Source organism: Azoarcus sp. KH32C, from assembly GCF_000349945.1.
In the GTDB taxonomy this organism is placed as follows: Bacteria; Pseudomonadota; Gammaproteobacteria; order Burkholderiales; family Rhodocyclaceae; genus Aromatoleum.
Genome location: NC_020548.1, coordinates 690,417 through 737,589 on the forward strand (window position 1 = coordinate 690,417; position 47,173 = coordinate 737,589).

At 64.7% G+C, this 47,173-nt stretch carries 38 protein-coding genes and 1 pseudogene (1 of these 39 running past the window's edge); 7 read left to right on the top strand and 32 right to left on the bottom strand.

From position 1 onward, the window contains the following. The 3 genes from AZKH_RS25880 to AZKH_RS25890 form a co-directional block, all read right to left on the bottom strand. On the bottom strand, nt 1–773 hold the 5' portion of the coding sequence (locus AZKH_RS25880; protein WP_015452273.1) for a cytosine permease. 586 nt of this gene lie to the left of the window's left edge; the window shows 773 of its 1,359 coding nt (coding positions 1–773); its start codon is at nt 771–773; its stop codon lies beyond the left edge, outside the window. 144 nt (nt 774–917) lie between these two features. Then, nucleotides 918–3,056: a hydantoinase/oxoprolinase family protein gene (locus AZKH_RS25885; RefSeq protein WP_015452274.1), complete on the bottom strand. Its 2,139-nt coding sequence runs from the start codon at nt 3,054–3,056 to the stop codon at nt 918–920. Nucleotides 3,057–3,079: 23 nt separating this feature from the next. Continuing rightward, nucleotides 3,080–4,831: a hydantoinase B/oxoprolinase family protein gene (locus AZKH_RS25890; RefSeq protein ID WP_015452275.1), complete on the bottom strand. Its 1,752-nt coding sequence runs from the start codon at nt 4,829–4,831 to the stop codon at nt 3,080–3,082. A 447-nt stretch (nt 4,832–5,278) separates the two neighbouring features. On the opposite strand from AZKH_RS25890, the gene AZKH_RS25895 reads away from it, so the two are divergent. The 3 genes from AZKH_RS25895 (at nt 5,279) to AZKH_RS25905 (ending at nt 8,524) form a co-directional block, all read left to right on the top strand. Continuing rightward, on the top strand, nt 5,279–5,707 hold the full coding sequence (locus tag AZKH_RS25895; RefSeq protein ID WP_015452276.1) for a group 1 truncated hemoglobin: 429 nt from the start codon (nt 5,279–5,281) through the stop codon (nt 5,705–5,707). A 54-nt stretch (nt 5,708–5,761) separates the two neighbouring features. After that, complete coding sequence (locus tag AZKH_RS25900) at nt 5,762–6,142, top strand: DUF779 domain-containing protein (RefSeq protein WP_015452277.1); 381 nt, start codon at nt 5,762–5,764, stop codon at nt 6,140–6,142. Nucleotides 6,143–6,319: 177 nt separating this feature from the next. Next, nucleotides 6,320–8,524, top strand: coding sequence for an OsmC domain/YcaO domain-containing protein (locus tag AZKH_RS25905; protein ID WP_015452278.1), 2,205 nt, complete (start codon nt 6,320–6,322; stop codon nt 8,522–8,524). Nucleotides 8,525–8,570: 46 nt separating this feature from the next. Here AZKH_RS25905 and hflX read toward each other — a convergent pair whose 3' ends face one another. Both hflX and AZKH_RS25915 read right to left on the bottom strand, forming a co-directional pair. Then, complete coding sequence (gene hflX, locus AZKH_RS25910; protein WP_015452279.1) at nt 8,571–9,884, bottom strand: GTPase HflX; 1,314 nt, start codon at nt 9,882–9,884, stop codon at nt 8,571–8,573. Between the two features lie 81 nt (nt 9,885–9,965). Continuing rightward, the gene (locus AZKH_RS25915; RefSeq protein ID WP_015452280.1) at nt 9,966–10,304 is read right to left on the bottom strand and encodes a response regulator; all 339 of its coding nucleotides are present in this window, start codon (nt 10,302–10,304) and stop codon (nt 9,966–9,968) included. Between the two features lie 125 nt (nt 10,305–10,429). Between AZKH_RS25915 and AZKH_RS25920 the strand changes: the two genes are divergently transcribed. Further along, on the top strand, nt 10,430–11,554 hold the full coding sequence (locus AZKH_RS25920) for a sensor histidine kinase (RefSeq protein ID WP_015452281.1): 1,125 nt from the start codon (nt 10,430–10,432) through the stop codon (nt 11,552–11,554). A gap of 40 nt (nt 11,555–11,594) precedes the next feature. Here AZKH_RS25920 and AZKH_RS25925 read toward each other — a convergent pair whose 3' ends face one another. From AZKH_RS25925 to gabT, 6 genes are all read right to left on the bottom strand, one after another. Further along, the gene (locus tag AZKH_RS25925) at nt 11,595–12,179 is read right to left on the bottom strand and encodes an SCO family protein (RefSeq protein ID WP_015452282.1); all 585 of its coding nucleotides are present in this window, start codon (nt 12,177–12,179) and stop codon (nt 11,595–11,597) included. Then, nucleotides 12,176–12,907: a formylglycine-generating enzyme family protein gene (locus AZKH_RS25930; protein ID WP_231874605.1), complete on the bottom strand. Its 732-nt coding sequence runs from the start codon at nt 12,905–12,907 to the stop codon at nt 12,176–12,178. The genes AZKH_RS25925 and AZKH_RS25930 overlap by 4 nt, the downstream gene beginning before the upstream one ends. Before the next feature lie 60 nt (nt 12,908–12,967). After that, nucleotides 12,968–14,407 (bottom strand): copper-containing nitrite reductase, encoded by a 1,440-nt coding sequence (gene nirK, locus AZKH_RS25935; protein ID WP_015452284.1) that lies wholly within the window; start codon nt 14,405–14,407, stop codon nt 12,968–12,970. 537 nt (nt 14,408–14,944) lie between these two features. Further along, on the bottom strand, nt 14,945–16,375 hold the full coding sequence (locus tag AZKH_RS25940; RefSeq protein WP_015452285.1) for an aldehyde dehydrogenase family protein: 1,431 nt from the start codon (nt 16,373–16,375) through the stop codon (nt 14,945–14,947). A 9-nt stretch (nt 16,376–16,384) separates the two neighbouring features. After that, a complete protein-coding gene (locus AZKH_RS25945; protein WP_015452286.1) occupies nt 16,385–16,591 on the bottom strand; it encodes a hypothetical protein in 207 nt (68 codons plus the stop codon). A gap of 10 nt (nt 16,592–16,601) precedes the next feature. Beyond that, on the bottom strand, nt 16,602–17,897 hold the full coding sequence (gene gabT / locus AZKH_RS25950) for a 4-aminobutyrate--2-oxoglutarate transaminase (protein ID WP_015452287.1): 1,296 nt from the start codon (nt 17,895–17,897) through the stop codon (nt 16,602–16,604). A gap of 240 nt (nt 17,898–18,137) precedes the next feature. Between gabT and AZKH_RS25960 the strand changes: the two genes are divergently transcribed. Both AZKH_RS25960 and AZKH_RS25965 read left to right on the top strand, forming a co-directional pair. Continuing rightward, complete coding sequence (locus AZKH_RS25960; RefSeq protein WP_172642523.1) at nt 18,138–19,859, top strand: zeta toxin family protein; 1,722 nt, start codon at nt 18,138–18,140, stop codon at nt 19,857–19,859. Next, nucleotides 19,853–21,247, top strand: coding sequence for a PLP-dependent aminotransferase family protein (locus tag AZKH_RS25965; protein ID WP_015452290.1), 1,395 nt, complete (start codon nt 19,853–19,855; stop codon nt 21,245–21,247). The genes AZKH_RS25960 and AZKH_RS25965 overlap by 7 nt, the downstream gene beginning before the upstream one ends. 16 nt (nt 21,248–21,263) lie before the next feature. On the opposite strand, the gene tmpT is transcribed toward AZKH_RS25965, so the two are convergent. From tmpT to AZKH_RS26020, 11 genes are all read right to left on the bottom strand, one after another. Further along, on the bottom strand, nt 21,264–21,902 hold the full coding sequence (gene tmpT, locus AZKH_RS25970; RefSeq protein ID WP_015452291.1) for a thiopurine S-methyltransferase: 639 nt from the start codon (nt 21,900–21,902) through the stop codon (nt 21,264–21,266). A 21-nt stretch (nt 21,903–21,923) separates the two neighbouring features. Then, nucleotides 21,924–22,475, bottom strand: a complete 552-nt coding sequence (locus tag AZKH_RS25975; RefSeq protein WP_015452292.1) for a glycine zipper 2TM domain-containing protein — start codon at nt 22,473–22,475, stop codon at nt 21,924–21,926. Nucleotides 22,476–22,584: 109 nt separating this feature from the next. Beyond that, complete coding sequence (locus tag AZKH_RS25980) at nt 22,585–23,925, bottom strand: diguanylate cyclase domain-containing protein (RefSeq protein ID WP_015452293.1); 1,341 nt, start codon at nt 23,923–23,925, stop codon at nt 22,585–22,587. A 77-nt stretch (nt 23,926–24,002) separates the two neighbouring features. Continuing rightward, nucleotides 24,003–24,425 (bottom strand): nuclear transport factor 2 family protein, encoded by a 423-nt coding sequence (locus AZKH_RS25985; protein ID WP_015452294.1) that lies wholly within the window; start codon nt 24,423–24,425, stop codon nt 24,003–24,005. 1 nt (nt 24,426) lies between these two features. Further along, on the bottom strand, nt 24,427–25,182 hold the full coding sequence (locus AZKH_RS25990) for an SDR family oxidoreductase (protein WP_015452295.1): 756 nt from the start codon (nt 25,180–25,182) through the stop codon (nt 24,427–24,429). Continuing rightward, nucleotides 25,179–25,712 carry a DUF3833 domain-containing protein gene (locus tag AZKH_RS25995; RefSeq protein WP_015452296.1) on the bottom strand — a complete coding sequence of 178 codons (534 nt, stop codon included), beginning with the start codon at nt 25,710–25,712 and terminating at the stop codon, nt 25,179–25,181. Before AZKH_RS25995 ends, AZKH_RS25990 begins: the two co-directional genes overlap by 4 nt. Next, nucleotides 25,709–26,929: an MFS transporter gene (locus tag AZKH_RS26000; RefSeq protein ID WP_015452297.1), complete on the bottom strand. Its 1,221-nt coding sequence runs from the start codon at nt 26,927–26,929 to the stop codon at nt 25,709–25,711. The genes AZKH_RS25995 and AZKH_RS26000 overlap by 4 nt, the downstream gene beginning before the upstream one ends. After that, nucleotides 26,926–27,456, bottom strand: a complete 531-nt coding sequence (locus AZKH_RS26005) for a chalcone isomerase family protein (RefSeq protein WP_015452298.1) — start codon at nt 27,454–27,456, stop codon at nt 26,926–26,928. The genes AZKH_RS26000 and AZKH_RS26005 overlap by 4 nt, the downstream gene beginning before the upstream one ends. Continuing rightward, nucleotides 27,425–28,609: a cyclopropane-fatty-acyl-phospholipid synthase family protein gene (locus AZKH_RS26010; protein ID WP_015452299.1), complete on the bottom strand. Its 1,185-nt coding sequence runs from the start codon at nt 28,607–28,609 to the stop codon at nt 27,425–27,427. The genes AZKH_RS26005 and AZKH_RS26010 overlap by 32 nt, the downstream gene beginning before the upstream one ends. Further along, complete coding sequence (locus AZKH_RS26015; protein ID WP_015452300.1) at nt 28,606–29,391, bottom strand: DUF1365 domain-containing protein; 786 nt, start codon at nt 29,389–29,391, stop codon at nt 28,606–28,608. The genes AZKH_RS26010 and AZKH_RS26015 overlap by 4 nt, the downstream gene beginning before the upstream one ends. Further along, entirely contained in the window at nt 29,388–30,698 is a 1,311-nt protein-coding gene (locus AZKH_RS26020) for an NAD(P)/FAD-dependent oxidoreductase (protein ID WP_015452301.1), read from the bottom strand. Before AZKH_RS26020 ends, AZKH_RS26015 begins: the two co-directional genes overlap by 4 nt. 113 nt (nt 30,699–30,811) lie before the next feature. On the opposite strand from AZKH_RS26020, the gene AZKH_RS26025 reads away from it, so the two are divergent. Continuing rightward, the gene (locus AZKH_RS26025) at nt 30,812–31,714 is read left to right on the top strand and encodes a MerR family transcriptional regulator (RefSeq protein WP_015452302.1); all 903 of its coding nucleotides are present in this window, start codon (nt 30,812–30,814) and stop codon (nt 31,712–31,714) included. 33 nt (nt 31,715–31,747) lie between these two features. Here the strand turns inward: AZKH_RS26025 and AZKH_RS26030 are convergent, their stop codons facing one another. From AZKH_RS26030 to gcvH, 10 genes and pseudogenes are all read right to left on the bottom strand, one after another. Then, nucleotides 31,748–33,844: a hydantoinase/oxoprolinase family protein gene (locus AZKH_RS26030; protein WP_015452303.1), complete on the bottom strand. Its 2,097-nt coding sequence runs from the start codon at nt 33,842–33,844 to the stop codon at nt 31,748–31,750. Then, nucleotides 33,841–35,241 carry a PLP-dependent aminotransferase family protein gene (locus tag AZKH_RS26035; RefSeq protein ID WP_015452304.1) on the bottom strand — a complete coding sequence of 467 codons (1,401 nt, stop codon included), beginning with the start codon at nt 35,239–35,241 and terminating at the stop codon, nt 33,841–33,843. Before AZKH_RS26035 ends, AZKH_RS26030 begins: the two co-directional genes overlap by 4 nt. A 176-nt stretch (nt 35,242–35,417) precedes the next feature. Further along, nucleotides 35,418–38,867 carry a pyruvate carboxylase gene (locus AZKH_RS26040; RefSeq protein WP_015452305.1) on the bottom strand — a complete coding sequence of 1,150 codons (3,450 nt, stop codon included), beginning with the start codon at nt 38,865–38,867 and terminating at the stop codon, nt 35,418–35,420. A gap of 169 nt (nt 38,868–39,036) precedes the next feature. After that, nucleotides 39,037–39,195: a hypothetical protein gene (locus AZKH_RS27425; protein WP_156822325.1), complete on the bottom strand. Its 159-nt coding sequence runs from the start codon at nt 39,193–39,195 to the stop codon at nt 39,037–39,039. A 141-nt stretch (nt 39,196–39,336) separates the two neighbouring features. Then, nucleotides 39,337–39,837 (bottom strand): annotated as a pseudogene (locus tag AZKH_RS26045) (lipoyl synthase); the annotation flags it as partial. A 215-nt stretch (nt 39,838–40,052) separates the two neighbouring features. Continuing rightward, a complete protein-coding gene (gcvT, locus tag AZKH_RS26050) occupies nt 40,053–41,183 on the bottom strand; it encodes a glycine cleavage system aminomethyltransferase GcvT (RefSeq protein ID WP_015452307.1) in 1,131 nt (376 codons plus the stop codon). 31 nt (nt 41,184–41,214) lie between these two features. Beyond that, nucleotides 41,215–42,594 (bottom strand): L-serine ammonia-lyase, encoded by a 1,380-nt coding sequence (locus tag AZKH_RS26055; protein ID WP_015452308.1) that lies wholly within the window; start codon nt 42,592–42,594, stop codon nt 41,215–41,217. 16 nt (nt 42,595–42,610) lie between these two features. Next, nucleotides 42,611–43,864, bottom strand: coding sequence for a serine hydroxymethyltransferase (glyA, locus tag AZKH_RS26060; RefSeq protein WP_015452309.1), 1,254 nt, complete (start codon nt 43,862–43,864; stop codon nt 42,611–42,613). A 26-nt stretch (nt 43,865–43,890) separates the two neighbouring features. Beyond that, nucleotides 43,891–46,782, bottom strand: a complete 2,892-nt coding sequence (gcvP, locus tag AZKH_RS26065; RefSeq protein ID WP_015452310.1) for an aminomethyl-transferring glycine dehydrogenase — start codon at nt 46,780–46,782, stop codon at nt 43,891–43,893. Between the two features lie 22 nt (nt 46,783–46,804). Beyond that, a partial coding sequence (gcvH, locus tag AZKH_RS26070; RefSeq protein WP_015452311.1) for a glycine cleavage system protein GcvH occupies nt 46,805–47,173 on the bottom strand: 369 nt, incomplete at its 5' end.

The following is a 47,173-nucleotide window of genomic DNA, read 5'->3' on the forward strand; positions in this document are numbered from 1 at the left end:
ACTGCGTTGATCAGGAACGTAAAGCCATAGAACACGATGCCGAAATTGACCTTGGCGTGGTACTCCGTGTCCTCGCGGCGTCCCAGGCGTGCGAAGTCCCAGGTGTACATCATCAGGATCCAGACGCCCATGAAGTAGGTGAAGCACTGCCACCAGCCGTTCTCCGGCGCACCGGTGGCAGGCCCTAGTCGCAGCCAGGCATCGCTGTATCCGTATTCCGAAAGCGTCATCCCGACGGCCAGCGCAATCCCGATCAAGTAGAGCGGCAGCAGCACTCCGTTGAACTTGTCGAGAAAGTGCTGCACGCTGCCGAACACCAGCGGCACGCTGTAGCAAACGACGATTAAGTAGGCCCACTTCAGCTCCAGGCCGGGCCAGTAGGCATTGATGGCGACCGCGATCACCGATCCCTCGAATACCGCGTAGTAGATGGCCGTCGCACAGAAGATCAGCGTTGCGAGCCGCGCCCCGACCTTGCCGAACACGAGTTGGGAGAACTGCGCGACGGACAAGCCGGTGCGGATGGAAAATCTCGTGATCGCGGCGTTGATGATCGAAAATGCCACGGTGGACAGCGCGAGCCCGATGAGGACGTTCTTCGTGCCCAGCGTGAGGGCCAGCGTCGCCGGCACCATCAGCCAGAACATCGCGCTGCACAGGGCCCACCACGCCATCGTCAGCCCGAACTTACCCATTCGCTCGTCGTAGGGAACAGGGATCGCCGCAAAGTCCTCGTGGTCCTCGTCGGGACTCAATTCAATTTTGTTCGTCACAGCTGTCTCCTTTTTAGTTTGGATAGCCTCGCGAAATCGCAGGCAAAAGCGTCCCCGTGGCGGCCCGAGCCGCATGTTCCTGCTGCTTCATGTGTGTCGCTTTGGGGGGCTTTTGTCCGCGATGCGCTATGTCGCGCGGCTGCTTCAGGCGGCTACTGCTTCCTCTTCCGCCGCGAGGCCTGAACTCGCTTCGGCGACCTGCTTGTCCTCGAGCACATATACGCCGCTCGCGTCCAGCGAGGCGATCCATCCGGGCTCGATGACGATCGACGTCGTGACCTCCTCGATCACGCCCGGCCCCTGGATCAGCATCCCGGGCTCGATCCCTTCACCGTCATAGACGGGTGCAAGCACGCTGCGGATCGCGGCGCCGTGGCCGAACACCATGTTCCGCTGCTCCTTCACCGGTGCGGCGGCAGAAGGATTCCGCGCGCCAGCCGTCGCAGTCCTCAACGGCGGGACGACACCCGAAACGGTCGTCTCGATATTGACGATCTCGACGACGCCGTCCGGCTCGCAGTACGTGAAAAGCTCCTGGTGCCGCTGGTCGAAACGCCGGCGGATCTCCTTGAAGCTCTCGACATTGACGGACATCAGCCCGATATCGACGGTGCATTCATGGACCTGACCGAGGTAGCGCATGTCCACCGAGCGTTCGATGCGGATGTCGCGCGTCTTGAAGCCTTCCGCCTGCAGCGCGCAGATCGCCTCGCGTTCGAGGTCGTGGAAGCGCTGGTCGATGCGTTCCCAATCCGCATGCGGTCCGACGCGCATCGGGCAGGCCGACATCTTCGTGTACTTCACGTTCGACAGGATCTGGCCGAAGGCGCACAGCCCCGACGCCAGCTTCGGCACCAGCACTTTTTTGACGCCGATCTCGCGCGCGAGCGACGCGATATGCAGCGCCGTCGCCCCGCCCGCGCCGACCAGCACGAAGTCGCGCGGATCGTAGCCCCGCTCCACCGACACGCGGCGGATGCCGTTCACCATGTTGTTATTGACGATGTTGAAGATGCCGTGCGCCGCGTGCTCGATCGAGATGCCGAGCGGCTTCGCGATCTTCTCCTCGATCGCCCGCCGCGCCGCCGCGCCGTCGATCTTCACGCGCCCGCCCAGCAGGTAGGACGGGTTGAGGTAGCCCAGCACGACGTTCGCGTCCGTCACCGTCGGCAGCTCGCCGCCCCGCATGTAGCACACCGGTCCCGGATTCGCGCCGGCGCTCTGCGGCCCGACGTTGAGCAGGCCCATCGAATCGATCCACGCGATCGAGCCGCCGCCCGCGCCCAGCGTCTCGACCTGGATCATCGGCGTACCGATGCGGTAGCGCAGGAAGTCGATGTTCTTGCTCAGGTTGGTCTTGCCGTCCTTCGTCAGCGTGATGTCGAACGAGGTGCCGCCCATGTCGACGGTGATGATGTTCTTGATGCCCAAGGGCCCTGCGACATGCATCCCCGCCGTCGGCGCCGAGGCCGGCCCGGAGTTGATCGCATTGACCGCCCGCGAAGCCATCACGTCGCGCGACGCCATGCCGCCGTTCGACTGGTAATAGCGGATCGGCGCCGTGACACCGAGACCGACGAAAAAGTCGTCGATGCGGCGCACGTAGCGCTCCAGCACCGGCCCGAGGTAGGCATTGACCACCGCCGTCGAGGTCCGCGTGTACTCGCGCATCTGCGGGAAGACTTCGATGCCGACCGACACATACACGTCTGGCAGCATCTCGCGCACGATCTCCGCCGCACGGCGCTCATGCACGTCATTCGCGACCGACCACACGAAGGACAGCGCCACCGCCGCGACGCCCTCGGCGCGGAAGCGCTCGCAGGCCGCGCGCACGTCGTCCTCGTTCAGCGGCGTCTGCACCGTGCCGTCGGAGAGCACGCGCTCGCGCACCCCGTGACGCAGATGGCGCGGCACGAGCATCGTCGCGGGCGGATACTTCGCGTCGTAGCGGTAGCCCTCCTCCTTGTGGCCGAGTCGGATCTCGATCGAGTCCTCGTGGCCCGCGGTGCAGATCAGGCCGGTCTTCACGCCCTTCAACTGGATCAGCGCATTCAGCGCGACCGTCGTGCCGTTCACCAACAGGTCGGCGTTGTTGAGAATGTCGGCGACCGGCAGTCCGAGCGCTTCGGAAATCTGCTGCAATCCGTCGGCGATCGCCTTCGTGCCGTCCTCCGGCGTCGAAGTGGCCTTGAAGAGTCGGACCTGGCCCTGCTCGTCGGCCAGCACGAAATCGGTGAAAGTGCCCCCGGCATCGATGCCCAGGCGGAAACGCTTGCTCATTGCTGTTCTCCTCTGTGTTCTTGTCAGATCGCCGCAGCACGCAGGCGCTTGGTCTCATCACTCATCACGCTGAAATCCTCGGGCGACACGGCGACGCCGTAGTCCTTGCGCGCCGCCTCGAAGGACACGAAGCCGTTGCGCACATCGGACGCGACCTGCTCGGGATCGCGGTCGAAGGCATTGCCCCAGCCGCCACCGCCCGGGTTGATCGCGGAGACGCGCTGGCCGTCCTGGATCTTCAGCACGACGTTCTTGCGCAGCGTCTCGGTGACCTTCTCGCCGACCTTCAGGTCGATGCGCGCGAGCTTGCTTTCGAGCACGTGGTTGTGCGCGCCGTTCGCGCCGAGCGATGCGTACTTGCGCCCTTCGCCGAAGCTCACGACGGTCATCTCGTGCCCGATCGGTTCGACTTCCCACTCGGTCGCGCACCCGCCGCGATACTTGCCCGCGCCGCCGCTGTCCTGCACGAGGCCGTAGCGGTGGATCACGATCGGATAGGAGTATTCGAGGATCTCGATGTCGCCCGAGGTCAGCGCGCCGAAGCAGCACTGCGGGCCGCAGGCGTGCCAGCCGTCCATGTGCGCCGTCGCCCCCGCGCCGGAGATCAGCGAGGCGAGCACCATCGTCACGTACTCCTCATTGTTGCGCGCATCGAAGCCGGCGATGTTGATGCCACTCGCGTGGCCCCACGACCCGACCGCCCGTTCCGGCGCCGCCTTCTCCAGCGCGAGGCGCACTGCGTCGGCGAGCGTTTCCATCGGCGTCGTCGTGCAGTTCACATGCGGCGCCGGTTCCACCGCGTTGCACAGCGTCCCCTTTGGGCCGAGATCAACGGTGATGCAGCGGTACAGGCCCTCGTTGTAGGGTGGATCGACCTGCGTGAACATCATCAGGCCCAGGAACACGCCCGAGATCGAGTTGCCCTCGTAGGAGTTGATGAAGTACGGGATCTGCGGCGGGCTGGAGATCGCGATCGCGCACTCGTCGCCCTTGATCGTCACCGACGCCGAGATCGTGATGTCGCCGAAGCCATGGCCCGCGTCCTCGAGCACGGCGCTCGCGGCGTAGGTGCCGTCCGGCACCGCGCGGATGATCTCGCGCATGTGGCGGTCCGCCATGTTCATCAGCTCGTCGATGCAGTCGCGCACCGTCTGCACGCCGTACTTGTCGAGCAACGCGATCAGGTTCCGCTCGCCGACCGTCACCGCGCCCAACTGCGCGCGCAGGTCCCCTTCCTGATCGCGGCGCGAGCGCACGTTGGCGAGGTAGAAATTGACCACGTCCTTGCGCTGGCGGCCCTTCTCCCAGAACTTCACCGGCGGGATGCGCAGGCCTTCCGCGTAGATCTCCTTCGCGTCCGGGTTGTACCCCGCCGGCACCGGCCCGCCGATGTCGGTCACGTGGCCCTTGCACACCGTCCAGAACACCAGCTCGCCCTGGTAGAACACCGGCTTGTACATGCAGCAGTCGAGGATGTGGCTACCCATGCTGCCCGGGTCGTTGTGATAGATCACGTCGCCTTCGTGGATGTCGTCCCCGAAGTATGCGGCGACGAATTTCATTGCCGGGATCAGGCTCCCGAGGTGAATCGGGATGTCCTGTCCCTGCAGGATCATCTCCGGCCGGTGATTGAAGATCGCGTTGCTGTAATCGTGCGCAACGTTGAACACGCTCGAACGCGCCGTCTTTTCGAGCGTCAGCGTCATCTCGCGCTGCGTGGTCTCCAGCACGCCGCGAACGACGGCCAGGGTGATCGGATCGACCTTTCTTGTCATTGCCTCTTCTCCATACCCTCTGACGGGATTGAATTGCCGTGAGTGAAGAGTAAGTCGGAGGCAAATGCGCTTACAGATACACGGGGGAGATGAACGGCGCGGGGTGTACTGCCGGTGGAGGCAGTACACCGGCCGGGCGGCAAACCGGACACTGGGGATCGGGCTTACAGCACAGGCTGAGGCTTGTACGACGGCGATTCGGCCGGGGCGCCGGTCATGTGAGGGACATATCGGTCGGCAGAGAGCTGTAGACCTGCCCGTCAGAGGCAAGACCGGTGAACGGCGGCTTCCCCATTGTTACTCCCACGGCGTTCTTCATGCCCGGCAGAAAACGATACCTCGTCTGAGTGACCTGGGTTACAGACGGCCTTAGGTCGCCCTCCCTAATATCCGCGCTGTCGTTCTCAGCTACTCATTCCATATCAATCTACCGTCAGGACTACCACCATGACTTTGATTTCGCGCTGCACTGCCGCCGGCCTGTTGGCTCTTTGCATTTCCTGCGGTGCTGCCGCCGCCGACAAGACCCTGTATGAGCGTCTGGGCGGCAAGCCGGCTTTGACCGCCGTGGTCAATGAATTGTGGGCAGTCGTATCCGCCGACAAGCGGATCAATGCCCTCTTCGCCAACACCAAGCCGGAAGTCTTCGGCGGCCAACTCGTCGACTTCCTGTGCCAGGCGAGCAGTGGCCCCTGCAAGTATCAGGGCAAGGACATGAAGAGCGCCCACGCCGGCATGAAGCTGACCGAGGCCGATTTCAACGCCCTCGCCGAAGATACCGTCAAAGCGCTCGACAAGTTCAAAGTGCCCGCCGGTGAAAAGGATGAAGTCATGGGCCTTTTGGGCAGCCTCAAGGGCGACGTCGTCGATCGCTGAGCTGCATCGCATGCGCAGTCTCGAGGGCGGCTTGGCCGCCTTCCTTCGGAGATTATGAGCGTGGTTGAACGTATCGTCGCCACGGATAGTGCCTTGGCATTTATCGAGCGACTCATGCTGAAGCACGGTCCCCTTGTGCTCTGTCAAGCCGGCGCATGCCGGGAGGACGGAGCCGCCAACTGCCTTCCTCAAGGAGAGTTCATTGCGGGCACCGCAGATCTGATACTGGGGGAAATTGGCGGTTGCCGTTTCTATATCACCGAGTCGCAGTATGAATACTGGCAATACCATCAGCTTATCGTCGATGTGATGACCCAGATTGGCGAAGGCGGATCCCTCTCGCTCGGAGACCTGGATGGTGGGCGTCTACAGACTCGCTCCCGTGTTTATTCCACCGAAGAGTGGGCGGCGTTGAGCCTCAAGCCATCGCATTGATTCATAGACGGGTCGGCAGTTCGCGCACAGGCCGGGGTGAAGCCCATGCCGACCGGCCATACTGTTGCCGGCACGCCCCCCTCGGATCCTCGAACTCCTGAGAAGCACGGTTTTTCCACTGGGAAAACGGCGATAATGGCGGCCAATTCGTTTTGAGCGCCATTTCAGGATTCCCCCATGGAAATCAAGGTCAATTTTCTCGACAAGCTTCGTCTTGAGGCCAAGTTCGATGACTTCACGGTAATCGCCGATCAGCCTATCCGCTATAAGGGCGACGGCTCGGCGCCTGGGCCGTTCGATTACTTTCTGGCTTCATCGGCCTTGTGTGCGGCCTACTTCGTGAAGCTGTACTGCGACACTCGCAATATTCCTACCGAGAACATCCGCCTGTCGCAGAACAATATTGTCGATCCCGAAAACCGCTATCAGCAGATTTTCAAGATCCAGGTCGAGTTGCCGGCGGATATTTCGGCCAAGGACCGGGAAGGCATTTTGCGCTCCATCGACCGTTGCACGGTGAAAAAGGTGGTGCAAACCGGGCCTGAGTTTGTGATTGAGGAGGTGGAAAATCTGGATGCCGATGCTCAGGCCTTACTGACGCTGAATCCGGATTCAGAAACCAGCACCTATATTGCGGGAAAGGATCTGCCGCTGGAGCAAACCATCGCCAATATGTCGGGGGTTTTGGCGGACTTGGGCATCAAGATTGAAATCGCCTCGTGGCGCAATCTTGTTCCCAATGTGTGGTCACTACATATCCGCGATGCGCACTCGCCGATGTGTTTTACCAACGGCAAGGGCGCGACCAAGGAAAGCGCCTTGGCATCAGCGTTGGGCGAATTTATCGAGCGGATGAATTGCAATCATTTCTACAACGACCAATTCTGGGGGGAAGACGTCGCCAACGCGGCGTTTGTGCATTACCCGAACGAGCGCTGGTTCAAGCCGGGTCGCAAAGATGCGCTGCCGGCTGAAATACTCGATGAATACTGTCTGCAAATTTACAACGCCGATGGCGAATTGCGCGGCTCGCACCTCTATGACACCAACTCCGGCAACGTGCAGCGCGGCATTTGTGCCCTGCCCTACGTGCGTCAGTCGGACGGCGAGGTGGTGTATTTCCCGTCCAACCTGATCGACAACCTGTTCCTCTCCAATGGCATGAGTGCCGGTAACACGCTGGCCGAAGCGCAGGTGCAATGCCTGTCGGAAATCTTCGAGCGCGCGGTCAAACGCGAAATTCTGGAAGGCGAAATCGCGCTGCCCGATGTACCGCACGAAGTGCTGGCGAAATATCCTGGCATTCTGGCCGGCATCGAAGAGTTGGAAAAGCAGGGCTTTCCGGTGCTGGTGAAGGATGCGTCGCTGGGCGGGGAGTTTCCGGTGATGTGCGTCACCTTGATGAATCCTCGTACTGGCGGGGTGTTTGCCTCGTTTGGGGCGCACCCGAGCTTAGAGGTGGCGCTGGAACGCAGTCTTACCGAGTTGCTGCAGGGGCGCAGTTTTGAAGGCCTGAACGATTTGCCTCAGCCCACCTTTGAAAGTAACGCCGTCACCGAGCCGAATAACTTCGTTGAGCACTTTATCGATTCCAGCGGCGTGGTGTCGTGGCGCTTTTTCAGCGCCAAAGCGGATTACGATTTTGTCGAGTGGGATTTTTCCGGTCACGGTGAAAACTCAAATGCCGACGAAGCCGCAACCTTGTTCGGCATTCTGGAAGACATGGGCAAGGAAGTGTACATGGCGGTGTATGATCAACTTGGCGCAACGGCCTGCCGCATCCTGGTGCCGGGGTATTCGGAAATCTATCCGCTGGAAGACTTGATCTGGGATAACACCAACAAGGCGCTGGCATTCCGTGAAGATATCCTGAACCTGCACCGCCTGGATGACGCGAGCCTGGAAGCATTGCTGGAGCGTCTGGAAGATAGCGAGCTCGATGATTACACCGACATCATCACGTTGATCGGTATCGAGTTTGACGAAAATACGGTCTGGGGTCAGCTCACGATTCTCGAGTTGAAGCTGCTGATCAATCTCGCCTTGCAGCAATTTGAAGCAGCGCACGAACTGGTGAAAACCTTCCTGCAATATAACGAGAACACGGTCGAGCGCGGATTGTTTTATCAGGCCTTGAACGTGGTGCTGGAGGTGCTGTTGGACGACGAGCTGGAACTGGAGGATTACCTGGTCAATTTCCGCCGGATGTTTGGCGACGCGCGGATGGATGCGGTGATGGGGTCAGTGGACGGCAGCGTGCGCTTCTTCGGCTTGACCCCAACGAGCATGAAACTGGAAGGGCTCGACAGGCACCAGCGCCTGATCGATAGCTACAAGAAACTGCACATGGCGCGGGCCGACGTCCGCTGCCGCTTGGCCTGACCGTCGCCCCAGACATGAGTCGATGGGGCGATACCCATACGCTCGGTCATCGCACCTGCTCGAACTGCTCGCGCAGGCTCTCCACGGTGTCGCGTTCCCCTCGCACGTGGAAGAACGCGCCCTCGTCCTCCGCCCGCTCCTCCAGCACCTCGCAGTTCGCGTAGATTTCCTTGCGCCATTGCTGTGCCGACCACGGCAGGAAAAGTTCGGCCGCGATGAGGTCCTGCTGGAAAAACGCGACGATCCTCTGGCGCAGCTTCGCGACATCCTCCGGGCGACGGGCGCTCATCACGACGCAGTCCGGGTACTGCGCCCGCAGCGCCGCTTCGCGTTCGGCTTGCGCCTCGGCATCGCCGACGTGGTCGATCTTGTTGAAGACGCGCAGGCGCGGCAGCACATCGGCGCCGATCTCTTCAAGCACGTGGTCCGTGACATGCAGTTGGCGCTCGAATCCGGGATCGCTGGCATCGATGACGTGGAGCAGCAGCGATGCATCCAGCGCTTCGTCGAGCGTCGACTTGAATGACGCGACGAGTCCGTGCGGCAGGTTCTTGATGAAGCCGACCGTGTCGCTGACGAGCACCCGCGGCACGCTCTCCGGGTAGAGGACGCGCACGGTGGTGTCGAGCGTCGCGAACAGTTTGTTGGCGACCAGCACCTCGCTGCCGGTGAGCGCCCGCATCAAGGTCGACTTGCCGGCGTTCGTGTAACCGACGAGCGCGACGCCCGCGAGGCTCTGGCGCCCTTGCCGGCGCGCGCGCTGCGTCTTGCGCTCGACCTCCATCGCATCGATGTCCTCCTGCAGTTCGGCGATGCGGTCCCGCACTTTGCGCCGATCCAGCTCGGTGTGCGACTCGCCGGCACCCCGGCCGCCGGTGCCGCTGCGCTGCCGTCCTTGCGGTCCCGCGAGTTTGGCCGCCTCGCGCAGGCGCGGTGCCATGTAGCCGAGGCGCGCGATCTCCACCTGCGCGCGTGCTGCGCGGGAGCGCGCGTTGCGATGGAAGATTTCGAGGATGACCATCGTCCGGTCCATCACCTCGCAGCCCACCGCCAGCTCGAGGTTGCGCGCCTGCGAGGGCGAGATCTCGTGGTCGACTAGGATCATGTCGATCTCGTGAGCCGTGCCGTTGGCGCCATTGACGAACTCGTGGATCTCCTGTCGCTTGCCGGTCCCGAGGTAGGCGCTCGTGTCGAAGCCGGAACGCTTCTGGATGAAGGTGTGGACGACCGTCAGCCCCAATGTCTTCGCAAGTTCGCGTAGCTCGGTCAGCGACGCCTCGAACTCGACATCGCTCACATTCGGCAGTTGTACGGCCGCGACGACCGCGTACGTGGGCTTTCCCTGGACTTCGCTTTGCATTAGGAGATTCGGTCTCGTGAGTGGGCAAAGCCAGATAGTACACGTCGAAGCGCCATGAACTCCGACATTAAGGCGCCAGTCTCAACGTTGCAAAGCCTTGTAAATGTCGGCAAGGCTTGCCGGCTTTCGCAGATAGCCGTCGAAATCAACCTTGACGCGGCGCTTGGTTACATCGTCATCGTGACCCGAGAAAGCGATCAAGCGTAGACTGGCTCCATAGGCTTGCCGCAACCGTCGCGCGACCTCGAAGCCGTCCATGGCCGGCATCGTGAGGTCCACGATGGCCGCCTCTGCCGCGAAGGACAGCCCGAGCGCCTGAGAGCCCTCGTAGGCGACCTCGACGTCATGGCCAGATTGCGTCAGCAGGGCTGCCAGGGCGTCGGCGCCGTCTACGTCGTCATCGATCACGAGAATACGCACTGTAACTCCTAAGCAGCTGATTTGGCCGGGTCCCCTGGACATGCAAAACACGTTCCCGCCAAGCTTGACGGCGGTCCACTGATTTCGCGCCCAGAAAGCGCGTGCGTTCTGACGAGGTTTGCAGCATGAGACTTGCGACCTTCATCTTGGATAACATCGAGCCCATCTTGAAGCAATGGGAGGATTTTGCGCGCTCGTTGCAACCGGGGCGACTCATGACGGTGGCTGCCCTTCGCGATGACGCAGAGGAAATGCTCCGGTTCATTGCGGCAGACATCGAGACGGTGCAATCGCAGGCCCAGCAGGAGCAAAAATCGGTCGGTCGGGGACCGCAACTTGCCGACGGGGACGACAGTGCGGCACACGACCACGGCAAAGCGCGTGCCGTTGACCACTTTACGTTTTCGGAAATGGTTTCCGAGTACCGCGCGCTGCGCGCTGCGGTCACACACATGTGGCTCGACTCGGCCGGCGTCGACTCCGAGAGCGTCAACCAGCTCGTGCGCTTCAACGAAGCGGTAGATCAGGTTCTCGCCGAATCAGTGGTCCGCTTCGCTGCGACACTGGAAAATGAGTCGGACCTGTTCACCGCGTCGATCGGTCACGATTTGCGCAACCCGCTGAACTCGATCGTATCGTCGTCGGAAATGCTGGCGCAGTCCTCTTTGTTGCCCGATGCCGAGCGCGCTGCAGCAAAACGGATTGCCAGCTCGGCACTCCGCATGGCTGGCATGCTCGCCGAGCTACAGGATTTTTCGCGCAGTCGCCTCGGCGGCTTGCTCCATCTGTCGCTTGAGCATGTCAGCGTGGCGCAGATATGCAGAGATGTCATCGCCGAAATCGCCGCCATGCATCTGCCGTGTACGTTGAGGTTCGCCGAATCGGGCGATACCGGTGCTGTCGTGGATCGTAAGCGTATCGGTCAGTTGATTTCCAACCTTGTAGGAAATGCCGTGCAGCACGGAAGTCCATTTGGCGTGATCTCCGTGAGCGTGCAGGGCGACAAGGAGCATGTGCGCGTGGAGGTCCATAACGAGGGCCCCAAGATTGATCGGGCCCGTCTCGAAGACATCTTCGAACCCTTGCACCGCGCTGCATCCGAGCCGCCACGGGCATCCGGAAGTCTGGGCCTCGGGCTTTACATTGTCCGCCGAGTAACGGTGGCACACGGCGGGACCGTGAGCGTCACGTCGACCGAAGCGGACGGGACAACTTTCGTCGTCGTGATTCCGCGGACACCGAAGAAGTGATCGTTGCCCCGGCGTACAACAATCCGGAGAATCTTCCCCGCTATTGGATAGCCGGGATTGGTCGAGATGCTTTTTCGAAGAGCGGAATCAAGTCCTTTTCCTCCATTGCCGCCCCGATGGTGCTGCCGATCATTCGGCCCTCGGCATCCAGCGCGGCGATTCCGAACGAATGCTCAAAGTCGCCGTTGGAGATCTTTCGGTACTTGAACTCGATCAACGACGACAACTCACGCAAGTCGGATTCGTTTCTTGCCGTGACAAAGCGCCACTTCGGAAATTCGAGCGAGTGTTTTGCCGCATATTCTTTCATCACTGCGGGCGTATCATGCTTCGGGTCGAAGCTGACCAGAACGAATTGAATGTCGTTCTTCATGTGCTCGGGCAGCATTCGCTCCAGCGTCTTCATGCGGGCGACGGTGGTCGGGCAGGAGAACTTGCAGGAGAGGTAGATCATCGAAATCGCCACCGGCTTGCCGGCCAGCGACGACAGTTCAACCGTCTTTCCGGTTTGATCGACCCACTTCGATTTCACCTGGTAGATCGAATCGTTCGGCAGGTCGCCGGCGAGCGCGCCAGCCAATCCGACCGACAGGTTCAACAACAGAAGAATCAGCGCCTTGATCATTCTTTCCTCGATTCCTGGACGCAGCGAAAGCCCAGGTTGCTGACCGTGTATTTGGCCTTCAGGCTGCTCCGGAAGCCGAAGCGCAAAAAGGCGGCGTAATCCGATTTGTCGGCCGCGTTGGCGGCGCCAGAGCCGCAGAACAAGGTCTTGTCGAGCGATCCGTCGGCCCGCGATTCGCCCGTCACCATCGCCGAGTTGAAGTCCTGCGTCCATTCCCAAATCAGCCCGTGCATGCTGATCACACCGGAGCTGTTCTTGAAGCCGGAGGTGACCGCGGGCAATACCTCAGGCGTGGGCTCCGAATACCAGTCCAGGATCACCTGACGAATATCGGCCCCCGGAATCGGCCGGGAGGCGACGTACTCCCATTCGTTCACCGTCGGCAATCGCTTGCCCTGGGAGGCGCAATAAGCCTTGGCGGCAAACCACGAGACATTGACCACCGGGCTATCGGGCGGAGCCTGGGTGCCCAGTTCGCTCCCCGATTGCCAGTGGTGCAGGTAATTGGCCTCCGCAAAAAGCGGACTCACGGCCGATCTTTGCCACTCGGGGTGGCGTGCCACGAAGCCGAGGAATTCGGCATTCGTGACCGGCGTGACGTCCATTGCAAAGGAATCGACGCCGACCGGTTGCTTTGCCGAACCGTACAGCGGCGTGAATACGCCGCCGTCGATCCGGACTTGATCCGCGATGGCGAAGCCGCCATGCAGGAGCAGAAGGAAGACCAATGCTTTTTTCATGTACTGACTTCCTTCGCTCGCAGATCGGCTTTCGCGGTGCCGGTTGGCTTAGTGCTCGGCGCTCGACTGTTTGACCGGCTCCGGCTTGACTGCACGGATGGCTTTGACTTCGGCTGGCGTGATGACTTTCTTGGAATTGCCCCAGGAGTCATACACGTAGGTCAAGACGTTGGCGATGTCCTCGTCGCTCAGCACTTGAGCCGGCATCACGGCGTTGAACTTGTCGCCGTTCACCACGATTTCACCCGCACGTCCGTGAACCACCGTCTGGATTGCGCGGTTCTTGTCGGCATTCAGGAAGTCCGAATTCGCAAGCGGGGGGAAGGCGCCCTTGATGCCGCCACCGTTCGCCTGGTGGCAGGCGAGGCAGTTATTGCCGAAGATCCGTTCGCCGAACTTGATGCGGTCCTTGGTGTTCTTGGCCAATACCGGCGCCGGCGCGTTGCCGTCCATCTCCTGGATGCCGGAGCCCTCGGGCTGATAAACCGCGTCGTTCTGCTTGCCGGAATAGATCACCTTGTTCTCGGGGCCGTCGACTTTCAGCATGCCGAGTGCGCCCTTGTTGAAGGCACGGGTCAGCGCATGGTCGACCAGGACGTAGGTGGCTGGCACATCGACCTTGAACTCCACCACGGTCGCACCACCCGGCGGGACGATGGTCGTTTGCACGTTTTCATTGACGAACTTGGTGCCGCCTTCCGGATAAACCTTGTCAAAGATTTCGCCGATGATGTGGAAGTTGGAGGACAGGTTCGGGCCGCCGACGCCGAAATACATGCGCACGGTTTCGCCGACCTTGGCCTTCAGCGCGTTGTCGCCGGCAATGGAGCCCACCGAGCCATTGAAGACGACATAGGACGGACGCTCGTCGACCGCCTTTTCCATGTCGAACGGCTGAAGCCCGGGTTCGCCGGCGCGGCCCTTCGTATAGAAGTCGCCCTGCATGACATAGAGTTCCTTGTCGACCTTGGACATGCCTTCCTTCGGCTCGACCAGAATCAACCCGTACATGCCGTTGGCGATATGCATGGCGACCGGGGCCGTCGCGCAGTGATAGACGTAGAGGCCCGGATTCAGGGCCTTGAACGAGAATACCGAGGAGTGGCCAGGCGCGGTAAATGATGCGCCGGCACCACCGCCTTGGCCGGTGACGGCGTGCAGGTCGATGTTGTGGGGAACCTTCGATGACGGATGGTTGTTCAGGTGAAACTCGACTTCATCGCCCTCGCGCACCCGGATGAATTTCCCGGGGACTTTCCCGCCGTAAGTCCAGAAGACGTATTCGACGCCGTCCGCCAGGCGCATCTTGGTTTCTTTGACCTCGAGATTCACGATCACCTTGGTCGCATGCTTGCGGGTGATCTGTGGCGGCACCTGTGGGGCATCGGTGAGGATGGCCTCTTCCTGTCCCGTTACTTCTTCAGCAGCGTAGACCTGAGGTCCTGCCGCCAATAGCAGCGACATACCGAGCAAACTGAGCAGCTTCATCGTCGTCCTTTTCAGTGTGTTGTGAACTGACGCGAATTTGGACGTACTCGGAAATTTGGAAAATGATTTCAATCAAATTCGAAAAAAAGTATCGCTCGCAGAAGGGTGTTTCACTTGGCATAGCGCGGCAAGGTCATGGCGGATGATGCAAGTCGGCGGAGCAAAAGAACTTTTCTACAAATCTTTATTTGCAACATAGTGCAGCTCGGTGGCAACTCCCATGTCGCCGGAAATCCGAATCGACTTAAGAAAATCTTCGACGCAGGAATGCTTTTGTGGAAATGTTTCTCGCCATCTGAACCGAACGAGCGAGCGGCTGAAGACGAGGAACAGCGGCGTGGAGGAATGCGGCTCTCAATGCGTGGCGTTCCAGCGGCAGTGTCGATAGGACACCTTCATTCCCTTACGCGCCCGCAACGTGCTTTGAAGGGATAAAAAAAGCCGCCCGAGGCCATTGGTGGCCCCGGGCCGGCGAAGCTCCGGCAACGATTGGGAGGAAGGGGGTTACGACTGTTGGCCGGAGCGGGAGAGCTGGATTCAGGCGCCGGTATAGGCCGTCTTCACGATCGTGAAGAAGTCCTCGGCGTAGCGGCCCTGCTCTCGCGGGCCGAAGCTCGACGCCTTGCGGCCGCCGAAGGGCACGTGATAATCGACGCCCGCGGTCGGCACATTCACCATCACCATGCCGGCCTCGACATTGCGCTTGAAGTGCGACGCATGCTTCAGCGAGCTCGTGCAGATGCCCGCGGACAGGCCGTATTCGGTGTCGTTCGCGAGGGCGAGCGCGTGCTCGTAGTTGTCCGCAGGGATGGCGCAGGCGACCGGCCCGAAAATTTCCTCGCGGGCGATGCGCATCGCGGGATCGGTATCGACGAAGAAGGCGGGCGACAGGTAATGCCCGGTCTTCTCGCGCGACAGGCGCTCGCCGCCGAAGACGAGACGCGCCCCCTCGGCGCGGCCAATGCCGATGTAGTCGAGGTCCTGAGCGAGCTGGGACCCGTCGACGACCGGCCCGATGTCCGTACCCGGCTTCAGCGCGTCATCGACCTTGAGCGCGGCGAGCCCCTCGCTCACCGCCTTCACAAAGGCGGGATAGATGCCCTTTTCGACGATGAAGCGGCTGCTCGCGGTGCAGCGCTGACCCGTCGAGTCGTATCCGCCCTGGATCGCGCAGAACACGGCCTGCGCGAGATCGGCATCGTCGAGCACGACAAGCGGGTTCTTGCCGCCCATCTCCAGTTGCATCCGCGCGAAGCGCCGCGAGGTCGCCTCCATCACGCGACGGCCGGTCACGGTCGAGCCGGTGAAGGTGATGCCGTCGACGTCCGGGCTGTCGAGCAGCGCCTGCCCGACCTGGCTGCCCGGCCCCGTGACGAGGTTGAACACACCGACAGGGAGTCCCGCGCGGCTGATGATCTCGGCGAGCGCCCAGGCCGAGCCGGGCACCAGGTCAGCCGGCTTGAACACGACGCAGTTGCCGTGAGCGAGCGCCGGCGCGATCTTCCATGCCGGGATCGCGATCGGGAAGTTCCACGGCGTGATGATGCCGACAACGCCGAGCGCCTCACGCGTGATCTCGACGTCCAGCCCCGGTCGCACGGACGGCAGCCGCTCGCCGCCGCAGCGCAGCGCCTCGCCGGCGAAGAACTTGAAGATCTGCCCCGCGCGCGCCGCTTCGCCGATCCCTTCGGGCAGCGTCTTGCCCTCTTCGCGCGACAGCAGCGCGCCCAGCTCGTCCTTGCGGGCGAGGATCTCGCTGCCGATGCGGTCGAGCGCATCGGCACGCACCTGTGGTGTCGAACGCGACCACGCCGGGAAGGCCGCGCGTGCGGCGGCGATCGCCTCCTCGGCGAGATTGCGGTCGGCTTGCGCGTAATGGCCGACGATGTCGCTCGTGTCCGACGGATTGATGTTGGCGCGCACGCTCACGCCGTCGCGCCACGCCCCTGCGATGAAAAGCTGCGTCATGATCCGTCCTCAGGTCCGGCAGCGCTGCACAAGCAGGCCACCGTCGCGCGCGTCGGCTTCCTGTGTCGTAGCGGGGATCGACGGCACGATTGCTCGGGCGTGGATGCCGACCGGCACGTCGCCGATCGCCGCCACGGCACCCTGGGTCAGTGCGCCGAGTCCCGCGACAGCTTGGCGGGCAGGACGCGTGCCGACGGAATTGATTCGCTTGTCCATGCTCGCCCCCTCAGCCCTTGCCCATCAGATCGCGCAGCACCGCTTCGATGATCGCGACGCCTTCGCGCAGCACACTGTCGGGAATCGTCAGCGGCACCATCACGCGGATCACGTTGCCGTAGCTGCCGCAGGTGAGCAGCATCAGGCCGCGATTGAAAGCTTCCGCCTTCAGCTTGTTCGCGAGATCCGCCGCGGGCGCGCCGGTCGCGGGATCGACGAGTTCGATCGCCGTCATCGCACCCAGCCCGCGCACATCCCCGATGCACTTCAACGAGCCCGCCATGTCGCGGAAGGACGCCCGCAGCGTCTCGCCGATCGCGATGCTGCGCTGGCACAGCCCTTCCTTCTCGATCACGTCGAGCACGGCCAGCGCCGAGGCGCAGGCGAGCGGATGGCCGGCGTAGGTGCTGCCGAGCCCGCCCGGCGGGATCGCGTCCATCACGTCCGCGCGGCCGACGACCGCCGAGATCGGCATGCCGCCGCCCAGGCCCTTCGCGAGCGTCGTCAGATCCGGCGCAACGCCGAAGTGCTCCATCGCGAAGAGCTTGCCGGTACGCCCGATGCCGGTCTGGATCTCGTCCGCGACGAGCAGGATGCCGTGCGTGTCGCACAGCGCGCGCAGTCGCTGGAAGAACTCCGCGGTGGCCGGCACGTAGCCGCCCTCGCCTTGCACCGGCTCGACGAAGATCGCGCCGATGCGCTGTGGATCGACGTCGTTCTTGAAGAGCTTCTCGATACCGTCGATCGCGTCGCCCACACTCACGCCGTGGTAGGCCGACGGATAGGGCGCGTGGTAGACGTCCGCCGGCAACGGGCCGAAGCCGGTCTTGTAGGGCACGACCTTGCCGGTCATCGCCAATGCGAACATCGTGCGGCCGTGGAAGGCGCCGTTGAAGGCGATGATGCCGGCACGCCCGGTGTAGGCGCGGACGATCTTGACCGCGTTCTCGATCGCCTCGGCACCGGTCGTCATGAACATCGCCTTCTTCGGCGCGCTACCGGGGGCGAGTTGCGCGAGGCGCTCGGCGAGCGCGACATAGGATTCGTAAGCCGCAACCTGGAAGCAGGTGTGCGAGAACTTCGCCAGTTGTTGCGAGACTGCGGCCACGATCTCCGGATGGTTGTGGCCGGTATTGACGACCGCGATGCCGGCGCAGAAATCGATGTAGCGCTTGCCCTCGACGTCCCACAGCTCGGCGTTCTCGGCGTGGTCGGTGAACACCGGGTGGGCGTTACCGATGCCGCGCGGCACGACGGCGGCGCGGCGGTTCATCAGGGAGGCATTCGTTTCGGCAGAGTGGGTCATGTCGTCGGTCCTTCAGGTGTGCGGGAGTGGAGCCACTGTACGGGGCGTGCTCCAGTACAGCCAGACACAAACCCCGCAGATTTCGGCGTACCTGTATGGCCACACGTACCAATACAGCTTCAACACAGCTGCTTTCGATGCGAGACTCGAGAATCGCGTGACGCAGCGCAAAATGCCCAGTACGATCCCATGACGCAGTGCCCGCTGAGACTTGCGCCCCCAACGGCAGAGCCAGACACCATGTCCGAAACGCTCCACGACGCCTCCGGCTTCACCGCCTGGAATCCCGGCCTGGAAACGCGAATCCCGCGCGAGTTCCGGGGCCTGGAAACGATCTGTCGCCCCGAGTGCGCCTTTTCGACACCCGAGCTTCTCGACGAACTCGGCGCGATGACCGGGCTGCCGCCCGAGGAGCTCGCGGAGTTGCGCCCGGAGCGCCTCGCGCTGCATGAGCTGATCGTGCGCATCACAGCCGATATCGCCGTCGAGGAAGGCGCGTCGGAGGAGAACTTCGGTCAGAACTTCCGCGCGATCGCGCACCAGATCCTGGGCGACCACATCACGCCCAACATGGACGCGATCAATGGCATCTACGCCGACTTGCAGCGCGATGCCGGCGAGCGCGTGCGCACGATTCTCGACACCGCACTGGGCCGCCGCGTCACCGAGCAAGCTGAGCCGCGCTCGTTCATGAGCCGGCTGTTCCGCAAGCCGCCACCGCCTCCCGATCGCCACGAGTCCGCCCCGGAGCGCGAGCATCGCGTCATCGCGGGCTTCAAGGCGACCGGTCTGGCCGCCACCGATCCGCTCGAACGCGCCGTGTTCAAGAGCCTCTATCGGGTGCTCGGCTCGATCGCGACGAAGCGCACCACCCTCGGCGCCAATCTCGACATGCTCGGGCGACTCGTCACGCAGCACGTCTGCAACACCTACGGCAGCCAGCTGATCGGCCGCACGATCGCGCCGATGATCGATGCGGCAATCGCACAGCAAGGCTACACGCGGGTACTCAACCGCGCGGCGCCCGTGCTGATCAGCCTGAAGGGCGCCTCGGCCGCCGGGAAAAGCTCGATCCGTCCGATGATCAAGCGCGTGATGCGCGAAAGCGGCATCGAAAGCGACGGCTACGCGACGATCAGCCCGGACGTCTGGCGTCGGCTGCTGCTCGACTACGAGTCGCTCGGTCCGGCGCGCAAGTACGCCGGCCACCTGACGAGCCGCGAAGTGATGGTCATCGACGGCAAGCTCGACCGCTACATCAGCGACAAGGCCCGCCAGGCGCAGGCGATTCCGCATCTGCTCGTCGACCGCTTCCGCTTCGACAGCTTCTCGAGCAAGGAGATAGCCCGCGTCCTGCACGAGACCTACACGCGCTACGTCTCGACGATCCACATGTACTTCATCGTCACGCCACCCGAGGAGACCGTCGAGCGCGGCTGGCAGCGCGCCCTGGAACGCGGGCGCTACAAGGCGGTGGAAGACTTCCTCGGGCACTGCGTCGAAGCCTATAGCGGCATGCCGCGCATGCTCTTCAAGTGGCTCGCGCACCAGCCCATCGACTACCGCTACTACTTCCTCGACAACCTCGTGCCGAAAGGCACCTTCCCGACGCCGATCGCTTTCGGCAACCGCAGGGAGATGACGATCTACGACGCGAGCCGGCTCGTCGACATCGGGCGCTACGAGCACATCAACATCCACGCGAGGAGCCGCGCCGAGGTATACCCGGACGACTACCGCGTGGACATCGCGCGCGACACTGCCTTCCTGCGCAACTGCCTGCGCCGCATCCCGCTCGTGACCTTCCGCGACGGCCGCAACGGCCCGCCCTACCTCGAATTCCGCCACGGGACGCCGGTCCTGCTCGACGCCGCAGTGGTGAATCGGCTCACGATCAACCCCTACTTTGCCGCGATCCTCCGCGAGATCGCACCCAAGCTCGACACCACCGCCCCATGCTGACCCTCGACCACGAGTCCGACGTCGCCCTCGTCACCCAGATCACCAGCGGGCTGAAGCAGCTCGTCGCCCAGCGCAAGCTCGCGCAGGGCATGAAAGTCCCCTCGATCCGCCAGTTCGCCCGCCAGCACGGCATCAGCCCCTCCACGGTCGTCGAAGCCTACGACCGGCTCGTCGCCGAAGGCGTCCTCGTCGCGCGCCAGAACACCGGCTTCTTCGTCCGCAGCGGGATTCGCGACCGGCAGGATCTCCGCGATCCGGGCAGCACCGCGCGCACCATCGACTTCGATGCCCGCTGGCTCGTGCGCCGCATCTGGGAAGGCGAAGCGACGAGTATCAAGGCCGGCTGCGGCTGGCTGCCCGAGAGCTGGCTCGACGAAGAAGCGATCCGCCGCAACCTGCGCCAGCTCGCGAACCGCCCCGACGGCAATTTCACGAGTTACGGCCTGCCCAAGGGACTCGAAGCGCTGCGCTGGACGATCAGCGACTGGCTCGGCGAGCAGGAGATCTGTGCCGGCCCCGAGTCCGTGTTGCTGACGGGCGGCGCGAACCATGCGCTCGCGCTCGTCACCCGCTGCCTGGTGCGTCCCGGCGACATCGTGCTCGTCGACGACCCGGGCTACAGCGTGCTGAGTTCGCATCTCTCCGCCTGCGGTGCGCGGATCGTCGGCGTGCCCTGGGGACCGCAAGGCCCGGACCTCGGCCAGCTCGAAACCCTGCTCTCCGTGCACAAGCCGCGCACCTTCTTCACGAACCCGCGGTTGCAGAACCCGACCGGCGCGTCCTACTCGCCCGCGACCGCGCATCGCGTGCTGCAACTCGCCGACCGCCACGACCTCACGATCATCGAGGACGACGTCTCGATCGAGCTCGACACCCTGCAGCGGCGCAGCCTCGCGAGCCTCGACCAGCTGCGTCGCGTGATCTACGTCGGCAGCTTCTCGAAGAGCATCTCGCCCAGCCTGCGCGTCGGCTTCATCGTCGGCGACGTGCCGCTGATCGAGGAACTCACCGCGATCAAAATGGGCATGGGCCTGTCCTCGTCCGAACTTACCGAACGCCTGACGCAGGAAATCCTCACCGAAGGCCGCTACCGCAAGCACCTCAAGGGGCTGCGCCAACGCCTCGGCGAAGCGCTGGCGCAGACCTGCCACCGCCTGGAGGACGCCGGCCTCGAAGTGCTGCTCCATCCGCCCGCCGGCATGTTCGTCTGGGCCCGCCATCCGGCGTATTCCGATGCCGGACGTCTCAGCGCCGCAGCGGCCGAACACGGCATCCTGCTCGCACCGGGTCATCTCTTCTCGCAGGAGCCCGGCCCGCAGCCGTGGATGCGCTTCAACGCCGCGTTCTGCGACGACCCTCGGCTGTACGAGTTTCTCGCAGGAGCCTAGCCGGACGGCAAACCGATCAGGTCTTCTTCAGCACCCAGGCATGTTCCTTCGCCGGGCACTTTCCCCTCAACCCACCCGGAACGTCCGCGCTGTCGACGAGGGCGACATCGAAACGGGCTTCGTAATGCCGGCGCACTTCTTCGCCGCTGACGGAAAACGGCGGACCGTCCTGCATGGCCTGATCGTACTCATACGTGATCAGCAGTTGCGGGGCCCGGTTCGTGATTTCGGCGAGATGGTTGGCGTAACGGCGCCGCATGTCTTCCGGCAAGGCCACCAATGCAGCCCTGTCGTAGACGGCGTCGACCTGACCGAGATCCTTGGCGGCCAACTCGAAGATATCGCCGACATGGATGTCGATATCCTGCGCCGCGAAATGCGTCAAGCTACCGGCCTCCGAAATACGCGGTTCCACGCCGAACTCGGCAAACAACTGCTCGATTGCGACTCTGCTCAGCTCGGCGCCTGCAACGCGGTAGCCCTGTGAAAGCAGCCACGCGATATCCCGCGTCTTTCCGCACAGGGGCACAAAAACGCGGCTGCCGTGCGACAACGACAGCTCGCCGAAATACCGGATCAGGAATGGATTGACTTGATCCTGGTGAAACCCGATCTCGTTCTTTTCCCATTTCGCATGCCAAAAGCTTGCATCCATCCTCGGTATCCTCGTAAACAATTATCCGCCGGACGCGCTCGTCCCGCCCGTCAGGACCAGCGCGCCGTCCTTGACCGGGATGCGCGCACCGGGCTCGTGGTCCATGCGCACGTGTCCGACTTCCTCGCCAAGTCGATATTCGACCTCATACCCGACCACCTTCTCGCTCTTGTCCTTCACGGTGGTGCACCGGGTTTCCGTGGAGTTGTAGGTATCCTTGGCCTGCATGTTCTCCTGGACCTTTTTCCCGGCATAGCCGCCGGCAGCAGCGCCCGCGACGGTAGCGAGCTTCTTGCCGCTGCCGCCTCCGATCCGGCTGCCGAGGAGGCCGCCTGCCACTGCGCCAATCACCGTTCCTGCAATCTGATTTTCATCCTTGACCGGGGCTTGATGGTTCACGACGACGTCCTTGCAGACTTCGCGCGGGGTAGTGATCGTTTCCTTGAGCGGCTGCACGGCAAGGACTTCGGCATATTTCGGTCCGGAGTCAACCAGGTGATAGGTTGCAGCGGCCCCCCCTGCGGTCACAACCAGGGCTCCCAGTCCGATCCCCATTACCATTGATTTGTTCATAGGCTTCTCATCGGTCCGTGTAATTCAACGCGATCAACGTGACGGCGTTGCGGGCGCCGATTGTACGTTCGCGCCACTGCACAGTTTCACGACGGAAACAAAGAGATAATCAATGATTCGTAGTCGGAGCCTTGCTGCGCTTGTCCGAGTACATCGCCTCGTCAGCATGGCTCAGCAGCTGTTCAATCTCCAGGCCGTGCTCGGGATAAAGCGCCATGCCTACGCTTGCCGCCACTCCCAGCACGCGGCCGCCGATGTCCATCGGCGGGCTCATCACTTCCCGGATCTTGTCTGCGACGGCCTGCGCGTCGGACATGCTTTGCAGGTCTTCGAGCAGCAGCACGAATTCGTCGCCGCCGAGCCGGGCGACGGTATCCGTCTCACGCACGCAGAATTGCAGTCGCCGTGCGACCTCCTGCAGCATCAGATCTCCCATCGCGTGCCCCAGCGAATCATTGACCTGCTTGAAGTCGTCGATATCCACATACAGCACCGCCATCGCCCGCTGGTTGCGAATGCAGCGCGCGAGGGCCGATTGGATCCGATCCTGGAACAGGCGGCGGTTCGGCAGCCCGGTGAGTTCGTCGTGTCGCGCGGCGCGCAGCAGTTCGGCTTTGAGCTGCGCGCGGTCGATGGCGATGGCGACCTGTTCCGAGACGAAATGCAGAAGCTCCTTGTCCCGTTCCGAATAGTGGGTGCCGGGCTCGCTCTTCAGCACCAGTACCCCGATCGTTTCCTGCTGTACCTCGAGCGGCAGCGCGAGGGTGCACGCACTGCCACGGGAGGATTTCGTGCCGGCAAGGGCCGCGAGCGCGGCGTCGCGTGTCGCCCCGGAAACCCCGCCGCACATGATCTGGTCGCAGAAATGACAAGCGATCGGCACGTCGAAGACCGGCGAATTCCCCTCACTGTCCATCTGATACGAGAAGCAAAGCTTCTTCGTGCGCCGATCGCAGGTCGCCAGGGCAAGACCCGCCACCGGCACCAGCGTGGCGAGGATGCGTTGGATTTCGCGCAGCAGGACATCGAGGTCCGCCGCCTCGTGCGCGGCTTCGGAAATCGCGTAGGTTGCGTGCTGGATGGCTTCCGCCTGTCTCAGTTCCGTGACGTCGCGCGCCACGCCCACCCGCAACTGGTCCTTCTCCGACCAGCGGGCCGACCACATGATGTGCACGCGGCGGCCATCCTTGCGGATGTAGCGGTTCTCGAATCCGATCCGGTGATGGCCGGCGATGACCAAGCGGGCCTCTTCGCAGGTTCGCTCGCGATCTTCCGGCGCCACGAAATCGAACAGATTGCGGCCCGCCAGTTCCTGCGGGGAATAGCCGAACATGCGCTCGCACGCGGCGTTCGCGTAGACGATACGGCCCTCGGCGTCGACGAGGATGACGGTATCGAGCAGCAGGTCGAGGAAGTCCGGCAAGCAGCCGTCTCGCGTTTCCGTGTCCATGCGGAAAGATTACTACCATTCCGTTTCCGTGCGATTGAATCGCGATGCGAATTCCGTGACATTTGGCCGCCGCACAATCAGGCGCTGAGCAGCTTCCTCAGACCGCGCATCAAGGTGCCCACCCCGGGCAGCTTCATATAGAGTTCTTCGGACGGATCCCAGTAGTCCCGGTGATAGCGCACCCTGCCCTCGCCGTCGAATCTCAGGTGGGAAACCCCGCGTATCAGTTGCGGCCTGTTTCGCACACCGAAGCGCGCGCGGAAGTGGAACTCCCAGACCAGCATCGCGCCATGGCCGTCCCCTATCCGATCGGTGACGACAAAGCGCGGCTGGGCCACCCGGCGGAACATGTCGGCGAAGATGTTCTGGATCGCCGCGGTGCCGACGACTTCATTGAACGGATCTTTGAAGTAGGCGGCTTCGGCATAGAACTCGGGCAGTCGGGCGAGACTTTCGACGGCAAGCTCTTCATAGAAGCGGACCAGGGCATCGAGGCTCATCTCAGCCTCCGGAGAAGCGCCGGACGAGCGGGAAGTACCATCGGTACGGCAGCAGCGCGAGCAGTTTCATCAGAAGGGTGAAGCGCCTCGGGAAATGAATTTCGAAACAGCCATCGCGGAAACCTTCGAGCAGGGCGATGGAGGCCTGCTCGGGCGTCAGCAGCGCCGGCATCGCGAAGTCGTTCTTCTCGGTCAAGCGGGTTGCGACAAAGCCGGGATTGACGAGCCAGACGCCGACGCCCTTCGGGGCGAGTTCGAGATGCAGGCATTCCGCGAAATGGATCAGCGCCGCCTTGCCGGGGCCGTAGCACAGCGCTTTCGGAAGCCCGCGATAGCCGGCGACGCTGGCCACGAAGGCGATGCCCCCGCCTGTCTGGAGGTGGGCCAGCACGGTCGCCGTCAACCGCAGCGCGCCGCTGAAGTTGACCTCGATGACTCGCTCTGCGGTGAGCAGGTCGAAGTGCTCGACTCGCATCGGAACGTAGTCCCCGGCAAGATAGATGACCAGATCGACACCGCCGAAGGCAGCCAGGATCGCGTCGCGCGCATGTGCAAGGCTTGCCGGATCGGTCGCGTCGCAGGGTTCGACGAGCACGTCCGCGAGCCCGAGCCCGCGCAGCCGTTCGGCGTTTCGCGCGGAAAGCGCAAGACGGGCGCCCCGCCGATGCAGTTCGCGGGCGGTCGCCGCGCCGATACCGGTCGATGCCCCGACGAGCCACACGCGCTTGCCGCGCCAGTTCGAGATCGCGGGATTCACGGCTGCGACAGCCTCTTCCGGAAGGCCAGCGAGACCTCGCCGAGATGGAAGCCCCACTTCGACATGTAAGACCGGTTCAGCATCACCCGGTCATCGAGCAGGAACATCCAGTCGTCGAAATTGACGTGGTAGACCTTGTCGTCGACCGGCAGCGCGAGCACGTAGCGCCAGCGCAAGGTGTTGCCGGCGACTTCGCCCACGGCCTCGCCGATCACGTCGTCCGCCCGGCCCCGGAAGCTTCCGTCGGCTTGGCGGGTCAGGATCCAGACGCGGCGCGAGGTCTTCCCGTCCGACCAGCGGAATTGCTCGTCGAGCACCCCGGTGTCGCCATCCCAGCGGGCTTCGATGACGACATGGAAGCGCTTGGTCACTTCACGCGAGCGCCCCTGGAAGATCCCCCACGCGTCGAGCGTCCCATTGAAGTAGGTCCTGAGGTCGAGTTGAGGCTGCTCGGCCCGGTAGCGATCGATGTCGTTCGATACACAGGCAGTCAGGCAGAAGGGCAGCAGTGTGGCAGCCAGCAGTTTCATGAATGGATCTCCAGAAAGCCGCGCCAGCGCCACAGCAGCGCTGCCGCCAGGGCCTTGAGCGCGAGCGGCAGTAGCGCATAGGTGAAGGTCAACGCCGCCAGGCCCGCCGAGCCGCCCGGGGCATAGCCGAGCCCGCCGAGCAGCGGAAGCGCCAGGCCGGCGGCGAGCGCGAGATTGAGCTTCGCGACGAGGTTCCAGACTCCGAAGAAGGCGCCGGCCTGCCCCTGTCGCTCCCCCAGGTCGGCGGCGATGGCCGCCGGCAGGGCCAGATCGGCCCCGAGCGCGAGGCCGGAGGCGGCGCAGATGACGGCAAAGGCGCCGACGTCACCGGCACCGAGCAGGCTGCATCCGGCAAAGGCAAGGACCGCCAGCCCCATCGCGACGAGCCAGGCGGCCGGCCGGCCATGCGCGGATGCGAGTCGCACCCACAAGGGCAGGGATACCGCGCCCGCAATGAAATACAGCGCCAGCAGCGGCCCCGCGAACTCCTCGGCGCGCAAGACGTCCGCGACGAAGAACAGGAAGAGCGTCGCCGGCACCGCGGCCGCAACGCCGTTGACAAGAAAGACCGCCAGCAGACGCGAGAAGGCCGGATCGCGAATCACGCGCAAGAGGCCCCGCCCGGCTGTGCCCCTCGCCTCGGCCCGCCGCGCCCCGTCGCCCACGCTGCCCAACGTGACCGCGGCCGACACCAGGAGCAGCGGGGGCAAGGCCCAGGCCAGCCGCGCGACGCCCTCGGCGGGATCGGCGGAGAGCATCGCGGGCAGCGCTGCGGCGAGGACCACGCCCCCGAGGCCGAAGCCCTCTCGGGCAGCCGTGAGCCGCGTACGCGCGGCCGAATCGGGTGCGATGTCCGCGCCCCAGGCCTGATACGCGACCGTCGCCGCCGAGAAGCCGACGTAAGTCAGGGTCAGCGACGCGAGCAACCACGCGGTCGCGTGAGAGGCCGCAGGGTTGAGCAAAGCGACGAAACCGATCGCAAGCGGCACGAGCGCGAAGACGAGTATTCGGCGCTTCGGCAGGCGATCGGCGAGACAGCCGAGCCAGGGATCGAGCACGGCGTCGGCAAGCCGTGCGCCGAGCAGGATGAGGCCGAGCAGCGCGAGGTCCATGCCCGCCCTGGCCGCATAGACCCGCGGAACGTGCACATAAACCGGAAGCGCGGCAAAGGCGAGGGGGAGCCCCAGCAGACCGTAGGCGAGGATGTTGCCCCTCATCGGCCGTCTCCCGGGCGCCGCAGCAAGGCCGCCCGCAGCTCCGGTGCGCTGGTGCCGGTGTCGAGCCAAATGCCGAAGAAGCGCCGGGCAAAGCCGGCATCCGCGATCTCGCCGATGCCTCGTCCGTTATGCAGGAAGACCGCGCCGTCGGGGCGGTAATGGCCCGTGATCGAATCGCCGGCGACGACATCGGGAAACAACGCCTTCATCTGCGCGGTCCAGCGCTCGAGCTCGGCCTCGTCGCTGCCGAGCTTCCTCATTTCCTTGACGCTGGCTTCGACGATCGCGGCTCCGCGAATGCTGCGGTGGTAGTCGAGCCGCAATGCGAGCGGCGGCTGCAGGGGGTTGTCGCCCGCCCACAACGTGGCTTCGTAGATCAGCAGCCCCAGGCGGCGGAACTCCCCGCTGCCCCAGCGCCGAAGTCCTGCCATCGGCTCCGGGGTGGCGAGCGCCGCCAGCGGCATCGCAAGCAGCGCGAGCAGCAGGCGGCGTCGCTCATGCGTGGGCGAGTTCGAACTGCACGACATCGATGCTTCCGGCGCGGAAGCCGGCCTCGCAATAACTGAGATACAGGCGCCACAAGCGGCGGAAATCCTCGTCGAAGCCGAGTTGCCGGATGTCCGGCCAGGACGCTTCGAAAGCGTGGCGCCATTCGGCAAGCGTGCGCGCATAGTCGAGGCCGAAGCTGTGCTCGTCGCGCACCACGAGCCCCGCCCTCGCCGCAGCGCGGCGGAAGGCACTGCGCGACGGAAGCATGCCGCCGGGGAAGACATACTGCTGGATGAAGTCGGTGCCCTTGCGGTAAGCGGCGAAGAGGTCGTCCCGGATCGTGATGCTCTGGATCACCGCCTTTCCATCGGGCCGCAGCGACCGGGCGACGGTGCGGAAGTAGCTCGGCCACCAGCGTTCGCCGACCGCTTCGAACATCTCGATCGACACGACATGATCGAAGCGCTCCCGCAGCTCGCGATAATCCTGCAGACGCAACTCGGCAGCCGGTGCGCGCTGCTGCGCCCAGGCAAGCTGAGCCGGCGACAAGGTCAGGCCAGTAACGCGCAGTCCCCGGCCAAGGGCACGTTCGGCGAAGCCTCCCCAGCCGCAGCCGATCTCCAGCACGTGCTCGCCGGACTCCGCGCCGACCCGGTCCAGGATCCGGTCGTACTTCGCGCGCTGCGCGGCTTCGAGCGAAACCTCGTCCTTGTTGCCATACAGGGCGGACGAATAGCTCATCGTCGGGTCGAGCCACAGACGATAGAAATCGTTGCCGAGGTCATAGTGCGCCATGATGTTGCGGCGACTTCCGGCGCGGCTGTTGCGATTGAGCCAATGACGGATGCGGGCTGCGAGCAGCCGGCGCCAGGAGCCGTAGATCGCCCGCTTCAGCGCGTCGCGGTTCGCGGCAAGCAGGGTCAGCACTGCCGTCAGGTCGGGCGAATCCCAAAGGCCGTCGAGGTAGGCCTCCGCGAAGCCGATGTCGCCCCGCGCCAGCACCCGCCCGAACAGGGCTTCATCGTGAATCTGCAGCACGGTGACGTGCTCGCCTTCGCCGAAGAGCGCGCTCGATCCGTCGGGCAGGCGCACATCGAGCCGCCCGCCACGGATGCGGTCGAGCAAGGCGAAGACGGCGGGAACGTCGCGAGAGCTCGGCGCCGTGCCCCAGAGGATCGTCGCAGTATTCATTTGGTCGATTTCCCTAGCGGTTCGGCGGCAGGCGCGATCGCGTGCGCGCCATGGAATGGCACGCCCTTGAGCCAAAGCCTGAGGGCCTGCCAGTGAATACGGGCGATCACGCCCAGGGTCAGGAACGGCATTCGCAGCAGGGCGGAGAGCAGGGACGCGGGGGACCACGGGCGGGGCGAACCGGAAATCGAGGTCCGCAGCAGTTCGCCTTCCGCGTCGTCGTAATCGATGCGGGCCACTTGCACCGCACGTTCGAGGTGGAAGCGGAAGCGATAGCCGCCCCGTACCTCGTTGAAGGGCGACACGTGGAGGACCTTCTCGGCGTGCAACTCCTCGCCGTCCGCGAGAGGCTGGCCCTGACGATGCAGCACGTAGCCGTAGGTGCCGCCGAAGGTGTTGTTGACCTCGACCAGAATCGCAACCAGCCGCCCGTCGCGGGCGTGGCAGTACCAGAAGCTCACCGGATTGAAGACGTAGCCGAACACCCGGGGAAAGGTCTGCAACACGATCTCCCCGTCGTCGGGCAGACCGTGCTCGCGCAGCAGCCCGCAAATCCATGGCAATAGCGGACTACCGTCGCGCGGCCCGTGATCCTCGCTGCGGAAACTCAACAGGTTGGCCCGATCGACGGAGAAGACGCCGCAATTGGCCGAGGCCAGATCGCGGAGCGGGAGCTGGACATAGAAGACCGGATAGGCAAAGTCATTCACCTTTGGCCGCAGACGCCGGTGCATCACGTGGCCGAAGAAAAGCTGCGGACGGAAACTCGCCAGCGCGCTCATGCGACCAGTTCCGCGCGCTGCGGTTGGGCGGTAGTCCCCTGCCAGGGCGTCCGTACGCCGAGACGATTGGCGACATTCAATGCCGACACCAGCCCGTCCTCGTGAAAGCCGTAGCGGCCCCACGCCCCCGCCAGCCAGATGCTGCCCTCTCCCTGCACCGCGTCGAGCCGCTGCTGCGCGGCGATCGCGGGACCGTCGAAGATGGGGTGCGCGTAATCGAACTCTGCGATGAGCTTTCCGTGATCGGGTTCGCGCACGGGATTCAGCGTGACGACGACGGGCGCCTCGAAGGGCAAGGGCTGAAGCTTGTTGATCAGGTAGGACACGCCCACCGGCTGGCCGTCGGCCCGACCGGCGCCCGCAAAATAATTCCAAGCCGACCACAAGCGGCGATCGCGTGGCAGAAGCGCAGGGTCGGTGTGGAGCAGCGCGCGGTTGCGCTGGTAGCGAATCGCGCCCAGCACTTGCCGCTGCCCGTCGCTCGCCGTGTCGCCGAGGATCGCCTTCGCCTGATCCCCGTGGCAGGCCATGACGACGTGGTCGAAGAGCTCGCTGCCGTGCGCGTGCGCAACCATGAGCCGGTGGCCCACCCGCCGCACCCCATTCACCGCGCAGGCCAAACGTACGTCGTCGAGTTGCCCGGCAATCCGGTTCACATATTCGCGCCCGCCTCCCCTCACGGTGCGCCACCGCGGCCGGTCGAAAATCTGCAACAAGCCGTGGTTCTGGCAGAAACGGACGAAGGTGGCGAGCGGCATGTCGAGCATCTGCCCGGTCGGACAGGACCAGATCGCAGCCGCCATCGGGAGCAGGTACCAGTCGGAGAAAGAACGCGAATACCGTCCCTCTTCCAGAAAATCCCGCAAGCTGCGTGGCTCTTGGGGATGTGTCGCCAGCCACGCCGCGCTTTCCCGGTTGAAGCGCAGGATGTCCGAGAGCATGGCCCAGAAGCCGCGTCGGAAGAGATTGCGCTTTTGGCCGAAGACGGTCGCGAGACTGCTTCCCGCCCATTCGAGCCCGGGCTCCTCGAGACTGACGGAGAACGACATCTCGGACTCGGCGCTATCGACTCCGAGCAGGGTGAAGAGCGCGACGAGGTTCGGATACGTCCGGTCGTTGTAGACAAGGAAGCCGGTGTCCACCGGGTGCGTCCGCCCTTCCAGCGTCACGTCCACCGTGTTCGTGTGCCCGCCGAGATACCTGCCCGCCTCGAACAAGGTCACGTCATATCGATAACGGAGCAACCACGCGGTCGCCAGGCCGGATATGCCTGCGCCCACGACGGCGACGCGTTCACTTCGAGGCATGAGTTCTCCTTTCTTACCCGGACGATTTGTCCTAGACAAACTTGATGTTCGTTCGTAAGATAGGGGCGTAGATTTGGTTTGTCAACGTTTCGTCCAACTTTTGTTCAGGACAAATGAACCTTCCCTGCTTCAACATTGCCGCCGTCGAGCGGGACACCGGCCTGTCGAAGGACGTGCTCCGCATGTGGGAGCGGCGCTACGGCTTCCCGACACCCGAGCGCGATGCGAACGGCGAGCGGCTCTATCCCCACGACCAGGTCGAGAAGCTGAGGCTGATCAAACGCCTGATGGATCAAGGGCATCGCCCGGGGAAGTTGATGCGGCTGGCTAGCGACGACCTACTCGCCCTCGCTCATCGCGCGCCCGACCGAGCGGAATCGTCCTCGTCCCCGGCGGACGACCATCTCGAAGACCTGCTCGAATTGATCCGGCAGCATGATTCCGTTGGCTACCTGCTCGGAATGCAGCAGCGCCTGGGACGGCAAGGATTGCAACGTTTTGTCCAGGACACGCTGGCACCGTTGACGCATGAAGTGGGCAAAGCCTGGGAAGATGGGCGCATCGAGGTCTTCGAGGAACATCTGTTCACGGAGCTGACGACGCGCCTGCTGCGACAGGCCATCGCGGCGCTTCCGACGGGCACGCGGCCACGTGTCATGCTGACGAGCGTGCCCGAAGAACAGCACGCGCTGGGTCTGCTGATGGTCGAATCCCTGCTCGCCCTCGAGGGAGCGGAATGCGTGCCGCAGGGCACCCAGATGCCGCTGCTCGAAATCGCGCACGCGGCCGAAGCCCACCGCATCGACATCGTAGCCCTATCTTTCTCGATCGCCTTCCCGCAAAGGCAGATCAGCGGGCTATTGCGGCATCTGCGGCAGCTGCTGCCCGGTCACGTCGCGCTATGGGTTGGCGGCGAAGGAATCCGGCGGGCAACACCGCTCGAAGGCGTCGATTACCTTCCCGGATTGACGGACGCCGCCGCGGCAACCGGCGCCTGGCGAAAAGCCCATCCCTGAGGCCTTGCATTGCCGCGGGAGGACGCCGGGCCCTTAGCGGCAGTCCGTCAGCCGATAGACTCCGCTGGGCTCCAGCACCGCCTGCCAGCCGGCTTCGAGCAGGATGGTGGTGGTGGGCTCTTCGATCAGCGCGGGGCCATTGATTGCGTGCCCAAGGCGGATCCGTTCCCCGTCATACACCGGCACCTCGCTCGCCACGATGTCGTCGCCCTGGCCGAGATACACCTTGCGCCAGGCCTTGACCGGGTCGGCCGACGCGTCGGCATCATCGTGTCCGCACACGGGGAAATCCGGGAACAGGCCGTAGACCGTGCTCTCGATATTCACGATTTCGACCGGGCTGTCCGGCTCGCAGAACGTGAAGAGACGCTGGTGGATCTCGTCGAAACGTTGCCGCAGCAGCGCGGCCGACTCGGGCAGCAGACGTCCCTTGCCTGCGGGCACCGTGCACTCCTGGATCTGCCCGACGTAGCGCATGTCGAGCGAGCGCTCGATGCGGATCATGTCGTCGGTGAAGCCTTCGTTCCGCAGCACGCGCAGCCCTTCGGCCTCGATGTCCTGGAAGAGCCATTCGAGGCGCAGGAAGTCGGTGTGCTCGTCGAGGCGGCCCGGGCAGGCGGCCATGTAGCTGTATTTGACGTCGGAGAGCACCTGACCGAAGGCACAGAGACCCGACGCGAGCTTGGGCACGAGGACCTGGCGGATGCCGATCTCGGACGCGAGCGCGGTGATGTGTGCCCCCGTCGCCCCGCCCGCGGCGACGAGCGAGAAGTCGCGCGGATCGTAGCCGCGTTCGACCGACACGCGGCGGATGCCCGCGACCATGTTCGTATTGACGACGCGGACGACGCCATAGGCCGCCTTCTCGACCGAAATGCCCAAGGGCTCGGCGATGTGGCGTGCGATGGCGGTCCGCGCCGCCCCGGCGTCGATCGGGAGACGCCCGCCGAGCAGCGCTTGCGGATTGAGGTAGCCCAGCACGACGTTGGCGTCGGTCACCGTCGGCCGCTCGCCGCCACGCCGGTAGCAGGCCGGCCCGGGATTCACACCCGCACTCTGCGGTCCGACCGAGAGCATGCCGTAGCGATCGACCGCGGCGATCGAGCCCCCGCCCGCCCCGAGCATCTCGACTTGGATCACCGGGATGCCGAGCCGGTAGCGCAGGAAGTCGACGTTCTTCGCGATGTTCGCGCGGCCGGCGTGGCATAGCGTGACGTCGAACGAGGTGCCGCCCATATCGACGGTGATGATGTCGCTGACGCCCAGCGGACGCGCGACGAAAGTCCCGGCGCGCGGCGCCGCGGCCGGACCGGAATTGACCGCATACACCGCGCGCCGCGTAAATTCGCCCGGCGACGCCATACCGCCGTTCGACTGGAAATAGCGTAGCCGCGAGGCGCCCTCGTATTCGGCGAAGAAACCTTCGAGTTCGCGCACATATTGCGCAACCGACGGCCCCAGATAGGCATTGAGCACGGCCGTCGACGTGCGTGTGTACTCGCGGATCTGCGGCAGCACGTCGGAGCCGATCGACACATAGACGTCGGGCAGCAGCTCGCGCACGATTTCCGCCGCTCGCTGCTCGTGCGCGGCATTCACGCAGGACCAGACGAAGGAGATCGCCACCGCCTCGACGCCCTGGTCACGGAAGAAGGCGCAGGCCTCGGCGACGTCGTTCTCGTTGAGCGGCGTCAACACCGAACCATCCGACGTGACGCGCTCGCGCACAGGACGGCGCAGGTAGCGCTCGACGAGCATGCGGGCCGGCGGGTAGTTCGGGTTGTAGCGGTAGCCCTCCTCCTTCTGGCCGAGCCGGATTTCGAGCGAATCCTCATGCCCGGCGGTCGTCAACAGTCCGACCTTGGCGCCCGAGTGCTGGATCAGCGCGTTGAGCGCGATCGTCGTGCCGTTCACGCACAGCTCGGTCGCATCGATCAGCGCCCGCGCGCCGAGCCCGAGCGCCTCTTCGATCTGGCGGAAGCCCGCCGCGAGCGCCCGCTTCGGATCGTCCGGCGTCGATTCGACCTTGAACAGCCAGGTGCGCCCGCCGTTGTCGGCGAGCACGAAGTCGGTGAACGTACCGCCGGTATCGATGCCCAGACGGTAGGTCACGGGGTCTGCGGAACTCATTGCGCACTCATCATCGACAGGTATTCAAAAAGCCGCTCGCTGTCGCAGTAGGCGACGTTGAAGCGGATCCACGGCGAACCGTTCGTGCCGGTGCAGAAGCCCGCAACCGGCGCCATCAGGATTCCTCGCACATTGGCCTCGTTGCATAGCGGCTCCGGGTCGTCCAGGCCGGGAAAGCGCGCAAGCACGAACATGCCAGCGCGCGGCCGGTGGAAGAGCGCCAAGCCGGCCGCTTCGAGACGTTCGCAGGTCTGCGCCTGGGCGTCCGCGAGCCGCTCGCGCAACACGCGCAGGTGCTTGCGGTAACGGCCGTCGAGCAACACCTCGTGCGCGAGCCGTTCGGAAAGCTCCGAGCTCGTCAGGCCGGCCGCGATCTTGTGCAGCGTCAGGTCCTCGACGATGTCGGGGTGGGCCGCGATATAACCGACGCGCAGGCTGGGCGCGATCGTCTTGGAAAAGCTGTTCACGTAGATGACGCGGTTCAGCTGGTCCATCCCCGCGAGGCAGCGGCTCGAGAAGGGATCGAGCTCGGCGTAGATGTCGTCCTCGACGATCAGGAAGTCGTAGCGCTCCGCGAGTTGCAGCACGCGGTGCGAGGTCGGCATGTCGTAGGACACGCCGGTCGGATTCTGCAGGCGCGGGTTGATAAAGAAGACGCGCGGCTTGTGCTCGGCCGCGAGCGCTTCCAGCGTTTCGAGGTCCGGCCCGTGCGGCCCCATCGGCACCCCGACGACCTTTGCGCCTTGCAGCCGCAGCGTCGCATTCAGCGTGCCGAAGCCCGGCTCCTCTACGAACACCGTCTGGCCATCGCCGATCAGGTATTTCGCGAGCAGCGACAAGGCGTGCATCGCGCCCGAGGTCATCAGGATCTGCTCGGGATTGGCGTAGATCTCCTTCTCGCGCAGCCAGTCGGCGATCTTCCAGCGCAGGCCGGGAAATCCTTTGGGATGCCCGTAGCCGACGAGCTGCGTGGACGGCCGCCCTGCGACGGCGCGCAGGCTCTTCTTCAAGGCCTCGTCGTCGAACCAGTCCTCGGGAAGCCAGCCGCTGCCCGGGTTGATCGACGCATTGCCCGTAACCCAGCCCTTGTGGACCGACCACAAGGTTTCCAGCCCGAGCGGCAACCGTTCGCTGTCGGCCTTCGCCGAAGGGCGCTCGGAGCCGACCTCTCGGATGAAGAAGCCCATGTTCTGCCGCGCGACCAGACAGCCCTCGGCGACGAGGCGGTCGTACGCCTCGACGACCGTGGACATGCTGACCCGGTTGGTCTCGGCGAACTGGCGGATCGACGGGATCTTCATCCCCGAGCGCAGCTTGCCGGTCTCGATCAAGGCGCGATAACCCTCGACGATCTGGATCACCAGGGGTTTGGGCGCTTTTGGATCGACAACGAACATGCGGTCTCTCGGCGGACGTTGGGCAACGCGGATTCGAGCCTAGCTTGTAACAAAGCACGAAGTTGCACAACGCGCACTATCGAGAGTGGTTCGCCGCACTGTATTGCTCATTGAAGCAATACAGTGCGGCGAACCGACCGCACTCCGGGAGAACGCTGTAGGCGAGTCGGATGGCTTTACTGCAGCTCGACCAGCAGATCTTTCGCCGCGACCTTATCGCCAGGCTTTACGAACACGGCCTTCACGACCGCATCGCGGTCCGCGGTGAGCGCGGTTTCCATCTTCATCGCCTCGATCGACACGAGCGGTGTGCCCTTGGCGATCTTCTGGCCAACGTGGACGGCGACGGTCACGACAGCCCCCGGCATTGGCGCCCCGATGTGGTTCGGGTTTGCCTCGTCGATCTTCGGGTGACGCCGTCCGGTGGGCGCAGCCCCCGCCTTCGGAATGCGCTGCAGGCGCGGCTGGCCATTCAACTCGAAGAAGACTTTGACACGCCCCTCCTCGTCCGGCGTATCGCTGCTGCCGGTCTGGCGCACGATGAGGCTCTTGCCCTTCTCGATGTCGACGCTGATCTCTTCGCGGTCCTTGAGACCGTAGAAGAAGACTGGCGTCGGCAGTAGCGACACGTCGCCGAAACGTGCGTGGTGGACCGCGTAGTCCTTGAAGACTTTCGGGTACATCAGCCAGGACGCGAGGTCGGTGTCGGAGATCTGGCGACCGGTGGCGGTCTGGGCTTCGGCACGGGCGGCGTCGAGGTCGACCGCGGGCAGGAAGTCGCCGGCACGGCCCTGGAGTGGCTCGGCGCCTTTGAGGACCTTGCGTTCCAGATCCTTCGGGAAGCCATCGGGCGGGAAGCCGAGTTCGCCGCGGAAGAGCGAGATCACGGACTCGGGGAAGGCGATCTCCTTGGCGGGATCGGCGACTTCCGCGGGCGTGAGGTCGTTGGCGACCATGAAGAGCGCCATATCGCCGACAACTTTCGAGGTCGGGGTCACTTTGACGATGTCGCCGAAGAGTTGGTTCACGTCGGCGTAGGCCTGCGAGACTTCGGGCCAGCGGTGCTCGATCCCCATCGCGCGCGCCTGCTCGCGCAGGTTGGTGTACTGCCCGCCCGGCATCTCGTGCTTGTAGACATCGGACGTGCCGCAGCGGATGTCCGCCTCGAAGGGGGCGTAGGCGCGGCGCACGCCTTCCCAGTAGTGCGACAGCGACTGCATCGCGTCGAGGTCGAGGCCGGTGTCGCGTTCGGAACCCGCGAGCGCCGCGGCAATGGAGCCGAGGTTGGGCTGCGAGGTGAGGCCGCTCATCGCATCCATCGCGCCATCGACGGCGTCGACGCCCGCTTCGATCGCGGCGAGCACGCTCGCGGCGGCGATGCCCGAGGTGTCGTGGGTGTGGAAGTGGATGGGCAGGCCCACTTCTTCCTTCAGCGCCTTCACGAGCGCGCGGGCGGCGCGTGGCTTGCACACGCCGGCCATGTCCTTGATGCCGAGGATGTGGGCGCCGGCCTTTTCAAGTTGCTTGGCGAGGTCGACGTAGTACTTGAGGTTGTACTTGGGGCGACTCGCGTCGAAGAGGTCGCCGGTGTAGCAGATCGTCCCTTCGCACAGGGCGCCGGCTTCGGTGACGGCGTCCATCGCGACGCGCATGTTGTCGATCCAGTTGAGCGAGTCGAACACGCGGAAGACGTCGATGCCCTCCTTCGCCGCCTGCTGCACGAAGTAGCGCACGACGTTGTCGGAGTAGTTCGTGTAGCCGACGGCGTTCGAGGCCCTGAGGAGCATCTGGAACAGCACGTTGGGGACGGCGGCACGCAGACGTGCGAGGCGCTCCCACGGATCTTCCTTGAGGAAGCGCAACGCGACGTCGAAGGTCGCGCCGCCCCAGCATTCGAGCGAAAAGAGCTCGGGCACGAGGCGCGCGTAGTGCGGGGCAATCTCGAGCATGTCGCGCGTGCGCATGCGGGTCGCGAAGAGCGATTGGTGGGCGTCGCGCATCGTGGTGTCGGTGAGGAGCACGCGCTGCTCCTTCCTCATCCACTCAGCGAAGCGCTGCGGGCCGAGCTCCTTCAGGAGGTCGCGCGTGCCGGCCGGCGGAGCGACAGAAAGATCGACCTGCGGCTTGATGGGTTTGGCGAGCGGGCCTTTGGGCGCTTGGCGGCCCGCCATCTCGGGGTTGCCGTTGACGCTGACTTCACCGAGGAACTTCAGGAGTTTCGTGGCGCGGTCCTGCCGCTTCTGGAAGCGGAAGAGTTCGGGCGTGGTGTCGATGAAGCGCGTCGTGCATTCGCCAGACTTGAAGAGCGGATGCGCGATGACGTTCTCGAGGAACTGAAGGTTCGACGAGACGCCGCGGATACGGAATTCCCGCAGCGCGCGGTCCATGCGGGCGATGGCTTCGTCCGGGCTGTGGCCCCAGGCGGTGACCTTCACGAGCAGCGAATCGTAGAAGGGGGTGATCACGGCGCCGGAATAGGCGGTGCCGCCGTCGAGGCGCAGGCCGAAGCCCGCGGCGCTGCGGTAGGCGGTGATGCGGCCGTAGTCCGGGGTGAAGTTGTTCTCGGGATCCTCAGTCGTCACCCGGCATTGCAGGGCGTGGCCGTTCAGGCGGATGTCCGACTGTTCGGGCACGAAGGCATCGGCTTCGCCGATGCGTGCGCCTTCGGTAATGCGAATCTGCGCCTTGACGATGTCGACGCCGGTGACCTGTTCGGTGACGGTGTGCTCGACCTGGATGCGGGGGTTCACTTCGATGAAGTAGAAGGCACCGGTGTCGGCGTCCATCAGGAACTCGACCGTGCCGGCGTGCGTGTAATTCGCGGCGCGGCACAGCGTCAGCGCGGCCTCGCACAACTCCGTGCGGCGCGTGTCGTCGAGGTAGGGCGCCGGGGCGCGTTCGACGACCTTCTGGTTGCGTCGCTGCACCGAGCAGTCGCGCTCGAACAGATGCACGAGCTTGCCGTGCGTGTCGCCCAGCACCTGGACTTCGACGTGGCGCGCGCGGCGGACCAGCTTCTCCAGGTAGACCTCGTCATTGCCGAAGGCGGCGAGCGCTTCGCGGCGGGCGACGTCGAGCAGGCCCGGCAGTTCGTCCTCGTTCTCGATTGCGCGCATGCCCCGCCCGCCGCCGCCCCAGCTCGCCTTGAGCATCAGCGGGTAGCCGACTTCGCGCGCGAGGCGCTTGATTTCGTCGAGGCCGCGGGGCAAAGCGCCGGTTGCGGGCACGACGGGCACACCCGCGGCAATCGCGAGGTTGCGGGCGGCGACCTTGTTGCCGAGGTCCCGCATGACCTGCGGCTTGGGGCCGATGAAAGCGATGCCGGCGGCGGCGCAGGCTTCGGCGAACTCGGGGTTCTCGGAGAGGAAGCCGTAGCCGGGGTGGATCGCGTCGACGCCGGCGTCCTTCGCGACACGAATGATGTCGGCGATGTCGAGGTAGGCGGCGATCGGCTTCTGGCCGTTGCCGACGAGGTAGGATTCGTCGGCCTTGAAGCGGTGCAGCGCGAAGCGGTCCTCGTTGGCGTAGATCGCCACCGTGCGGATGCCCAGTTCGTTCGCGGCGCGGAATACGCGGATCGCGATTTCGCCTCTGTTGGCGACGAGGATGCTCTTGATCGGTTTCATGTCCCTGCCCTGCCCTCCTGGCATGCCTTGGTGGTTGTCGCTATCGAGCTTGATCTCAAGCTTTGTGATCGGACCTGCATGTTCGGACAATCGCTGTCCGCCCCCAATCGGTGGAAACCCTGCCTATGCTGCGCTGCGCAAAATGCGTGCTGCAGGTTCTGCATGGCGATCAGCGCAGCACGACGGTCCGCAGGCCATCCTCGGTTTTCTCCTGAAGGCGCGCGGTGTTCTGCCTTGCGCGGGCGTGCTCGCCCCGATTGGTGGTCCGTTCGATGCCGACCGCAGTCGCAAAGCGGCGCACCCGCTGCTTGTAGAGACCGACGGTCACTTCCTGGACGCGGGGGTCGAGGCCGAACGCGAAGTCGAAGACTTCGTTGACGCGCGTTTCGAGCAGCGGGGTGTGCGGTGTGCGCGGCCACTCCGTGTCTCGAGCCGATCGATCTTGACGCTCCAGATCGCATTCATCGCATTACTCCCCGATCACGCCGCGCGCCTGTAGGTCGGCATGATAGGACGAACGCACCGTCGGGCCGGAGGCGACGTGGCGGAAGCCCATCTTCTCGCCGACCGCGCGCAGTTCATCGAATTCAGCCGGAGTGACGTAACGGCGCACCGGTAGATGGTGCAGGCTGGGCTGCAGGTACTGGGCGATCGTGACCATGTCGACGGCGTGCGCGCGCAGGTCGGCGAGCGTCGCTTCGATTTCCTCCCTCGTCTCGCCGACGCCCAGCATCAGGCCGGACTTGGTCGCGACGTTCGGGTGGCGCGCCTTGAAGCGCGCGAGCAGATCCAGCGAGTGTTCATAGTCGGCGCCGGGCCGCACTTCGCGGTACAGGCGCGGCACCGTCTCGATGTTGTGGTTGAAGACATCGGGCGGCTCGGAAGCCAGGATGTCGAACGCGAGATCGACGCGGCCGCGGAAATCCGGCGTGAGGACTTCGACAGTAATCTCCGGATTGGCGGCGCGGATCCATTCCGGCTTGCGCAACTGCTCGGCCGGCGTGATCGGGACGATCTTGATCGGAATGCGCGCCGTCTTCTCGGCGCCGCGCAGCTTGACGCCGGCCTGGGGGGTGGGGGTGCTTGCGTTCTGCATCGGAGGACTCCGGCGGGCGACCCGGCTCCCGGGCTCGCAATCCAAGGGTTGTCTAGATTGGCGATTTGAGAGCCGGACCGCCCGTTACATCAGCCGCGGTAGTAGCGCTGCGGCACGAAGGGGGTGCTGGCGACTTCGATCGGAACCGGCTTGCCGCGGACGATCGCGGAGAGCTGGGTGCCGACCTTGGCGAGTGCGGTTTCGACGTAGCCCATCGCGACGGGCGCTTCCAGCGTCGGGCCGAAGCCGCCACTGGTCACGACGCCGACCTTGCGGCCGCTCGCGTCGACGATCTCGGAACCTTCACGCACCGGCACGCGGGCATTCGGACGCAGCCCGACGCGCTTGCGCGAGACGCCGTTGGCGATGTGGCCAAGGATGACGTCGGCACCGGGGTAGCCGCCGGGACGTGCACCGTCCGCCCGGCGGGGTTTCGATAGCGCCCAAAGCAGACTGCTTTCGACCGGCGAGGTGTTGACGTCGAGGTCGTGGCCATACAGGCAAAGACCAGCTTCGAGGCGCAACGAGTCGCGTGCACCGAGGCCGATCGGGGCGACTTCCGGGTGGCTCAGCAGCTCGCGCGCCAGAGCTTCGGCCTTGTCCGCGGGGACCGAGATCTCGAAGCCGTCTTCACCCGTGTAGCCCGAGCGGCTGACGAAGCACTTGGAGCCGACGAGGGTCACGGTGGCGGTCGTCATGAAGACCATTTCGGCGGTTTCCGGCGCGAGGCGGGCCATCACCGCACCGGCGGCGGGACCTTGCAGCGCGAGCAGTGCGCGGTCTTCCAGCACCTCGACCTTGCAGCGGCCGGACAGGTGCTTCTGCATGTGGGCGACGTCCTGCGCCTTGCACGCCGCGTTGACGACGACGAACAGGCGGTCGCCGAAGTTCGCGACCATCAGGTCGTCCATCACGCCACCGCCTTCGTTCGTAAAGAGCGCATAGCGCTGCATTCCCTCGGGGAGATCGACGATGTCGACCGGCACCAGGGTTTCCAGCGCCGCCGCCGCGTCGGGCCCGACGAGGAAGACCTGGCCCATGTGCGACACGTCGAACAGGCCCGCCTGGGTGCGCGTGTGCGTGTGTTCCTTGATGATCCCCGTGGGGTACTGCACAGGCATCGCGTAGCCGGCAAAGGGCACCATCTTGGCGCCGAGGGAGACGTGCAGGTCGTACAGCGGGGTGTGCAACAGCGATGCGTCGGTGCGGGTGTCGCTCATGATGATTCCTTTTCTGTGAGTCGCGGCCGCGTCAGCATTCGATGACATTCACGGCGAGGCCGCCGCGCGCGGTTTCCTTGTATTTGAGCTTCATGTCGGCGCCGGTCTCGCGCATCGTCTTGATGACCTTGTCGAGTGACACGAAGTGCTTGCCGTCGCCGCGCAGCGCCATGCGCGCAGCGTTGATCGCCTTGATCGATCCCATCGCGTTGCGCTCGATGCACGGCACCTGCACGAGGCCGCCCACTGGGTCGCAAGTGAGGCCCAGGTTGTGCTCCATGCCGATCTCGGCCGCGTTCTCGACCTGCTCCGGGGTGCCGCCCAGCACTTCGGCGAGCGCCCCCGCCGCCATCGAGCAGGCGACGCCGACCTCGCCCTGACAGCCGACTTCGGCGCCCGAGATCGACGCGTTTTCCTTGTAGAGGATGCCGATCGCAGCAGCGGTAAGCAGGAAGCGGATCACGCCCTCCTCGTTCGCGCCCGGCACGAAGCGGCTGTAGTAGTGCAGCACCGCGGGCACGATACCGGCCGCGCCGTTGGTCGGCGCCGTGACGACACGGCCGCCAGTGGCGTTCTCCTCGTTGACCGCGAGCGCGTAGAGGTTGACCCAGTCCATCACGGTCAGCGGGTCGCGCAGGGCGGCCTCCGGCGCGCCGGACAGCTTGCGATAAAGCTCGGCCGCACGCCGCTTCACCTGCAGGCCGCCGGGCATGATGCCCTCCTTCTCGCAGCCGCGACGCACGCACAGCTGCATCACGTTCCAGATGTTCAGCAGTCCGGCGCGGGTCTCGGCGTCGCTGCGCCAGGCGCGCTCGTTCTCCAGCATCAGCTGGCTGATCGAGAGACTCTTGTCGCGGCATTGGCCGAGGAGCTCGGCGGCGCTGCGGAAGGGATGTGCGAGCGGCGTCGTGTCCGCGACGATGCGGTCGGCGCCGGCCGCGCTCTCGTCGACGACGAAGCCGCCGCCGACCGAGTAATACACCTTCTGCCGCAGCGTCACGCCGTCCGCGTCGAAGGCCGCGAGGCGCATGCCGTTCGGGTGGTAAGGCAGCGACTGGCGGCGGTGCATCACGAGATGCTCGCGCTCAACGAAGGCGATCGCATGCTCGCCGGCGAGCATCAGGCACTGCTCGCCGCGGATGCGCGCGAGCCGGCCTTCGACCCGATCGGGATCGACGACATCCGGCGCCTCGCCTTCGAGCCCCAGAAGCACGGCCTTGTCGCTGCCGTGGCCCTTGCCGGTCGCGCCGAGCGAGCCGAAGAGCTCGGCCTTCACCGACGCGACCCGCGCGAGCAGGCCGGCGTCCTTCAGGCCGTAGGCGAAGACCTGTGCCGCGCGCATCGGCCCGACGGTGTGCGAACTCGACGGACCGATGCCGATCTTGAAGAGATCAAAGACGCTCAGTGCCATGATCGCGGACTCCGCCTCAGCTGCCGTACACCGGGAAGCGCGCGCACAGCGCGGTGACCTTCTCGCGCACCGCGCCGATCACCGCCGGATTGTCGATGTCGTCGAGGATGTCGCAGATCCAGCCCGCCAGCACGGTCACCTCGGCGAGGCCGAAGCCGCGCGTGGTGGCCGCCGGCGTGCCGATGCGGATGCCGCTGGTGACGAAGGGCGACTGTGGATCGTTCGGCACGGTGTTCTTGTTCACCGTGATGTGAGCCGCACCGAGCGCCGCGTCGGCGGCCTTGCCGGTGATGCCCTTGGCGATCAGGTCGACCAGGAACAGGTGGTCGTCGGTGCCGCCCGAGACGATCTTGTAGCCGCGCTCGATGAACACGCCGGCCATCGCGCGGGCGTTGGCGATCACCTGCTTCTGATAGTCCCTGAAGGCCGGTTCGAGCGCCTCCTTGAAGGCCACCGCCTTCGCCGCGATGACGTGCATCAGCGGGCCGCCCTGCATTCCCGGGAAGACCATCGAAGCGATCTTCTTTTCGATCTCGGCATTCGCACGACCGAGGATGATGCCGCCGCGCGGACCGCGCAGCGTCTTGTGGGTGGTGCTGGTGACGATGTCGGCGAAGGGCACCGGACTGGGGTACAGGCCGGCGGCGACGAGGCCGGCGACGTGCGCCATATCGACGAAGAGCAGCGCGCCGACCTTGTCCGCGATCGCGCGAAAGCGCGGGAAGTCGAGATGGCGGGCGTAGGCCGAGAAGCCGGCAACGATCATTTTCGGCTTGCATTCGACGGCGAGCGCCTCGAGCGCGTCGTAATCGATCACGCCATCGTCGGTGACGCCATACTGCACGGCGTTGAACACCTTGCCGGAGAAGCTCACCTTCGCGCCGTGCGTGAGGTGGCCGCCGTGCGCGAGGCTCATGCCGAGGATGGTGTCGCCCGGCTGCAGCAGCGCGAGATACACCGCGGCGTTGGCCTGCGATCCGGAGTGCGGCTGCACGTTGGCCCAGTCGGCGTCGAAGAGCGCTTTCGCGCGATCGATCGCGAGCTGCTCGACGACATCGACGTGCTCGCAGCCACCGTAGTAGCGCTTGCCGGGATAACCCTCGGCGTACTTGTTGGTGAGCACCGTGCCCTGCGCCTGCATCACGCGGGGGCTGGCGTAGTTCTCGGAGGCGATCAGCTCGATGTGTTCCTCCTGGCGGTGGCGCTCAGCCTCGATCGCGTTCCACACGGCGGCGTCATAACCGGCGATTTGCATGTCCTTGGCAAACATTTCGGTGTCTCCTTGAAATTGTTGGTTCAGCTTTCGTACGCGGACATCGGCGGGCAGGCGCATACAAGGTTGCGGTCGCCATACACGTTGTCCACCCGGCCGACCGGCGACCAGTACTTGTTCTCGCGCAGGCTCGCGAGCGGATAGACCGCCTCCTCGCGGCTGTATGGGTGCGCCCACTCGCCGGCGATCGCCTCGGCGGTATGCGGGGCATTGACCAGCGGGTTGTCCTTCGCGTCGAACTCGCCGCTCGCGACCTTCGCGATCTCCTCGCGGATCGCGATCATCGCGTCACAGAAGCGGTCGAGTTCGGCCTTCGATTCGCTCTCGGTCGGCTCGATCATCAGTGTGCCGGGCACCGGGAAGGACATCGTCGGCGCATGGAAGCCAAAGTCGATCAGGCGCTTGGCGACGTCGTCCACGCTGATGCCGGTGCTGTCCTTCAGGGGACGCAGGTCGAGGATGCATTCGTGCGCAACCAGACCGGTTTCGCCGCGATACAGCACCGGGTAGTGCGCCTCGAGGCGCCGGGCGATGTAGTTCGCGTTGAGGATCGCCATCACGCTCGCGTGGCGCAGTCCGTCGCGGCCCATCAGCGTGATGTAGGTCCAGGTGATCGGCAGGATGCTCGCGCTGCCCCAGGGTGCGGCCGATACGGCACCGATGCCTTTCAGGCCGGTCGTCCCGTGCCCCGGCAGGAAGGGCGCGAGGTGAGCCTTCACGCCGATCGGGCCGACCCCCGGCCCGCCGCCGCCGTGCGGGATGCAGAAGGTCTTGTGCAGGTTGAGGTGCGACACATCGCCACCGAACTTGCCGGGCGCGCACAGCCCGACCATCGCATTCATGTTGGCGCCATCGATATAGACCTGGCCGCCGTAGGCATGGACGATCTCGGTGATCTCGCGGATCGCGGTCTCGAACACGCCGTGCGTCGACGGGTAGGTGATCATGATCGCGGCGAGCTGGTCGGCGTGCTGCGCGGCCTTCGCCTTCAGGTCGGCGACGTCGACGTTGCCCTGGTCGTCGCAGGCGACCACCACCACGCGCATGCCCGCCATCTGCGCCGTGGCGGGGTTCGTGCCGTGCGCCGAGCTCGGAATCAGGCACACGTCGCGGTGAGCTTCGCCGCGGCTCGCGTGCCAGGCGCGGATCGCCAGCAGGCCGGCATATTCGCCCTGCGAACCGGCGTTAGGCTGCAGCGACACGGCATCGTAGCCGGTGCAGGCGCACAGCATCCGCTCCAGCTCCGCGGTAAGCTGCGCGTAGCCCTGCGCCTGCTCGGCCGGCGCGAAGGGATGGATGCCGCCGAACTCGCGCCAGGTCACCGGGATCATCTCCGTCGTGGCGTTGAGCTTCATCGTGCACGAGCCCAACGGGATCATCGTCCGGTCGAGCGCGAGATCCTTGTCCGCGAGCGTACGCAGGTAGCGCAGCATCTTCGTTTCGGAGCGGTGGGCGCTGAACACCGGATGCGTCAGGAAGGCGGAGGTGCGCACTTGCGCGGCTGGCAGCATCTCGGGCGTGCGAGCCTCGACGGCATCGAAATCCGGCAGATGAGCCGGTACGGCGGCATGTTGCGCGAACACTGCCCACAGCGCCTCGACGTCGGCACGGGTGCTCGTCTCATCGAGCGAGATCCCGACCGTCTGCGAGTCGAGCTCGCGTAGGTTCGTGCCACGACGACGGGCGGCGGCATGCACGGTGGCCGCGTCCGCGACCCCGACGGCCAAGGTGTCGAAGAAGCTCGGATTCAGGACGCGCACATCCAGTTCGCGCAAGCCGTCCGACAGCACGGCGGTGAGGCGATGCACGCGCCGCGCGATCGTCGCGAGCCCCTGCGGACCGTGGTAGCAGGCATACAGGCTCGCCATCACGGCAAGCAGCACCTGTGCCGTGCAGATGTTGCTGGTCGCCTTCTCGCGGCGGATGTGCTGCTCACGCGTCTGCATCGCGAGGCGGTAGGCCTTGTTGCCGTGGCTGTCGATCGATACGCCGACGATACGGCCCGGCATTACGCGCTTGTGGGCGTCGCGGGTGGCGAAATAGGCGGCGTGCGGGCCGCCATACCCGAGCGGAATACCGAAGCGTTGGGTTGTGCCGATCGCGACGTCGGCACCGAACTCGCCCGGGGGCTTCAGCAACGTCAGCGCAAGCAGGTCGGCAGCGACAACGACCAGAGCCTGCTTCGCATGCGCGGCATCGACAATGCCCGCATAGTCGACGAGCTCGCCGGTGCTCGCCGGATACTGCAGCAACACCCCGAAGCACTCGTGGGCCGCGAGTTCGGTCGCGGGGTCGCCGACGATCACCTCGATTCCCAACGGTTCCGCACGAGTGCGCACGACCTCGATCGTCTGCGGGTGGCAGTCGTGCGACACGAGGAAGGCCTTCGCGCCGCTCTTCGACAGACGCTGGCAAAAGCTCATCGCCTCCGCCGCCGCAGTCGCCTCGTCGAGCAGCGAAGCGTTCGCGATCTCCATGCCCGTGAGGTCGGTGATCATCGTCTGGAAGTTCAGCAAGGCCTCCAGCCGGCCCTGGGAGATTTCAGGTTGGTAAGGCGTGTAGGCGGTGTACCAGGCCGGGTTTTCAAGCACGTTGCGCAATACGACGGCCGGCGTGTGGCAGTCGTGATAGCCCGTGCCGATGAAGGAGCGGAACACCCGGTTCTTCCCCGCGATCCCGCGCAGCCGCACCAGCGCTTCGGCCTCGCTGCAGCCTTCGGGAAGCGCGAGGGGGGACGGCGACAGGATGGAGGCCGGAATCACCCGATCGATGAGCTGGTCGAGCGAATCGAGGCCAAGCGCGTGCAGCATCGCGCGGGTTTCGGCTTCGTCGGGCCCGACGTGACGGCCGATGAAGTCGTCTCGCTGCTCGAGTTGGGAGAGCGTCGCGGGGAAGCGGGTGTCGTTCATGTTCATGATGTGGCAGTCCCGGTCGAGGTCAGATGGCCAACTGTTCGTAAGCGGGCAGATCGAGCAGTCCATCGAGCGCAGACGGATCGTCGAGGCGGATGCGCATGAACCAGCCGGCCCCCAGCGGATCCTCATTGATGGTGGCAGGTGCCTCGGCAAGGGCCGTATTCACTTCGACGACGGTGCCGGCGAGCGGCATCTTCAGATCGCCGGCAGCCTTCACCGATTCGATCACCGCCGCCTCGTCGCCGGCGCCGAAGCACTCGCCGATCTGCGGCAATTGCACGAACACGATGTCCCCGAGCGCGTTCTGCGCGTACTCCGTGATGCCGACCGTCGCAACGTCTCCCTCGACGCGCAGCCATTCGTGGTCTTCGGTGAATTTCATGATGCTCAT

What these genes read in the sequence shown, in the direction of transcription:
- tmpT (WP_015452291.1), bottom strand. Translation starts at nt 21,902, where the DNA reads ATGGATGCAAGCTTTTGGCATGCGAAATGGGAAAAGAACGAGATCGGG.
- AZKH_RS26005 (WP_015452298.1), bottom strand. Translation starts at nt 27,456, where the DNA reads ATGTCGTGCAGTTCGAACTCGCCCACGCATGAGCGACGCCGCCTGCTG.
- AZKH_RS26030 (WP_015452303.1), bottom strand. Translation starts at nt 33,844, where the DNA reads ATGAGTTCCGCAGACCCCGTGACCTACCGTCTGGGCATCGATACCGGC.
- AZKH_RS25905 (WP_015452278.1), top strand. Translation starts at nt 6,320, where the DNA reads ATGGAAATCAAGGTCAATTTTCTCGACAAGCTTCGTCTTGAGGCCAAG.
- nirK (WP_015452284.1), bottom strand. Translation starts at nt 14,407, where the DNA reads ATGAAGCTGCTCAGTTTGCTCGGTATGTCGCTGCTATTGGCGGCAGGA.
- AZKH_RS26000 (WP_015452297.1), bottom strand. Translation starts at nt 26,929, where the DNA reads ATGAGGGGCAACATCCTCGCCTACGGTCTGCTGGGGCTCCCCCTCGCC.
- AZKH_RS26010 (WP_015452299.1), bottom strand. Translation starts at nt 28,609, where the DNA reads ATGAATACTGCGACGATCCTCTGGGGCACGGCGCCGAGCTCTCGCGAC.
- AZKH_RS25960 (WP_172642523.1), top strand. Translation starts at nt 18,138, where the DNA reads ATGTCCGAAACGCTCCACGACGCCTCCGGCTTCACCGCCTGGAATCCC.
- AZKH_RS25965 (WP_015452290.1), top strand. Translation starts at nt 19,853, where the DNA reads ATGCTGACCCTCGACCACGAGTCCGACGTCGCCCTCGTCACCCAGATC.
- AZKH_RS26035 (WP_015452304.1), bottom strand. Translation starts at nt 35,241, where the DNA reads ATGTTCGTTGTCGATCCAAAAGCGCCCAAACCCCTGGTGATCCAGATC.
- AZKH_RS25940 (WP_015452285.1), bottom strand. Translation starts at nt 16,375, where the DNA reads ATGACGCAGCTTTTCATCGCAGGGGCGTGGCGCGACGGCGTGAGCGTG.
- AZKH_RS25985 (WP_015452294.1), bottom strand. Translation starts at nt 24,425, where the DNA reads ATGAGCCTCGATGCCCTGGTCCGCTTCTATGAAGAGCTTGCCGTCGAA.
- AZKH_RS25980 (WP_015452293.1), bottom strand. Translation starts at nt 23,925, where the DNA reads ATGGACACGGAAACGCGAGACGGCTGCTTGCCGGACTTCCTCGACCTG.
- gcvP (WP_015452310.1), bottom strand. Translation starts at nt 46,782, where the DNA reads ATGAACATGAACGACACCCGCTTCCCCGCGACGCTCTCCCAACTCGAG.
- hflX (WP_015452279.1), bottom strand. Translation starts at nt 9,884, where the DNA reads ATGCAAAGCGAAGTCCAGGGAAAGCCCACGTACGCGGTCGTCGCGGCC.
- AZKH_RS26055 (WP_015452308.1), bottom strand. Translation starts at nt 42,594, where the DNA reads ATGGCACTGAGCGTCTTTGATCTCTTCAAGATCGGCATCGGTCCGTCG.
- AZKH_RS25995 (WP_015452296.1), bottom strand. Translation starts at nt 25,712, where the DNA reads ATGAAACTGCTGGCTGCCACACTGCTGCCCTTCTGCCTGACTGCCTGT.
- gcvT (WP_015452307.1), bottom strand. Translation starts at nt 41,183, where the DNA reads ATGAGCGACACCCGCACCGACGCATCGCTGTTGCACACCCCGCTGTAC.
- AZKH_RS25890 (WP_015452275.1), bottom strand. Translation starts at nt 4,831, where the DNA reads ATGACAAGAAAGGTCGATCCGATCACCCTGGCCGTCGTTCGCGGCGTG.
- AZKH_RS25925 (WP_015452282.1), bottom strand. Translation starts at nt 12,179, where the DNA reads ATGATCAAGGCGCTGATTCTTCTGTTGTTGAACCTGTCGGTCGGATTG.
- gabT (WP_015452287.1), bottom strand. Translation starts at nt 17,897, where the DNA reads ATGACCCACTCTGCCGAAACGAATGCCTCCCTGATGAACCGCCGCGCC.
- AZKH_RS26040 (WP_015452305.1), bottom strand. Translation starts at nt 38,867, where the DNA reads ATGAAACCGATCAAGAGCATCCTCGTCGCCAACAGAGGCGAAATCGCG.
- AZKH_RS25895 (WP_015452276.1), top strand. Translation starts at nt 5,279, where the DNA reads ATGACTTTGATTTCGCGCTGCACTGCCGCCGGCCTGTTGGCTCTTTGC.
- AZKH_RS25975 (WP_015452292.1), bottom strand. Translation starts at nt 22,475, where the DNA reads ATGAACAAATCAATGGTAATGGGGATCGGACTGGGAGCCCTGGTTGTG.
- glyA (WP_015452309.1), bottom strand. Translation starts at nt 43,864, where the DNA reads ATGTTTGCCAAGGACATGCAAATCGCCGGTTATGACGCCGCCGTGTGG.
- AZKH_RS25945 (WP_015452286.1), bottom strand. Translation starts at nt 16,591, where the DNA reads ATGGACAAGCGAATCAATTCCGTCGGCACGCGTCCTGCCCGCCAAGCT.
- AZKH_RS25920 (WP_015452281.1), top strand. Translation starts at nt 10,430, where the DNA reads ATGAGACTTGCGACCTTCATCTTGGATAACATCGAGCCCATCTTGAAG.
- AZKH_RS26025 (WP_015452302.1), top strand. Translation starts at nt 30,812, where the DNA reads ATGAACCTTCCCTGCTTCAACATTGCCGCCGTCGAGCGGGACACCGGC.
- AZKH_RS25900 (WP_015452277.1), top strand. Translation starts at nt 5,762, where the DNA reads ATGAGCGTGGTTGAACGTATCGTCGCCACGGATAGTGCCTTGGCATTT.
- AZKH_RS26015 (WP_015452300.1), bottom strand. Translation starts at nt 29,391, where the DNA reads ATGAGCGCGCTGGCGAGTTTCCGTCCGCAGCTTTTCTTCGGCCACGTG.
- AZKH_RS25885 (WP_015452274.1), bottom strand. Translation starts at nt 3,056, where the DNA reads ATGAGCAAGCGTTTCCGCCTGGGCATCGATGCCGGGGGCACTTTCACC.
- AZKH_RS26020 (WP_015452301.1), bottom strand. Translation starts at nt 30,698, where the DNA reads ATGCCTCGAAGTGAACGCGTCGCCGTCGTGGGCGCAGGCATATCCGGC.